48 protein-coding genes and 5 pseudogenes (2 of these 53 only partly in view) are annotated in these 57671 nt (G+C 58.2%); 25 read left to right on the top strand and 28 right to left on the bottom strand.

Going from position 1 to position 57671, the window contains the following annotated elements; all coding sequences use genetic code 11:
* From QMK54_RS11705 to QMK54_RS11690, 4 genes are all read left to right on the top strand, one after another.
* A protein-coding gene (locus QMK54_RS11705; protein ID WP_110658857.1) for an Asp/Glu racemase crosses the window boundary here: on the top strand, positions 1–320 show its final stretch. Its footprint begins 436 nt before the window's first position; 320 of the gene's 756 nt are visible here — the last part of the coding sequence; the start codon falls outside the window, past its left edge; the stop codon is at positions 318–320.
* Positions 321–329: 9 nt separating this feature from the next.
* The gene (locus QMK54_RS11700; protein ID WP_110658860.1) at positions 330–962 is read left to right on the top strand and encodes an N-carbamoylsarcosine amidohydrolase; all 633 of its coding nucleotides are present in this window, start codon (positions 330–332) and stop codon (positions 960–962) included.
* A gap of 269 nt (positions 963–1231) precedes the next feature.
* Positions 1232–2548, top strand: coding sequence for an MFS transporter (locus QMK54_RS11695; RefSeq protein WP_223590568.1), 1317 nt, complete (start codon positions 1232–1234; stop codon positions 2546–2548).
* Positions 2549–2753: 205 nt separating this feature from the next.
* Positions 2754–4046, top strand: coding sequence for an OprD family porin (locus QMK54_RS11690; protein WP_241511429.1), 1293 nt, complete (start codon positions 2754–2756; stop codon positions 4044–4046).
* 185 nt (positions 4047–4231) lie between these two features.
* Here the strand turns inward: QMK54_RS11690 and QMK54_RS11685 are convergent, their stop codons facing one another.
* The gene (locus tag QMK54_RS11685; RefSeq protein WP_110660612.1) at positions 4232–5125 is read right to left on the bottom strand and encodes a LysR substrate-binding domain-containing protein; all 894 of its coding nucleotides are present in this window, start codon (positions 5123–5125) and stop codon (positions 4232–4234) included.
* Between the two features lie 113 nt (positions 5126–5238).
* Here QMK54_RS11685 and phnA point away from each other — a divergent pair, with 113 nt between their 5' ends.
* The 9 genes and pseudogenes from phnA to QMK54_RS11640 all read left to right on the top strand — a co-directional run.
* A complete protein-coding gene (gene phnA / locus QMK54_RS11680) occupies positions 5239–6486 on the top strand; it encodes a phosphonoacetate hydrolase (RefSeq protein ID WP_320402532.1) in 1248 nt (415 codons plus the stop codon).
* Positions 6487–6639: 153 nt separating this feature from the next.
* A complete protein-coding gene (locus QMK54_RS11675) occupies positions 6640–7974 on the top strand; it encodes an alkaline phosphatase family protein (protein ID WP_320402531.1) in 1335 nt (444 codons plus the stop codon).
* The gene (locus QMK54_RS11670) at positions 7956–9485 is read left to right on the top strand and encodes an ABC transporter substrate-binding protein (protein WP_320402530.1); all 1530 of its coding nucleotides are present in this window, start codon (positions 7956–7958) and stop codon (positions 9483–9485) included. The genes QMK54_RS11675 and QMK54_RS11670 overlap by 19 nt, the downstream gene beginning before the upstream one ends.
* Positions 9482–10303, top strand: coding sequence for an ABC transporter permease (locus QMK54_RS11665; protein WP_320402529.1), 822 nt, complete (start codon positions 9482–9484; stop codon positions 10301–10303). The genes QMK54_RS11670 and QMK54_RS11665 overlap by 4 nt, the downstream gene beginning before the upstream one ends.
* Before the next feature lies 1 nt (position 10304).
* On the top strand, positions 10305–11225 hold the full coding sequence (locus QMK54_RS11660) for an ABC transporter permease (RefSeq protein ID WP_320402528.1): 921 nt from the start codon (positions 10305–10307) through the stop codon (positions 11223–11225).
* 10 nt (positions 11226–11235) lie between these two features.
* Positions 11236–12897 carry an ABC transporter ATP-binding protein gene (locus tag QMK54_RS11655; RefSeq protein ID WP_320402527.1) on the top strand — a complete coding sequence of 554 codons (1662 nt, stop codon included), beginning with the start codon at positions 11236–11238 and terminating at the stop codon, positions 12895–12897.
* 391 nt (positions 12898–13288) lie between these two features.
* Positions 13289–13441, top strand: coding sequence for a hypothetical protein (locus QMK54_RS11650; RefSeq protein ID WP_320402526.1), 153 nt, complete (start codon positions 13289–13291; stop codon positions 13439–13441).
* Between the two features lie 152 nt (positions 13442–13593).
* Positions 13594–14094, top strand: coding sequence for an amidohydrolase family protein (locus QMK54_RS11645; RefSeq protein WP_206606804.1), 501 nt, complete (start codon positions 13594–13596; stop codon positions 14092–14094).
* A gap of 350 nt (positions 14095–14444) precedes the next feature.
* Positions 14445–14742 (top strand): annotated as a pseudogene (locus QMK54_RS11640) (Arm DNA-binding domain-containing protein); the annotation flags it as partial.
* Here the strand turns inward: QMK54_RS11640 and QMK54_RS11635 are convergent.
* Both QMK54_RS11635 and QMK54_RS11630 read right to left on the bottom strand, forming a co-directional pair.
* Positions 14733–14915, bottom strand: a pseudogene (locus QMK54_RS11635) (helix-turn-helix domain-containing protein); the annotation flags it as partial. The pseudogenes QMK54_RS11640 and QMK54_RS11635 overlap by 10 nt on opposite strands.
* A 365-nt stretch (positions 14916–15280) precedes the next feature.
* Entirely contained in the window at positions 15281–16123 is an 843-nt protein-coding gene (locus QMK54_RS11630) for a helix-turn-helix domain-containing protein (RefSeq protein ID WP_206606786.1), read from the bottom strand.
* Between the two features lie 101 nt (positions 16124–16224).
* Between QMK54_RS11630 and QMK54_RS11625 the strand changes: the two genes are divergently transcribed.
* From QMK54_RS11625 to QMK54_RS11615, 3 genes are all read left to right on the top strand, one after another.
* Positions 16225–18030, top strand: a complete 1806-nt coding sequence (locus tag QMK54_RS11625; protein ID WP_110660977.1) for an acyl-CoA dehydrogenase — start codon at positions 16225–16227, stop codon at positions 18028–18030.
* 58 nt (positions 18031–18088) lie between these two features.
* The gene (locus QMK54_RS11620; RefSeq protein WP_223596786.1) at positions 18089–19012 is read left to right on the top strand and encodes an SDR family NAD(P)-dependent oxidoreductase; all 924 of its coding nucleotides are present in this window, start codon (positions 18089–18091) and stop codon (positions 19010–19012) included.
* A gap of 82 nt (positions 19013–19094) precedes the next feature.
* Positions 19095–19868 (top strand): SDR family oxidoreductase, encoded by a 774-nt coding sequence (locus QMK54_RS11615; RefSeq protein ID WP_223596784.1) that lies wholly within the window; start codon positions 19095–19097, stop codon positions 19866–19868.
* A gap of 112 nt (positions 19869–19980) precedes the next feature.
* On the opposite strand, the gene QMK54_RS11610 is transcribed toward QMK54_RS11615, so the two are convergent.
* The 7 genes from QMK54_RS11610 to QMK54_RS11580 all read right to left on the bottom strand — a co-directional run bounded on the left by QMK54_RS11610 (position 19981) and on the right by QMK54_RS11580 (position 24659).
* Positions 19981–20604, bottom strand: a complete 624-nt coding sequence (locus QMK54_RS11610) for a c-type cytochrome (RefSeq protein ID WP_110660980.1) — start codon at positions 20602–20604, stop codon at positions 19981–19983.
* The gene (locus QMK54_RS11605) at positions 20597–20896 is read right to left on the bottom strand and encodes a hypothetical protein (RefSeq protein WP_320402525.1); all 300 of its coding nucleotides are present in this window, start codon (positions 20894–20896) and stop codon (positions 20597–20599) included. Before QMK54_RS11605 ends, QMK54_RS11610 begins: the two co-directional genes overlap by 8 nt.
* 140 nt (positions 20897–21036) lie before the next feature.
* The gene (locus QMK54_RS11600; RefSeq protein ID WP_411740880.1) at positions 21037–21564 is read right to left on the bottom strand and encodes a methylamine dehydrogenase light chain; all 528 of its coding nucleotides are present in this window, start codon (positions 21562–21564) and stop codon (positions 21037–21039) included.
* A gap of 26 nt (positions 21565–21590) precedes the next feature.
* Positions 21591–22187 carry a methylamine dehydrogenase accessory protein MauD gene (gene mauD, locus QMK54_RS11595; protein WP_159996661.1) on the bottom strand — a complete coding sequence of 199 codons (597 nt, stop codon included), beginning with the start codon at positions 22185–22187 and terminating at the stop codon, positions 21591–21593.
* Positions 22184–22729, bottom strand: a complete 546-nt coding sequence (locus QMK54_RS11590) for a MauE/DoxX family redox-associated membrane protein (RefSeq protein WP_320402524.1) — start codon at positions 22727–22729, stop codon at positions 22184–22186. The genes mauD and QMK54_RS11590 overlap by 4 nt, the downstream gene beginning before the upstream one ends.
* Complete coding sequence (locus QMK54_RS11585; RefSeq protein ID WP_223457176.1) at positions 22723–23937, bottom strand: amine dehydrogenase large subunit; 1215 nt, start codon at positions 23935–23937, stop codon at positions 22723–22725. Before QMK54_RS11585 ends, QMK54_RS11590 begins: the two co-directional genes overlap by 7 nt.
* Before the next feature lie 77 nt (positions 23938–24014).
* A complete protein-coding gene (locus QMK54_RS11580) occupies positions 24015–24659 on the bottom strand; it encodes a hypothetical protein (RefSeq protein WP_110660168.1) in 645 nt (214 codons plus the stop codon).
* 365 nt (positions 24660–25024) lie between these two features.
* Between QMK54_RS11580 and QMK54_RS11575 the strand changes: the two genes are divergently transcribed.
* The 6 genes from QMK54_RS11575 (at position 25025) to QMK54_RS11550 (ending at position 34053) form a co-directional block, all read left to right on the top strand.
* The gene (locus QMK54_RS11575) at positions 25025–26026 is read left to right on the top strand and encodes a helix-turn-helix domain-containing protein (RefSeq protein ID WP_223596778.1); all 1002 of its coding nucleotides are present in this window, start codon (positions 25025–25027) and stop codon (positions 26024–26026) included.
* A gap of 373 nt (positions 26027–26399) precedes the next feature.
* Entirely contained in the window at positions 26400–27311 is a 912-nt protein-coding gene (locus tag QMK54_RS11570; RefSeq protein WP_320402523.1) for an NmrA family NAD(P)-binding protein, read from the top strand.
* A gap of 88 nt (positions 27312–27399) precedes the next feature.
* The gene (locus QMK54_RS11565) at positions 27400–28755 is read left to right on the top strand and encodes a DUF1329 domain-containing protein (protein ID WP_320402522.1); all 1356 of its coding nucleotides are present in this window, start codon (positions 27400–27402) and stop codon (positions 28753–28755) included.
* A 21-nt stretch (positions 28756–28776) separates the two neighbouring features.
* Entirely contained in the window at positions 28777–30639 is a 1863-nt protein-coding gene (locus tag QMK54_RS11560; RefSeq protein WP_110660165.1) for a DUF1302 domain-containing protein, read from the top strand.
* 67 nt (positions 30640–30706) lie between these two features.
* Positions 30707–33067: an efflux RND transporter permease subunit gene (locus tag QMK54_RS11555; RefSeq protein WP_320402521.1), complete on the top strand. Its 2361-nt coding sequence runs from the start codon at positions 30707–30709 to the stop codon at positions 33065–33067.
* Positions 33068–33081: 14 nt separating this feature from the next.
* Positions 33082–34053 (top strand): WD40/YVTN/BNR-like repeat-containing protein, encoded by a 972-nt coding sequence (locus QMK54_RS11550; protein ID WP_223596770.1) that lies wholly within the window; start codon positions 33082–33084, stop codon positions 34051–34053.
* Between the two features lie 375 nt (positions 34054–34428).
* Here the strand turns inward: QMK54_RS11550 and QMK54_RS11545 are convergent, their stop codons facing one another.
* Complete coding sequence (locus QMK54_RS11545) at positions 34429–35067, bottom strand: aminotransferase class III-fold pyridoxal phosphate-dependent enzyme (RefSeq protein ID WP_320402520.1); 639 nt, start codon at positions 35065–35067, stop codon at positions 34429–34431.
* A gap of 201 nt (positions 35068–35268) precedes the next feature.
* On the opposite strand from QMK54_RS11545, the pseudogene QMK54_RS11540 reads away from it, so the two are divergent.
* Positions 35269–36075: pseudogene (locus tag QMK54_RS11540) on the top strand (substrate-binding domain-containing protein); the annotation flags it as partial.
* A 284-nt stretch (positions 36076–36359) separates the two neighbouring features.
* Here QMK54_RS11540 and QMK54_RS11535 read toward each other — a convergent pair.
* From QMK54_RS11535 to QMK54_RS11525, 3 genes and pseudogenes are all read right to left on the bottom strand, one after another.
* Positions 36360–37772 carry an aldehyde dehydrogenase family protein gene (locus QMK54_RS11535; RefSeq protein WP_223596758.1) on the bottom strand — a complete coding sequence of 471 codons (1413 nt, stop codon included), beginning with the start codon at positions 37770–37772 and terminating at the stop codon, positions 36360–36362.
* A 4-nt stretch (positions 37773–37776) separates the two neighbouring features.
* Complete coding sequence (locus tag QMK54_RS11530) at positions 37777–38826, bottom strand: homoserine dehydrogenase (RefSeq protein ID WP_223596756.1); 1050 nt, start codon at positions 38824–38826, stop codon at positions 37777–37779.
* A 132-nt stretch (positions 38827–38958) separates the two neighbouring features.
* Positions 38959–39036: pseudogene (locus tag QMK54_RS11525) on the bottom strand (YqgE/AlgH family protein); the annotation flags it as partial.
* A 387-nt stretch (positions 39037–39423) separates the two neighbouring features.
* On the opposite strand from QMK54_RS11525, the gene QMK54_RS11520 reads away from it, so the two are divergent.
* Entirely contained in the window at positions 39424–39786 is a 363-nt protein-coding gene (locus QMK54_RS11520; RefSeq protein ID WP_320402519.1) for a DUF6124 family protein, read from the top strand.
* Positions 39787–40125: 339 nt separating this feature from the next.
* Here the strand turns inward: QMK54_RS11520 and QMK54_RS11515 are convergent, their stop codons facing one another.
* The 6 genes from QMK54_RS11515 to QMK54_RS31195 form a co-directional block, all read right to left on the bottom strand.
* Complete coding sequence (locus QMK54_RS11515) at positions 40126–40563, bottom strand: Lrp/AsnC family transcriptional regulator (RefSeq protein WP_071483361.1); 438 nt, start codon at positions 40561–40563, stop codon at positions 40126–40128.
* Between the two features lie 22 nt (positions 40564–40585).
* Positions 40586–41965, bottom strand: a complete 1380-nt coding sequence (thrC, locus tag QMK54_RS11510; protein ID WP_320402518.1) for a threonine synthase — start codon at positions 41963–41965, stop codon at positions 40586–40588.
* A gap of 16 nt (positions 41966–41981) precedes the next feature.
* A complete protein-coding gene (locus QMK54_RS11505) occupies positions 41982–42872 on the bottom strand; it encodes a LysR substrate-binding domain-containing protein (RefSeq protein WP_320402517.1) in 891 nt (296 codons plus the stop codon).
* A gap of 60 nt (positions 42873–42932) precedes the next feature.
* The gene (locus QMK54_RS11500) at positions 42933–44363 is read right to left on the bottom strand and encodes an amino acid permease (RefSeq protein ID WP_223596748.1); all 1431 of its coding nucleotides are present in this window, start codon (positions 44361–44363) and stop codon (positions 42933–42935) included.
* Between the two features lie 150 nt (positions 44364–44513).
* Positions 44514–45791 carry a cystathionine gamma-synthase family protein gene (locus tag QMK54_RS11495; RefSeq protein WP_223596746.1) on the bottom strand — a complete coding sequence of 426 codons (1278 nt, stop codon included), beginning with the start codon at positions 45789–45791 and terminating at the stop codon, positions 44514–44516.
* A 118-nt stretch (positions 45792–45909) separates the two neighbouring features.
* On the bottom strand, positions 45910–46158 hold the full coding sequence (locus QMK54_RS31195; RefSeq protein ID WP_413787361.1) for a hypothetical protein: 249 nt from the start codon (positions 46156–46158) through the stop codon (positions 45910–45912).
* A 1524-nt stretch (positions 46159–47682) separates the two neighbouring features.
* On the opposite strand from QMK54_RS31195, the pseudogene QMK54_RS11485 reads away from it, so the two are divergent.
* Positions 47683–48184: pseudogene (locus QMK54_RS11485) on the top strand (integrase arm-type DNA-binding domain-containing protein); the annotation flags it as partial.
* Positions 48185–48314: 130 nt separating this feature from the next.
* Here QMK54_RS11485 and QMK54_RS11480 read toward each other — a convergent pair.
* The 8 genes from QMK54_RS11480 to QMK54_RS11445 form a co-directional block, all read right to left on the bottom strand.
* A complete protein-coding gene (locus QMK54_RS11480) occupies positions 48315–49451 on the bottom strand; it encodes an ABC transporter substrate-binding protein (protein WP_320402516.1) in 1137 nt (378 codons plus the stop codon).
* Positions 49452–49519: 68 nt separating this feature from the next.
* Positions 49520–50284, bottom strand: coding sequence for an ABC transporter ATP-binding protein (locus QMK54_RS11475; protein WP_320402515.1), 765 nt, complete (start codon positions 50282–50284; stop codon positions 49520–49522).
* Positions 50281–52047, bottom strand: coding sequence for a branched-chain amino acid ABC transporter ATP-binding protein/permease (locus QMK54_RS11470; RefSeq protein ID WP_320402514.1), 1767 nt, complete (start codon positions 52045–52047; stop codon positions 50281–50283). Before QMK54_RS11470 ends, QMK54_RS11475 begins: the two co-directional genes overlap by 4 nt.
* Complete coding sequence (locus tag QMK54_RS11465; RefSeq protein WP_320402513.1) at positions 52047–53084, bottom strand: branched-chain amino acid ABC transporter permease; 1038 nt, start codon at positions 53082–53084, stop codon at positions 52047–52049. The genes QMK54_RS11470 and QMK54_RS11465 overlap by 1 nt, the downstream gene beginning before the upstream one ends.
* A 226-nt stretch (positions 53085–53310) precedes the next feature.
* Positions 53311–54594: an OprD family porin gene (locus QMK54_RS11460; RefSeq protein ID WP_320402512.1), complete on the bottom strand. Its 1284-nt coding sequence runs from the start codon at positions 54592–54594 to the stop codon at positions 53311–53313.
* Between the two features lie 142 nt (positions 54595–54736).
* Entirely contained in the window at positions 54737–55741 is a 1005-nt protein-coding gene (locus tag QMK54_RS11455) for a CDP-6-deoxy-delta-3,4-glucoseen reductase (RefSeq protein WP_320402511.1), read from the bottom strand.
* 36 nt (positions 55742–55777) lie between these two features.
* Positions 55778–56806, bottom strand: coding sequence for a 4-hydroxy-2-oxovalerate aldolase (gene dmpG, locus QMK54_RS11450; protein WP_320402510.1), 1029 nt, complete (start codon positions 56804–56806; stop codon positions 55778–55780).
* Between the two features lie 10 nt (positions 56807–56816).
* Positions 56817–57671 carry the 3' portion of an acetaldehyde dehydrogenase (acetylating) gene (locus QMK54_RS11445; RefSeq protein WP_320402509.1) on the bottom strand. It continues 87 nt past the right edge of the window, so the window shows 855 of its 942 coding nt (coding positions 88–942); its start codon lies beyond the right edge, outside the window — the gene reads right to left on this strand; its stop codon occupies positions 56817–56819.

Raw genomic sequence — 57671 nt, 5'->3', positions numbered from 1 at the left:
TGGATTACATTCGCGAAGAAGGTTTCGAGGTGGTGGACTGGCGCGCCCTGGAAATTCCCGACAACCTGGCCGTCGCCCGCCACGACCCGGCCAACCTGCCCGCCATTGTGCGCGACATGAACCTTGAAGGCGTGGATGTGATCGTCCTGTCGGCCTGCGTGCAGATGCAATCGCTGGGAGTGGTCTCGCAAGTCGAGGCCGAAACCGGCAAACCGGTACTCACCGCAGCCATCGCCACCACCTACGCCATGCTCAAGGCACTGGACCTGGAGCCCATCGTTCCGGGTGCGGGCGCGCTGCTGTCTGGCGCATATAAATAGGAGCGTGTCATGAGCCAAGAACAAAGTGCCGACGCCAATTATCAGGGCGTGTGGGGCCAGCGCATCGGCTTTGGCAATAAGCCTGCGCTGTTGATGATCGATTTCATGCAGGGCTATACCCAAGAAGGCGCACCGCTGTACGCGCCAGGCGTGGTCAGCGCTGTAGCCGAGAGCGTCGAACTATTGGCCTGCGCCCGCCAACATGAAGTCCTGGTAGTGCATACAAACATTCGCTACCACCCAGGGCATTTTGCCGACGGCGGTATATGGGTCAAAAAAGCCCCCGTGATGAAAGACATGATCGAGGGCAACCCACTGGCAGCCTTCTGCGAGCCGGTGCTGCCCAACCCGGACGAAGTGGTCATCAGCAAGCAATACGCCAGCTCGTTTTTTGGCACCAGCCTGGCGTCGATGCTGCGCGCCAAAGGTATCGACACCGTGGTACTGGCGGGCTGCTCAACCAGTGGCTGTATTCGCGCGACGGCGGTAGATGCCGTGCAGCATGGATTCCGGACCATCGTTGTTCGCGAATGCGTCGGCGATCGGCACCCCGCACCACACGAAGCCAACCTGTTCGACATTGATAGCAAGTATGGCGATGTGGTGAGTAAACAGGAGGCCATGACGCAGTTCAGAAAATGAGAGGGCCATTGGTTTTCCCGGGCTGACACAGTGCACTCCCGGGCAAGCCTGCAACCTCCACAGATTCACGACTTTACCGAATAACCGGCAGAAAAGGATATCTGCCGTCGAACCAGGCCGTAGAGCACTGGTCGCCAAATACTGAGCAAGGGTCGACATCAAACCCTGCCCAGTCTTCTGACACTGCCTTTGGAAGCCGCCAACCGGTGCTACCAAAGCATTGATCCGCGGCTAAACAACAATCACAAAGTCACCGCCAGGAGACACCCATGCCCTCTGCAAATGTAGGTACACCCACTGCGACCACCGTCGCAGACCCAGTCCAGGCGCTTTACCGCAAGATCACCTGGAAGCTTATTCCCTTTCTCTGCTTCTGCTATCTGGCCTCCTATCTGGACCGGATCAACGTCGGCTTCGCCAAACTGCAAATGCTCGAGCATCTGCAGTTCAGCGAAACGGCTTTCGGCCTGGGCGCCGGTCTGTTTTTCGTCGGCTATATCATTTTCGAGGTTCCGAGCAATCTGGTCCTGGAAAAAGTCGGGGCGAAGATCTGGATCGCCCGCATCATGATCACCTGGGGGCTGCTCTCGGCCTGCACCATGCTCGTCACTTCCACCACGCAGTTCTACATTCTGCGCTTCCTGCTCGGCGCCGCCGAAGCGGGCTTTCTGCCGGGGGTGCTGTACTACCTGACCACCTGGTTCCCGACCTATCGCCGCGGCCGCATCATCGCTTTGTTCATGATCGGCCTGCCGTTGTCCAGCGTGCTCGGCGGCCCACTGTCCGGCTGGATCATGGGGCATTTCGATAACGCTGGCGGCCTGCGCGGCTGGCAGTGGTTGTTCCTCCTCGAAGCGATACCCAGTGTGTTGCTTGGTGTGCTGACCTTCTGGGCCTTGCCGAACAACTACCGCCAGGCCAAATGGCTCAATGATGACGAGAGAAACCTGCTGGAACAGGAACTGCGCGCCGACGACGCCGACTCCACCGGCAGCAAGCACAGCTTTCGCGACGGTTTCTTCAACCTGAAGGTGTGGATGCTCGGCGGCATCGACTTCTCGATCCTGCTCAGCGCCTATGCCATGGGGTTCTGGATGCCGACCTTCATCCGCAACGCAGGCGTCGTCGACACCTTTCACATCGGCGTGCTCACCGCGCTGCCGAGCATCGCCGCGTTGCTGGGCATGCTGTTGATCGGCGCCAGCTCCGACAAGCACCGCGAACGCCGCTGGCACATCATCGTGCCCTTTCTGGTGGGCGCGGCAGCCATGGCCAGTGCGCCCTTCTTTGTCAACAACGTGGTGGCGACCGTGGCGCTGTTCGCTATTGCGTCGGCGGCGATCATCGGCGCGGTGCCGGTGTTCTTCAGCCTGCCGGCAACCTTTCTCAAAGGCACCGCGGCGGCCACCGGCTTCGCCCTCGCCTGCTCGGTGGCGAACATCGCCGGGCTAGTCAGCAACTCGCTGATGGGCGTGGCCATCGACGTCACCGGCAGCAGCGCCGGCGCACTGTGGTTCTTCGCCGGCTGCCTGATTCTCAGCAGCTTCCTGGTGATCGCCCTGCCGGCCAAGCTGGTCAATCGTTGAGACACGTCAGCCAGGCGACTGCGTGTCCTGGTGTGAGTCGCAAGGGGATCTCATACCGGCCCCCTTGCGGCTGATCCCAGCGACGCGGAGCAGCTCAAGCCAGGCCCGCGAGCCATCAGCCACCTCATGATCAAACCCCTCCTGCGGACAGGCCTCAACCTCGTCTGACGGGAGGCGCTTTGTCCTCATTCCAGAGATCAACAGCATGCACACTCCTGCACTGCGCAAAGCCCATGCAATCAGCGGCACCCTCGGCGGTTGCCTGACGCTGGGCCTGGCCCCGCCACTGCTGGCCGAAGAAGCCGGCTTCATCGAAGGTGCGACGGCCAACCTGCAACTGCGCAACTACTACTTTAGCCGCGACTTCTCCGACATCGTCGGCCCCAACAAGCAATCCAGGGCCGAGGAGTGGGCCCAGGGCTTTATTCTTGATGCCCGCTCAGGCTACACACAGGGCAGTATCGGTGTCGGCGTGGACGTGCTCGGTCTCTACGGTGTCAAGCTCGACAGCAGCCCGAGCCGGGCCAGGACCGGACTGCTGCCGACACACGACGACGGCAGATCCGCCGATGAGTACGGCCGCCTGGGTGCGGCGATGAAACTCAAGGTCTCCAGCACTGAGCTGAAGGCTGGTGAGCTGCGGCCCAACCTGCCGGTACTGGTCTACAGTGATCTGCGCCTGCTGCCGCCGACCTACCAGGGCGTTTCGCTGGTTTCCAACGAATTGTCCGGACTAACCTTAAACGCTGGCCAACTGCACTCCACTAGCCTGCGCGACTCGAGTAACACCCAGGAGATGTATGCACTGATCAATGACCCGATCAATCCGGCGCGTATCGCCAATTTCACCAGTGACCGCTTCAACTATCTGGGTGCCGACTACAGTTTCAACTCCAATCGCACCAGCGTCGGTCTCTGGCAGGCGCAACTGGAAGACATCTACCAGCAGCGTTACTACAGCTTCAAACACGCCGAGCCAGTAGGTGACTGGACGCTAGGCATAAGTGTCGGCTACTTCGATGCCCGCGACGACGGCCGGAGCATCGCCGGCAAGCTCGATAACCATGCACTGTTCAACCTGTTGTCGGCGAAGCGCGGCGGCCATACCTTCTACCTGGGCTACCAGCAGATCGGTGGTGACGATGGTTTCATCCAGGTTGGCGCCAACACCAACCCGCTTGGCAATACCCTGCCTACCTACGAGTTCGCTGCGCCGGATGAACGCTCCTGGCAAGTCCGGCACGACTACGACTTCGTCGCCCTTGGAATTCCCGGTCTGACCACCACTCTGCGCTACGTGACTGGAGACAACGTCACCACTGGGCGGGGGTTTGAAGGTCAGGACTGGGAGCGCGATCTGGATATTGGCTACGCTGTCCAGAGTGGAGCGCTGCGTGGAGTGGGTATCCGCATCCGCAACGTTACTGCGCGCTCCAACTACCGTAGCGATATTGATGAGAACCGGCTGATCCTCAGCTATAACATCAGCCTTTTCTGATAGCCGTACCCGCCGGAACTTTCGGCAGAGTAAGCCAAGAACCTGGGCACCATCAGCGATGGTGCCCAGAAGCCGACGTGGCGAAGCAGAACCTCAGCGAGCATCATCACCCTCGGGAAGATCACCCCGTTTGGCCGAACACAGCCCTTCATGAAATCTGCATTCGCCTGACGGGGCCGTGATAGTTACTGAGTGACTTCAATGCTCCCCTGCTCAAGCAACCAGCTCTCGAACTTGCGATGGACGAGCGTCTTGGGTACGCCCGCCGGCGTCAGGCTGTAATAGCGGCGGCTTGGTGTCCGCAGGCCGGCAAAAGGCAGGACAAGCCGGCCAACATTGACGTCATGCTCAAGCGTAGGCATTGGGCCAATGCCCAACCCAAGGCCATCGATCAATGCCGTGTAGGTCACATAGAAGTGGTCGAAACGCTGGCGCGCGGAGGTGCCGTGTTCGGTTGATCCCGCCGCGTTCAGCCACTGCTGCCAGTCCCCTGGGCGCGTCTCGGTTTCAAGCAGCACATGCCGGGACAAATCCTTCAATGAATCCAAAGGCAACCGGGCCAACAGACTCGGGGCCGCGACCACGGTCAGCCATTCATCGAGAAACGCCTGGGCACTGAAGTGATCGGTCTGCGGCGAACCGCGACGGATCGCCAGGTCGAAACTGCCGGCCAATGAAATTTGTTGAGTGGTCGCCGTTTGCACCTGAATCAACATGCCCGGGTGCTTTTCATGGAAGTCATTCAAACGGGGAATCAGCCAGCGCATCGCAAAGGTCGCGGGCGCGCTGACTCGCAGCAGCATGCTGGCACTGCCTTTGCCGTAGCGTTGCGCGGCATCGTTGATGCGCTCAAACGCTTCGCTGACCTCCAACGCAAACGCCAGGGCATGGGAAGTCGGTGCCATGCGCTGCCCGGCGCGCTCGAACAGTTTTTGCCCGAGCCAGTCTTCGAGGGTCTGGATCTGCCGGCTGACGGCGCCATGGGTAACATTCAATTCCTCGGCAGCGGCGCTGTAGCTCCCGGCGCGACAGGCGGCAAGAAAGGCCTTCAGAGCAGGCAACGGCGGAATACGGGACATGCAGGCCTCGGATCATACTGTGAATAAAACTCACAAACAGGGGAAAAACTAACACAACTTGAACATTATTCGCACGTTAATGTACCTGCATTGCCCCTCCAGTGAAGTCATTCATGAATAATTCAATAACGCTGCACCAACGCCAATATGCTCTTCCGACCCAGCCGGTGGTCGTGGTTTGCATTGATGGATGCGACCCGCAATACATCACCCAGGGCATTGCCGATGGCGTTTGCCCGACCATAGCCCGCTTTCACACCCAGGGTTTTGCCAGCACTGCCGATTGCGTGATGCCGTCGTTTACCAACCCCAACAACGTCTCCATCGTCACCGGGGCACCACCTGAAGTACACGGCATCGCCGGCAACTATTCCCTGGACCGGGAAACCGGGAAAGAAATCATGATGACCGACGCCAGTCTGCTGCGCGGCGAAACGCTGCTGGCGTTGTTGTCCGAGGCCGGCATTGCGGTGGCAGCAGTCACCGCCAAGGACAAGTTGCGCAAAGTGCTCGGCCATCACCTAAAGGGCATCTGTTTCTCCTCGGAAAAAGCCGGCACCTGCACCCTTGAAGAGCATGGCATCGATGATGTCGTGGAGCTGGTCGGGCGCCCCTTGCCCGACATGTATTCGGGCGACTTGTCGCTGTTCGTGCTGGATGCCGGCCTTGCCTTGTTGAAGGAAAAACGCGCGCAAGTCTTGTATTTGTCGTTGTCCGATTACATTCAGCATAAGTTTGCCCCTGGAACGGCCGAGTCCAACGAATTCCTCAAGGCCATTGATGATCGCCTGCAAGCCTTTATTGAACTAGGCGCTATTGTTGGGTGCGTGGCAGACCATGGCATGTCCGACAAGAACAACAGCAACGGCACACCCAATGTCATCTTTCTCCAGGACAAACTTGAAGAGCGTTTCGGCGCAAAAAGTGCGCGGGTAATCTGCCCTATTACAGATCCGTTCGTCCGGCATCACGGCGCACTTGGATCTTTTGTTCGCGTGTACGCCAAGGACTCCGCCAATATAGAAGCAATGATTGATTACATCAGTGGCTTGCCCGGAATCGAAGACACTTTAAGTCGCCAGCAAGCTGCCATAAAACTTGGCCTGCCCGAAGATCGCGAGGCCGACATCGTGGTCATTTCGAGCGAATCCTGCGTATTGGGCTCCTGCGCCAGCGAGCATGACTTGTCCACCGTGGGTGACCGCCCCCTGCGCTCCCACGGCGGATACTCGGAACAATCGGTGCCGTTCATGCTGTCGCACCCGATGAGCGAAAAGTACCTGCAGTATGCGGCCTCCACCCGTTTGCGAAACTTCGACATCTTCGACTTTGCCCTTAACGGCGTACAACCAAACAATTAACAACGCAGTTCCAGCAATATAACCAGACAACAATAAAATATTAGCGAAGCTCTAACTAAAAGAGCTTCGCTTTTTCTGCTGCCTGCAATTCCATAATAAAAAATATTACAAATTGTCACGCATCTGAAATATTGAATTGCGATTATTTAAAACATGAAAAACATCAAACGCTGCATCCTCATCATGTGTGACAGTCTGCGTCGAGATTTGATACTTCCCGACAGCAGCCCTACGTTAACTGCGCTGGCCAATAATGCGTCCTGGTTTGCCAATGCCCGTGCAGTTTTTCCTTCCACTACTCGCGTCAGTTCGGCCTCCATTGCAACGGGATGCCACCCGGGCCGGCATGGCTTGCTTGGCAACAAGATGATCACCGAAGAGCGTCAGGGACTGCGTTGCCACAACGTTGGGGAACCGGTCTTTCGTGACCATCTGCAACGCGTCACCGGCCGCACATTGCGTGTTCCTACCCTCGCCCAGCGGGTGGCCGCCCATGGCGGCGCATGCATCATGTCCAATGTTTCCGCGGGGGCCGCTTACTTCAACGATCCGGACGGTTTTGGCGAAGTGTTCCATAGCGCCGGTTCCTATGGTCCCGGCCGCGAGCCTTATCTCGACGAGCGCGCATTGCCGATCAAGTCCGGCTGCATCGGCGACACGGAAATGACCGCGCGTTTCTGCAAAAAACTGCTCGAGCCCGATGCACCGGTCATCGCCACATTATGGCTCTCGGAACCCGATCACAGTGGGCACGGACACCCTTTGGGCTCACCGGCGCACTTTGCTGCCATCGCCAATGCCAATGCGTGCGTGGCCCGGGTGCTGGACGTCGTCGACCAATTGCGCGGCCGTGGAGAGGACGTGCTGCTGATGGTCGCGTCCGACCACGGCATGGAAACCGTGATCAACGAGATCGATGTCGGCCAGGCGTTGGTGGATGCCGGGCTCAAGGCTGCGGCGGACAGCGATGACGTGGTGATCGCCCCCAATGGCAGCTCCTGCATGGTCGCCATCGACCCACGCGTCGGATTTCTGCACAGCGCGATCGTGGATTTTTTCAACCGCCAGCCCTGGTGTGCTGCGGTCTACGAGAAACAGACGTTGACTCAACTCGGCCTGTCGCCCGAAGACGCCGGCAATACGCTCGCCGTAGTGATGCAGAGTTACGAGCAGGCCAATGAATTTGGCATACCGGGCAGCACCTGCATCGTCGCCGACGCTCAAGACCCGAAAAACTACAACGGATTTGGCCAGCACGGCGGTCTGGGCAATTACGAGCAGGCGCCATTCCTGATCGTGCAAGGGTCCGGATTCCCAACACAAAGCACCCATTACGGCCCTGCCAGCCTGGTGGACTTCGCCCCGACTTTCCTTCATCACCTGGGTTTGCCTTGCACCGACATGGATGGCAGCCCCCTTCAACTTCGCATTGGCGCTGACGACCACAGCGCTTCGAGGAGCCGTCTCTCATGCATCGCCGCACATTGATCCAACTGTTCGCCGCCGCGTCTTGCGCAGGGCTCTTTCCACCCTTGTTGCGCGCCGAGACAGGCGCTGCGCCCAAGGTGGGCGGCACGCTGAAAATTGCCCTGATGGGGCTGGACACCTCGGACCCGCACCGGCACTCAGGTTCCATTTCGGTCCAGCAGGTGTATGTCGAAACCCTGACCAGTGTGGCCAACGACGGCACGGTCAAACCCTTCCTCGCCGAACGCTTCGACGTCTCGGATGACGGCAAGGTCTACACCTTTTACCTGCGCGACAATGTGCAATTCCACAACGGCCGCACGATGACCGCGCAGGACATCAAGGCCAATCTGGAACGGGTGCGGGACAAAGTCAGCGCAGGCTGGTTGAGCACCGCGATGAAGCTGGTGGACACCATCAGCGTCACTTCTCCTCTTACCATCCGGATCGAGTTGAAAGAGAGCTTCGCGCCGCTGCTCAACCTGCTGTCCGAGCTGTGGATCGTGGCCCCGGAGTCGGAAGGTTGGGACGAGACCATTCGCCACCCGATAGGCACCGGACCTTTCACGTTCGGCACCTGGCAGGCCAACCAGCGCTTCTACGCCCCGGCGTTCAAGCAGTACTGGCAAGCGGGCCTGCCTTACCTGGACGCGGTCGACTTCGACCTGCGTGGCGATCGCGACAACAGCCTGTCGCTGCGCTCCGGCGACCTGCATGTGGCCTACGTCAACAACGAGCGCCTGCCGTCCTTGCGCAGCGACAACGTCGAAGTGCAGTTCCTGGGCGACACCTCGTGGTACTTCATGTCGTTCAACAACCGCAAGCCCCGTTCGCTTCTGCAGGACGTGCGCGTGCGTCAGGCGATTGCCCTGAGCATCGATAAATCGGCCTACATGAGCTTCATCGGCGGCCAGGAAGCGCTGATCAGCAATCAACTGACCCGGCCCCAGACGTTCTACTGGGACCAGGCTCTGGAACAGCGCGACACCTTCGCCCGACCGAACCTTGCACAGGCACGCGCGCTGCTGCAAAGCGCGGGGGTGGACCCTGCGCAACACACGCTGAAAGTCGTGTCCTGGCAGGCGGACTATGCCCAGGTCGCCGTGCAGATGGTGCGGGAACTGGGGTTCAAGATCGAGCATCAGGCGCTGGACGACATTGGCGCGCAACGCGCACTCGCGCAGTATGACTGGGACCTGGCACCCTTCCATTCCGGGCCCCGTGCCGACGTGTACCTGCGCTATGCACGCCTGCAGTCCCAAGGCCCGAGTCCGATGCTCTGGGGCGGCATTCAGGACCCGGAACTGGATCGGCTGATTGCGCAGGCAGTGGACGCCCCTTCGGCCAGCGTGGCTCGCGAGCGTTATCTGGGCGCCTGGCAGCACGTGATGGACAAGCTCTACACCCTGGGGATTGGCCACAGTGCCGATGCCATCGGGGTCGCGGCCAACGTGCACGGCTACCAGACGGGTTTTACCTGGAGCCAGAACCGCGTCGATGGTGGCCTGGCCCGTACGTGGTTAAGCGCATGAGCCGGGTTATCAAGCAATGGCCGTGGCTGATACTGGGACTTGCCGTCGTGATTGCCCTCCTGGCCCCCCTGCTGCCGACCCAGGACCCGTACTACCAAAACCTGCTGGCGCGCAATCTTGCCCCGTCGGCCCAGCATTGGCTGGGCACGGACAGCTTTGGGCGCGACGTTCTCGCGCGCCTGGTGGCCGGCACACGCCTGACGTTGCTCGTCGCCGTCGCCGCCACCGGCATCGCTTTCTTCGGCGGCGTGGGGTTGGGCCTGCTGGGTTGCCTTGCCGGAGGCGTGACCCGAACGGTGATTTATGCCGGCTTCGACATGATCCTCACGATGCCGGCCATTCTGTTGTCACTGGCCCTGATGGTGGCGCTTGGGGTTGGCACAGGTTCGGTCATCCTGGCGGTCGGCATCGCGTTCATGCCGCTGTTTGCCTATGTCACCCGGGCCATTCATGAGCGCGAGTCGGCCGCCGGTTATGTCACCGCCGCGCGAGTGATCGGGGTGTCGCCATTGACCATTGCCTGGCGTCACGTCCTGCCAAATGCCATCGGCACCCTGCTGACGCAAATCGCCATTGTCATGCCCCGCGCCATCACCACCGAATCCGTCCTGAGTTTCTTCGGCATGGGGGTCGCCCCCGACGTGCCGACCTGGGGCCGGATCATCGCCACGGCGGCTGGCTTTGCCGAGCAGGCGCCCCTTTCGCTGTTGTTCCCAGTGCTCGCCCTGGCTTTGACCACGCTCTCGCTGTCGCTGGTCGGCACTCGCCTGCACGACACCCTCGATCCCCTGAGCAAACAACTTGCTGCTGGAGCCTGACATGCAAGTCTTCTTGAAAACGGCGCCTTTTCTGCTGCGCAAGTTTCTAAACATAGCGGCCATCAGCTTCATCATCTTCATGCTGGTGCGAGCGGTGCCGGGTGATATCACGGATTACTACTCCGCCCGTGGCGATTATGACGCCAATGCCCTGCTCGCCTTGCGCCAGCAACTGGGGCTGGATGACAGCCTGCCGATGCAGTTCATGACCTGGCTCAAGGCGGCGCTGCACGGCGATCTCGGCGAATCGATGCGCTTTGGCACACCGGTCGCCAGCATGCTGCGCGACGCCTTGCCCAACTCATTGTTACTGTCCGGGGCGGCCTTGTTGTTCGGCCTGGTCACGGGCATGAGCGTCGCCGTGCTCGCGCTGGCCTTTCCCGCATGGCGCCTGGGCAAACTGCTGGAAAGCCTGAACGTCTGGTCGATTGCGGTACCGACCTTCTGCACCGGCGTCATCGTTATCCTGGTGTTTTCGGTCTGGTTGCGCTGGCTGCCCATCCGCGGGCAGCTGCTGTTGCCGGTGATCATTCTCGGCATCGATATCGCCGGCCAGGTGGTCAAGCCACTCTACGAAGAATTGTGCGCGACCACCCGGGCGCCGTTCATCCGCACCGCGAGAGCCAAGGGCCTGTCCAACTGGCGCATCGCCTGGCGCCACATCCTGCCCAATTCGCTGTCGGTGGTGGTGGCCATGTCCGGCGTCATCCTGGGTGGCCTGATTGGCGGCACTCTGACCATGGAAGCCCTGTTTTCCCTGCCAGGCCTTGGCAGTCTCACCCTCGAAGCCATTCACGGCCGCGACTACACCGTCATTCAGGCCGCCGTGATGCTGTTGGCAGCGTTTGTCGTCCTGATCAACATTGCCACCGCAGCGCTGCAGGCGTCGATCGATCCACGCCTGGCACGCCACCATGAATAAGGAACTCGCCATGTCCGGTCCCCTGCTCTCCATCCGTGACCTGAGTATTCGCTACGGCGACAAGACGGTGGTCAACGGCATTTCTTTCGATATCCAGCCTGGCGAAGTGCTGGGCGTGATTGGCGAATCGGGCAGTGGCAAGTCGCTCACCGCCCTGGCGGCACTGGGCCTGTTGCCGGACGCTCCACAGTTGTCCGGCGAGCTGCGTTACCGCGGTGAGGACTTGCTGCAGATGGCACCCGGGGGCTGGCGCAGGATTCGCGGTCGTCAGATCGCGATCGTCTTCCAGGACCCGATGACCTCACTCAATCCCTTGATGACCCTCGGCGCGCAAATCCTCGAAGCCATGCCGCCGGACCGGACACGCAATCGCGAGGAACGCACGTTGCACGCCACGCAACTGCTGCGCGAGGTCGGTTTGCCGGAGCCTTCGCGCCAGCTGTCGCGCTACCCGTTCGAGCTGTCCGGCGGCCAGCAGCAACGGGCAATGATCGCCATGGCGCTGGCCTGCGACCCGCAGTTGCTGATTGCCGATGAGCCCACCACCGCGCTGGACGTCACCACCCAGGCCCAGGTGCTGGCCGTGCTGCGCGATGTGCAGAAACGCCGGGGCATGGCGATGCTGTTCATCTCCCACGACCTCGACGCCGTGCTGGCGATGGCGGACCGGGTGGCCGTGATGCGCCACGGCGATCTGCTTGAACAAGGCACGGCCCAGGCCATTTTCAATGACCCGCAGCACGCCTATACCCGCGCCCTGACAACCGCGCATAAACGCCGGTTGTCCGGTGCAAGGCAAAAAAACACAGACAACGTGCAGGGTCTGCCACTTCCGCTGGTACGTGTGAACGGGGTCAGTGTCGAGTACGGCAGCGGGCGCAACCGCAAACGGGTGCTCCATGACATCAACCTGCAGGTCGCGGCCGGCAGCACACTGGGTATCGCTGGCGAATCCGGCTCCGGAAAAAGCACCCTGGCCAAGGCCATCATGGGGCTGGTCAAACCCGTTACAGGCCGCATTGAAGTGTGTCGCACCGACCCGGCCCGACCGACCGACCGCAAGGCGTTCGCGCGGACCTGCCAGTACATTTTCCAGGACACCGCAGGCAGCCTGAACCCCCGTCACCGCATCCTCCAGGCCTTGCTCGAAGCCGTGCAGATACAACAAGGCGGTGCCACCCTGAAAATTGCCGACCTGACGGCCCATTGCGCAAGCTTGCTCAGCGACGTCGGTCTGGACGCAGAACTGTTGCAGCGTTACCCCCACCAATTGTCAGGCGGTCAACGCCAACGCATCGTCATCGCCAGGGCGCTGGCCATGGAACCCAAGGTCCTGGTGTGCGATGAACCCGTGTCGGCACTGGACGCCACGGTTCGGCATCAGATTCTGGATCTGATCATGGACATCAAGAACAAGCGCAACCTGACGCTGATCTTTATCGGCCATGATCTGGCCGTGATGGAAGACATCGCCGATCAACTGATCGTCATGCAGCGAGGCTGTATCGTTGAGCAAGGCGAAGCACACTCGCTGTTCAGTGCACCGCGCGCTGATTACACACGGGAATTACTCCAGGCCAGCCACCTGTCACGGAATACGCCACTGACCCCATGTGCCGAGCCATGCGCAAATGGAGCAAGGCTCGTACAACTGGCGCACATCAATAGGTAATGGTGACTGGACTGTCTTCGAGTTCCTCCACACCGAACGCCTACTTCAAAAGCGAATTGGCAGAGTTGTGGGGAAATCGACGGCAATAGGCCTTGAGCGGGAGCTAACGGCCGATTCTATTGAAAAAGTCGCTCTGCCCAAACTGCCTGATCATTGACAGGTGAAAACGCCTTTTTTGCACGCTGCTACGTCCGCAAGCCTCTGCCAAAAGTAAAGATTTCAATCTCGAACGCGTACTTTTCTGATGTGCAAACGATGGCCGACTTTTTCAACAGAATCAGCCAAAAGCTGCCTTTCACCGAAGGTCTTCCATCAGCTAGAGACAGTTATCAGGTAAGCAGAAATCTGCTGCAGAATGAACCTTCAAATGGAGGAATAGGTTGGAGGTTGCATGGCGATGCCGACACCCTTTGGCGTGCCGGTGATAAGGATGTCGCCAGGCTCCAGCGTCAGCAAACATATCAATAATGATATGACCATCAATGAAACATGCAGCCCATTAGAAACGCATCTGATCAAGGAGACAGCCTATGACTTTGCTTGATGGTTATCACGCGACGCAGGCGCCAACGTAGCGATGCGGCGCATTGATGGACACGCTCACTATCATCCTGACCGTTATCGCAAGGAGGCAATCGAGGCTGGCCACTCGAAGCCTGACGGCATGCCCGAACTCCCTGAGTGGAGTCACTGCCATTGCCGGATATCGACGGCTCGCTACGTGAGCTCGAATACACGATGGACGCTCTGAAAACAGACGGCATTGTCATCGAGCGCAACCAGCATGGGATTTATCCCGGTGACGAGCGCCTCGATCCGATCTTCGCGGAGCTCGATCGACGCAAAGCGGAGTTGTTCATTCATCCGACTTCGCCAAACTGTCCCTGTTGCCAAAGACTGACCATGGGTTATCCCGCGCCGATGATCGAGTTCATGTTCGAGACTAGCCGCGCGGTTACCAACATGATCCTCAAAGGCACGCTGGATAAATTCCCCAACATCCGACTGATCACCGGCGCCACAATGCCGCTGTTGATCGACCGAATCATCGAGGCGTCGACGGTGATCGGTTTACCGGAACCGCTGGATTCCGACCATGTGTTCGGGCTCCTGCGCAAACTGCATTTCGATCTGGCAGGCTTTCCTATTCCGTGTCAGTTGGAGCTGCTGTTGCAGATCGCCGATCCGGATAAGTAGCTCTATGGCAGCGACTGGCCTTTCACGCCGGAAGCGGCCGTGCTGAAACTCGCCGGGAACATCGACAGCACACCGTTGCTCAGCCTGCCCTGCGGCAAAGAATTTTGCGCGATAACGCATTGGCACTGTTTCCACGACTGTCCTGACAGCACCATGCGACTGCTCGGCGCGTAGATCTTGCTTCCATCTCCTCCGGAAGAGGTGAGGATTCCACCGAAAGCCAGTCGTTTTGTAGGGGTAAAAACGACCAAAAATAAAAAAGGGGTCGCGAGATAAAATCTCGCAACCCCTTGAATTATATGGTCGGGACGGAGTGATTCGAACACTCGACCCCTAGCACCCCATCTCCTCTGACCGCCAACGATGCCGGCCGAATCCTCAGGGAGGATGGCAATCTGGCCGGTCGACTCTCAGTCCGCAAGGACGGCGTGACAGTCAGCTTTTTCTATCGGTATCGGTGGGGTGACCAGAACAAAGAGTACGCCTGCGGCGTCCTGGCCACGCAAATCCCTGACGGACATCCGCAAGGCCCGCAATCAGGCTCGAGCGCTCATTGATGAGCAGATCAATCCCAACGAGCAAACGAAAACAGCCAAGGCACAGGCATACGCCACTGCTAAGGTAGAGGCCGGACAAGTAAAGACGTCAATGGATACGTCCTGGTGTTCATTGTGCATCAACCGTCTTGCTTCTTTCAGTCGCAGCCATTTTTGGTACTGCAGAGGGCTCATTGCGGCGAGTTGACGGAAGTGGTGGTGAAAGGTCGGAGTGCTCATCTGCACACCGGCCGCAAGTTCATCGACGCGAAGCGCCGAAGCATGTCTTGCGGTTTCGGTGGAAGTTACGCTCTGAAATTGGACGTAGCCATGCATTGAGCGGTGAAAACACCTTTTTTTGCGCGCTGCCACATCAAATCTGAGCCCTGAACCTTCTGCGCAAAACACGAATTTCAATCTCAGACGCGCACTTTTTTGCAGTGGAAACCGAAGCCAACTTTTTCCACAGAATCGACCAAGAGCAGTCATCCAGCGATGGCAATGTTGATGAGTGGGGGCTATGGAGTTTGTGGCACCAACCTCGACATAGCCCATCGGCTACATGGTTCAAAACCGTAGCCGTTCTCTAGTATCAGGACGCTGAATTGATTGTGCCAATGGCGTTAACCATGCGGTTGAGCGGCTGCCACTCAGTAGAACAGCAGGGGATGTTCTAGGGGGGTAAGCAGCAGCTTTTCAAGGCTCAGTGCGGCATCTTCGGGATAGAGGGTGTTGATGCTGAGCCTAGGTTCGGTCATGTAGGCCGCCGGGCCAAGTGCGCCAACCATCTGGCTGACACTATAGAAGCCCCTGACCATTCCCTGATGCTGAATTTTGACTTTGAAGCTGGCTCTGGGCTCGAGTCTGGAGGCGCGTATTTTCCAGTCAGTTGGAACGTTGGGGTAGTCAAGAATGCGCTTCAGGGTCTGATTTTCCTGATCGCTGCCGTTGAGCATGACATGCTGCTTGAACGCCATGATCACCAACGACAATGCGTCTTGCCATTCCTCGCTCAGCGCGCCATCGCTGCCGTCGTTGAACAGAAAGTCATACAAGTTGACAGTTTGCCTGAGCCGCTCGGTATCGACTTTGTCCTGATAGAAGCCTACCCAGGCCTTGTTGACCATCAGGATATTGCCCGCGCCATCAGTCAGGGTGGATGGATACGGATCCAGTGTCTGCAATGTTCTGAGCATTGCAGACCTTAACCACTTGAGATCCGGGCTGTGAAAGTCCTGCGCTATTTCATTGGTCGCGTAGCCCGCAGCAATGCGCAGATGGCTGCGATCCCTGCGGCCAAGCTTTAGCGCGTCCGCGATGTGGTCGGTCAGCACCTCACTTGGCTTGCTTATCCCGTTTTCCAGGCGACTGACATGTCGAGTCGAGGTGCCGACCATTTCGGCCAGTTGCTCCTGGCTCAGCCCGAAGACTCCGCGCCAGAACCTGAGAAAGTCAGCAAAGCGCTGTAAGTGTTGTGTCTCGGCCATGTCCATTGTTGCGAGAAATCCCTTCTATCAGACATCCCATGTCGTGGTGACTGGGGCCGGCCTCGGCAAAATGGGCGGGTCTCGTCCATTCTTCGCGGAGTAATACCATGGCGGCCTCCATACTAAACGTCAGAGATCTGCATTTCTATCTGTTCGAGTTGTTCGATGCGCAAGCCCTGACCGCCCGCCCGCGCTATGCCGAGCACAGCAAGGAAACTTATCTGGCGGCCATCGAAACCGGGCGCAAGATCGCGCAACGCTACTTCCTGCCAATCCGGCAGAAGGTGGATGTGCAACAGCCTACGTTCGACGGCAAGCAGGTGCACATGCTTCCCGAGATCAAGCCTGCAATCGATGCTGTTATCCAATCCGGGCTCGCTTGCCCGCAAGCCGATTATGAATTGGGTGGCATGCAATTGCCGGCCATTGTTGCAAGTGTGGCCACTTCTTTCCTGTCAGCTGCTGGCAGCACCACACTGGGTTACACCAGTCTGACCAATGCCAACTGCAATCTTATCGAGGCCCACGGCACGCCCGAACAGGTCGAGAAGTGGGTCGTGCCGATGCGTCAGGGCCGGTTCGCCGGAACCATGGCCATGACCGAGCCGTCGGCGGGCTCGGGGTTGGCAGACCTGACGACCAGCGCGACCAGGACTGAAGAGGGTCGTTACCTGATCTCTGGCAACAAGATCTTCATTTCTGGCGGTGATCACAACCTTAGCGAAAATATTGTTCACCTCGTCCTGGCAAGGATCAAAGGCGCGCCCAAGGGCATCAAGGGCGTATCCCTGTTCATTGTTCCCAAGTATCTGGTCGATGAAACAGGTGCGGTCGGCAGCCGCAATGATGTGAGCCTGGCTGGCTTGTTCCACAAGATGGGTGGGCGCGGGCAAACCTCCTGTGCGATCAACTTCGGTGAACAGGGCGGCTCGATCGGCTACCTGGTAGGTGAGGAGAATCAGGGTATTCGCTACATGTTCCACATGATGAATGAGGCACGCATCATGGTCGGAACCAGCGCCGCACTCACAGCTTTGAGCGGTTATCAGTACTCCCTCGACTACGCGAAGGAGCGGCGACAGGGGCGTTTACCTTCGTCCAGGGATCCGCTCTCTGCGCCCGTGCGAATCATTGAGCATGCGGATGTGCGGCGCATGCTGTTGGCACAAAAGGCCTATGCCGAAGGTGCCTATAGCCTGTGTCTGTTTGGTGCACAACTGGCTGACGACGTGCGCACTGCTCCTGACGAGGCCGAGCGCAGAAGCGCAAAGGTACTGCTGGATTTCCTGACGCCGATCATCAAGTCCTGGCCATCCGAATATGGTCCGCGGGCCAATAGCCTGGCGATTCAGGTGTTGGGTGGACATGGCTATACCAATGAGCATCCGGTCGAGATGTTCTACCGCGACAACCGCCTCAACTCGATCCATGAGGGCACCTATGGCGTGCAGTCGCTTGACCTGCTCGCACGCAAGGTGCCCGCCGACAATATGGCCGGATACACGAACTGTATCAGCAGGATGCGTGACGACATTGAGACGGCCACCCAGCACCCGGCATTGCAGGAGCCTGCGGCTGCGCTTCTGGTCGCCATTCAAGTGCTTGAGGAAACCACCGGTGCTGTTCTTGGCGGCATGCAGAAACTGCACATCGACTTGGCGCTGGCCAATTCGGTCAAGTACCTGGAGCTGTTTGGCAACGTGGTTGTGGCCTGGATGTGGCTCAAGCAAGGCATAGCCGCGAGCGCTGGCCTGGCCAGGGATCCGCATGAGGATGACCGAAACTTCTACCTGGGCAAGTTGCAAGCCCTCAAATACTTCTACGCCTACGAACTGCCAGAGATACAGGTCTGGAAACAGATTCTGTGCGACTTCGAAGATGCCTTCTACATGGCCCGAGAAGAGTGGTTTTGATGGCTGCGGCGTACCTGGTTTGTCCGTTGAATAACCGTATCAATCGCAGAGGTTTCATATGAGTCAGCAAAGTATCGATTTCACTGGGCGTGTCGCCATCGTCACCGGAGCCGGAAACGGACTCGGACGCTCCCATGCGCTGGCATTGGCCAGGCGCGGTGCCAAGGTGGTGGTGAATGATCTGGGAGGCGCCCGTGACGGCGCGGGTAACTCGTTGCAGGCTGCAGACGAGGTGGTTGCGCAAATCCAGGCCATGGGCGGCGAAGCCATTGCCAACGGCGCCAATGTTGCCAACTTTTCTGAAGTCGAGGCGATGGTCGCGCAGGTCATGGAGCGTTGGGGGCGGGTCGATATTCTGCTCAACAACGCCGGAATACTTCGCGATAAAAGCTTCTCCAGGATGGACCTGGCCGACTTCAGGCTGGTGATGGACGTGCACCTGATGGGCTCGGTCAACTGCACCAAGGCCGTCTGGGAAATCATGCGGGCGCAGAACTATGGGCGAATTGTCATGACCACCTCCTCTTCCGGTCTCTACGGCAATTTCGGTCAGTCGAATTACGGTGCGGCCAAGATGGCGGTTGTAGGGCTCATGAATACTTTGGCGCTGGAGGGACAGAAACACGATATCCGGGTCAATGCGCTGGCCCCCACTGCCGCCACTCGCATGACCGAAGATCTATTGGACAAGACGGTACTTGAACTCTTGACCCCTGAGTCGGTTACCGCAGGCGCGCTAATGCTGTGCCACGAGGGAGCACCGCAGCGCACGATCCTCTGTGCCGGTGCAGGTGGCTATGCCACTACGCGGATTTTCGAGACCAATGGCGTGTTCCTCCCACCTGCCTTGCAGACCCCTGAGAGTGTGCTGGCGACCTGGGACGTTATCTGTGACACCACAGATCAATGCGCCCTGGAGGCGGGCTTCAAGCAGACAGAGAAGTTCCTGTCCAAGGCTGCCGCCAGCTTCGGCAATCAATGAGATCGCACGCCTGAGCGGCGCATCCAATTCAATTCCTGCGCTTGTCCGGTTGACGGACGGGCGCGTTTTTCTCGGAGGCAGTATGCAGGATCTATTCAGTTTGCAAGGTCGGGTGGCGCTGGTCACCGGTGGGGCGCGAGGGATTGGCGCGATGATCGCGCGGGCGTACCTGCAATGCGGGGTCAAGGTGTACATTTCATCGCGAAATCAGGATGAGCTGGCGAATTTTACCAACGCTGTTGCAAGCCTTGGCGAGTGCGTTGCGATCCGTGCTGACCTCTCCAGCCTGGAGGGCATCGAGTTTTTGGTCGATGAGATTGGCAAGCGTGAGTCCGGCCTGGACATCCTGGTTAACAATGCCGGCGCTACCTGGGGCGCGGAGTTTTCCGTGTATCCAGAGGCGGGTTGGGACAAGGTTGTGGATCTGAATCTGAAGTCACCGTTCTTTTTGACGCAGCGTCTGCTCGGGCTGCTCAAAACTGCGGCTAAAGCAGAGACTCCGTCCCGGGTGATCAATATTGCCTCGGTCAACGGCCTGGTAAATCCCGGAGTCGATAATTATGCGTACTCTGCCAGCAAGGCAGGCCTGATTCACCTGACCCGGCATCTCGCGGTTGATCTGGCTCCCGCTCATATCAATGTCAACGCCATCGCGCCCGGCTTTTTTCACACGAAAATGACGGCTTACGCGGTTGAGCAAGATATAGGCTCAATCATGGCCACGGTCCCGAGGGGGCGTCTTGGCAATCAGGACGATATGGCTGGCGCTGCCATCTTCCTGGCATCCAGGGCCTCTTCCTGGATCACCGGACATACGCTGGCGCTGGACGGTGGTCTGGTCGCAGCCGCCGGTTGATCAAATAGATTTCAGCGATACTCATGAGACTCTGTGACAAGCCGCAATAGAAAGCCCCCTCCGCTGGCAGCGGAGGGCTCACGGATAACAGCGTCAGCTTTGGCCGGTTGCCTTACTTTGGATCAACACCCAGTGTTCCTATGAAGTCGACCACGGCTTGCCGTTCTTTGTTATTGATCTGGGTAGCAATGGCTTGCATCCACTTGCCCTGGATATCGGAATACTCATCTGCCCCCCGCCAACCCTGAGCGTAATTGTTCAGCTGCTGATCGATATACCAGCCGTCAAGGATTCGCAAATCAGGTGCCTGCAGGTGTGCATAACCTTGGGCAAATTGGCCGTGGCAAGCCGCACAGGTATCCTGATAGCGTGCTGCGCCAACTTTGGCAGTGGCACTGTCAGACTGTGGCGCCTTGGCCAGTTGCAGACCGGCGTAGTGCGCGGCCAGACTGGCAAGCTGCTCTTCACTGAGGCTCAGGGTAATCGCACGCATGCTCTGCCCCGCCTGATCCTGTTGAGCGTAACCGCGCCGGCCGGCTTTGAAATTCAGCAGCTGACGAGCCAGATATTGTACGTTCTGCCCCGCCAGGCGCGGTGCGCCCAACGCCTGATTACCCTGGCCTTCTGCGCCGTGGCACACCGCACAGGTTGCACTCAGTGCTGCAGTGGGCGCCTCCGTCGCCTGGGTGGCGAGCGGAGCCAGAAACAGTAAGGCCAGGCTGGTCATCTTATTCATCTGCGAATGCTCCACTGTGCTGCTGTTGCTCACGCTGAACGATCTGTTCAAGCAGATGCGCTTGAATGACTGATGGGCTGGCCAGGGGATGCTGACGCAAGGTGCCTACTTCAGCAGCGGTATAGGGTTGAAAATCCGCCGGTATCTGTGCCGCACTGAAGCTGCCGAGCATCCAGTTCAGCAAGCGTGCCAGATCAGAATCGGGCAGCGCCGTCTGGGCGGTCCCCGGCACCTGCACCAGATACTCGCGACCGCCCGGCACACTGAGAAAGCTGCCCATCCGATTACGCAAATCTGGCACCTGTCGTGCGGGAAAGCCGCTGCCATCTGGTAAATGGCAACCCTGACAATTGAGCATGTAATCGACCTGAGCCGGCTCGGTCGCCCAACTGCAGCTGCTGGACAGGAGAAGCCCCAGAGCAACTGCGCGAATCATTGTTCCTTCACTCCTATCACGACCGACAGCGAGCAGTGATAAGGCACATTCGCCTGGCTGCCGGTACACCAATTGAGATCGTTCGAGCTCTGCGGCCGATAGATCGGCGTGTCGCCCTGATCTCGCTGGCAGATGCAGCGCCCACAATTACTTTTGCCACAACAGTCGTTGTAGGAAATGACGTAGTCCTTGCCGTCCGTAGGGTTTCGGCAGGTGCCGATCCAGGTGATGTCCGACTTCACGGTGCCAGGCGGACAACTGCTAGCCGTGCCACCGCAACATCCACAGAGAAAACCGTCGATCGCACAATGTCTCCAGTAGTCGCAGCTATTGGGATTGCCTTCTTCAGCAATGCCCGTGGAGGCAAAGGCACTGTTGCGATAAACCGGCAGCAGCGTAAAGGCGCCCGCACCGATCAACAGGGTGCCCAGGCCGCCGAGAAAACCTCGACGCGACGTGCTGCGAGCGGTCTGTCGGGTGAGTTTTTCGGTCACTTGATCAAGCCAATTGTTTTCCATCGTCATTGTCCTCGATGCGTGTGCCTGGCAACTCAGCCATGTGCCGCATGAAATTGTTGAACCGTGGCGTAGCCGAGGCTTTTCGCCTCGAACAGGCTGTCCAGATGTTCGCGGGTATTGATCAGGCCGTGTGCGGTCACCTTGCCCGAGGCATCAATCAACACCCCATAGGGCAGCTTGGCGATCTGGTAAGCCATGCCAACCTCGGGAGAGAGCAAATACGCAAACTCATTCAGCCCTTCACGCCGAATGAAGGACAACTGTTCGGCTTCGTCACCATCACTGGCCAGGATCACGCGCAGCCAGGCACGTTCCTTTGCCTGGGCCGACTTGAGCACCGGCAGCAAGGTCTTGCACACCGGGCACGTCGGCGAAAGGAAGAACAGCAGTGTCGAGAGTCCGCCAGCATCGACGCCAGCCAGACTCAATGCACCGCCGGTCAGGCTCGGCAGATTGAAGACTGGCGCCTCATCCCCGACCTTGATCACCTTGCCCAGCGACAGCGCCCCTACCGGGCGGATGCGTTCGTGCAGCAGACCAATTTGCCGGGTCAGGGCCAGCACCGTCACCAACAAACCGATGATGGCCAACCAGGAAAGGCTAATGGCAACAACCAGTGCTTCAATCATAGAGAGAGTTCTCGGGCAGAGTTTTGGTTGGCAATCAGGGTATTGGCCAGAAGGTAGAAGGCGCTGCCGGTAAGCACCACGCAGCCAATCACCAGCCAATCGTAGAAAACCAGGATGCGGCCGCTCGGCGGCAGCAGCAGATTCAGGGTGAGGAGCATGAGAATCAGGTTGCGCCATACCAATGGCCAACTGACTGCCTGGCGGCGGGCGCCTGCCTGGCAACCGCAGTCGGCAATGCGCCGGCCCTGCAACAGGCTCTGCGCCATTGCAAGCGCATAGGTCAGCAACAACGCCGCCGCGAGCCACACAACGAAGGGCTGCCGGAAAGCCAGCAACCCGCCGGCGGTGCCTATCTCAAGCCATGGCAACAGCAAGGCAACTGGACGAACCAACCCTTGCGCAAGCACGTCATAGCTCTGCAACACCGCCTTGAACCCAAGCGTGTCGCGTAATTTGTGCCAGCCTGCAGCCCCCAGCAGCAGGGCCATGCCGACACTTATGGCGGTCAACCAGACCGGTTCGCCGAGCAGGCCGATCACCATGGCAGCACCATGTTCAGATATCCATAAGGCAGCCCGGTGATGGTGCGCAGGTGCGCACCGCTCTCGACATCGTAAAGATTGATGTCCTGCTGCAGACGACGCAGCACACCATCCTGGCCCTCGGTTAAATAAATCCAGGCACTGGCCAGCCAGGGCATCTGCAGCACCCAGTCCACGCTGTAAAGTCGTGGCTGGACGCCGGGACTGACGCCGATAGAGATGCTCTGCTCCGCCAGTTTGATGGTCTGGATTTTTTTGCCCTGGTTCGCATCGAAGACCCAGACTTCGGTGCCCGGTTCCTGGAAGGTGTCTGGCCCGCCTTGGTGCATCAACACGAACAATCGGCCGCTCGCTGCATGTACGGCGGTGTGCTGAATGCCGCTCATGCGCCAGTCGTCCTTGCGCTCATCCCCGCTAAGCAACGACCACTGCCGGGACACGCGCAACTGATCCGGGCCCATCTGAATGGCATACACCTGACTTTCGCGAGAAACGAAATACCAGGTGTCACCTATCCGCGAAGCCGAAGTCGACAGCAGATCCTTGAGCGGATCGAATAACGGTTTGCTGCGCTGCTGGATCAGTACCTGACCTTGTTCTCCCAGGCGCAGGTGAAGAAATCCGCCGTCGCCGCAGATGGCATAGAAGTCACGCTTGCCGGCCGGATAGATCGAGGCGCAGCCGGGTGTCTCCACCTCGCTGACAAAACGATCGGCATCCAGATCGACGATACTGATGGACTGCGCCGGGGTAAAATTGAGCACCAGGAGAAAACGCTCGTCGTCCGACAACACACTCAAACCCGTATTGCCCAAGGCGTTGATGCGCTTGGACGGAATCGGGATCTCCCGTTTGGGCGCGAGGGTCAACGGGTCATAGACCGTCACCATATCGCTGCGGGTTCCACGGGTGCCGCGACTGAAATAGGTTTCGACGGAAAACAACTCATTACGCGACTGCGCAGGCAACAGGCTGTTGAACCAGAAGCCGGTATCAAGCTGGCCCAGCATCTTGCCGCTGTCATCGAACAAAAAGGCTCGACCATCGAGCTGCGTCGGCGCTCGATTGCCCCATACCCAGAACCAATGCTGACCGTCATGGGCTGCCAGGGTTTCGACCCTGGCCTGCTCCACCGCAATATCAGCCAGTGCCAAGGGCAGTTGCAGTGAAGTGCCCAGCATGAAATAGCACGCTAAACGTTTGAACATATCGACATTACCTACCTACCCAGAAGCTATTGAAGTTGGCTGCGATCGGGGTTTTCTCGCTGTGTATGACGGTGGGCCTATGCCATTCCCTTCTTGCGCGCCAGGGCGCGATACACATAGAAAATCTCTGTAAAAATCAACGACCAGGCCAGGGTTTCAATCACCCACTTATTGAAAAACACCGCAGTGTCTTCATTGGGCAGAACCATGAAGTCCTGGATAGCGGCGACAAACAGATTCAGGACGATAAGCACGATCATCAACCAGCCGTGCAAGATCAGCTTGTATTTGAATGCTTGCTGCACGATACAACCGCAGAAGATTAAAAAGAGTACGGCTGCCAACATTGAAGCGACCGGCAATGCCGCCCGCATGAAGTCCAGCGTTTCAAAGCCGTAACTGAGAACAAGCGCGACGACAAAAACCAGAATCTCCTTACCTTTGGACAATTCAAAGTTATGCGTCACTTTCATTAATCCGATGGCACCAATAACGGTGACACCAAATAATTTTGAGAACGTATCCAGGTAATGCCAGACATAGGCGGAAAATTCAAAGACACCGGCCTTATCTAAAATCACGTTGGTTGCAGACACGGCCAGAAAGAACCACTCGTAGCCCAACATATCGTTTTTCAACTTGAGAAAGCGGTATCCGTAATAAAACCCGACCCACACCAGGGACGAAACAGCCGCGTAAATCATCATATCTCTGCTAGACATTGCCGCTGTCCTTTTTGTTTTGACCGGGAGGATTTGATTACCCACCGGCACTGCAGCCTATGGGCTGGCTTAAACAGCGCCAGCGCAGGTCATCGGCCTCCTCGGCAAACGGGAATAACCTGATGGCCGTAGTGTCAGATCAACGCCCAGCCAGGTGTTACCCAATATCCGCATAGAGTAAATTGCGTTTATTGGCTAACGCTGGCGCTGCCAATCGCTTAGGCTGCGCGAGACCGATCGTCAGTGCACTTTCAGCACGATGGGCGATTACAGGAGTAGTGGTGATACGCGCCGCATGGGATAAAGGCGCTTAGTGCTCGGCGGAGTAACCGCCAGGAATCGTATGTTGTCCAAGGAGATTGCCAGTGAACACCAGCGGCGGCCTTTGCTCCCCTACTCCATTGATCGCGACTGATCCCGTCGTCGTCAGCGTTGCAGAACTGCATGACGTTGATGACTATGGCGCGACCCTGCCTGGCTGGTCCAGCGAGGTCCAGCAGTTGAGCAACGGATTCTTTGCCGGACGCTGCAGCCTGGTGAGCTTTGCCGGCATGCAACTGTTTCGCGAAATCACCTCCCAGCGCATGTGCGTTAAGTTCGCCACCAAAGCCAATTCGCGCTCCATTGCCCTGCCGCTGTCGTTGTCCCAACCTGCCCTGTTCAGTGGCACCGAAGTCAATCACCGGGAAATCGTCTGCTTTGCCGAGGATGAAACCTTTACCTACTACACAGCACATTCAAGCGACTTGCTGACCCTGAGCTTCGATACTGACGTCTTCACTGCCTATGCAGATCAAATCAAAGATGCCGATGTCGCTCGCAGCCTTGATAAAACGGCCTTTCTAAAAGTCATGCCAGATCAGGCTGCGCAGCTGCAAACATTTCTGCAAACCGTACTGACCGTTCTGCTCAACAACCCAGGCGCCTTGCAGCACCAGCATGCACAGGACTCACTGACTGAATCCATTTACACACAAGTGCTCAAGTTGCTTGGCAACGGCGACAAACTGTGCGCATTCGCCATGCCCAAACATCGCTATGCCCTGGTTGCACGGGCGCGTGAATACCTGTTTCACGACCCCCAGGGTGAGAGCTTCACCATTGCCAGGCTTTGTCACTACCTGGGAGTTGGCTCACGCACCCTGGAATATGCATTCCAGGACGTCCTGGGCATGACCGCAGTGGCTTACTTACGCGCATTGCGACTCAACTATGTGCGGCAGGACATCAAGTCTGGCGGGCCACAGACTTCCGTGCTGGATATTGCTGCGCGCTGGGGATTTTGGCATCCGTCGCATTTCAGCGCAGATTACAAGCGCCTGTTCGGCGATCTGCCATCCGAGACGCGCCGACGTTATGCCAGTTAACGTGATGTTGCTCCTGACTAACCAGCCCGCTATTCCTGTGCACTAACATTTCGCCCAGTGCGATACTTTTGAATATAAAGCTATTTACCAATTGGATAATAGCGCTGGAGCACTCAGTGACCGGCGCTAATTCTGCACGCGCGCAACACATGTCGCCGAAGCATCGGTTAAGTGCGCCCGGCAATAATTCAAACATCGTAAACACTGCGATTTTTGGCTAACGCCTGCGCCACAACCACACAAATAATCGAACCAACACGTTGCAATGCGCATTGAGACTTGATGCACCACTACAACTTGCGCGGGCGTCAGTGGTCATTCCATCGTTACCGGCAAGGCTGAATATTTAATCAATCATCAGGACTTATTGACTGTGAACAAAACAAGCAGAGTGCTCATTCTGGGTGCCACGGGAAATATTGGTGGACTGACCGCTCAAGCACTGGCGGTAAAATACCCAGCTATAAACTTACGTCTGACCAGCAGCCGCGACGCCGGGTGCGATTTACTGCGTGCCCTGCATCCACAGGCTGAAGTACTTAAGGCCGACTGGTACGACCCCGGTAGTCTGCCCGCCGCTTTTACCGACGTAGACAAGGTGTTTATTGTCTCGCCGGATTTTTACACCGACGAAAATATTGTCACCCCCAACCTGATTAACGCCATTCAGGAAGCCGGCTGTGTTGCCCAGGTACTGCGTTTGATCTCCCTCCCGCCAGGGCTGACGGCTGATCAATTGGAGCCGGACATTCTGGCCACCCGCTGTGGGGCCAACCTCTCGGTTGTCGCGAAGCCACTATTTGATGCCAGTGGCTTACCCATGACCTACCTCAATGTTGCCAGTTGGCTGATGTTCAATGTGCCCTGGTTCCTGGCTGCCGAGATTAAACAACACCGGCGCCTGGCCATGCCGCAGGCCACCCATGCATCACGCCTGTGGTTGTCTGAGTGCGACGTTGCCGCAGCCGCCGCCAGGATCCTGGCAAGCGATGCCGCTCTCCATGTGGGTCACGAGTATCTGCTTACCGGCACTGAGCGCATCGACTTTACCCAGCTCGCCGAGCTACTGGGCGAAGTGATCGGTGAGCCGGTCACGATGGTGGACGATGACCAGCCCCTGCGCACCGCCACCGGAGAGGCCTTTGATTTGCTCATGACCTACTTCCGGCATGAAACCCGCGATTACCTCGACATTCCTGTCACCGACAGCTTTGCGCAGTTGACCGGTCGACCTCCCATGGCCTTGCGCGACTATCTGATAGCCAATCGAACCCTGTTTATCTGATTCACTGGCGCCGCTGGAAAGCTGTGCGAACGCCGCCCAGCCCTGCGCTCCGACCTCTAACAATAATAGGAGACACCTCGTGAATAGCATGTTCAAACGGACTTTGCTGTTTAGCGCCCTGCTTGCATGCTGGGGCCTGAGCACGGCACAGGCGGCCACTTCAGCTGAACTGGAGCAACTCGGCAAACAACTCACCCCCTTCGGTGCGGAGCGGGCTGGCACCGTGGATGGCAGCATCCCGGCCTGGGAGGGAGGCCTGACCCGAGCCCCAGCTGGCTGGGAGCCCGGCCATGGTGACCCCTATGGGGCTGACAAGGTGCTTTTCAGCGTCAATGCACAGAATCTCGCTCAACATCAGGCAAAGTTGCCCGCCGGACAGATTGAACTGATCAAGGCCTATCCCGGCTACCGCGTGGACGTTTATCCGACCCATCGCAGTTGCACCTTCCCGGACGCCGTGGCGCAGCGCACCAAACAATTCGCCGCACAGAGCAAGGTTGGCGCTGACGGTTGGCAGTTGGAAGCCGCGGCCGGCGAGGCGATTCCGTTTCCGCTACCAGTCAGCGGTGTGGAGGCGATGTGGAACTACAAATTGCGCTACATCGCCAAGGGTCGGCAATTCGATGCCGCGTTTCTGATGCGGGACAAAGGGGGGACGCTGACGCAAGTCGAGCAGAAATCCTACGAGTTCTACCCCTATAACGACCCGGCCGTAAAAGCCCCGGCAGATACCGGCAATATCGAAGCCATGCTGATGTATGACCTGCTTTCACCCTCGTCCCGGGCAGGCGAGATGTACCTGGTGCATGCGCAGTTGGATAAGCCGCAGGATGCCTGGATCTACTTCCCTGGCCAACGCCGCGTGCGGCGCGCACCCTCCTTTGCCTACGACAACCCGATTGCTGGCTCCGACAGCCTCTACTACGTTGACCAGATCAATATGTACACCGGTGCGCTCGATCGTTACGACTACAAGCTGGTCGGCAAAAAGGAAATGATTGTTGCGTACAACTCTTACAAGTTGGTCGATAAGTCGAACAACTATGAGCAGTTGATCGGTCAGGACTACCTCAATCGTGACGTGCAGCGTTACGAGCAGCACCGGGTCTGGGTGGTGGAGGCAACGGTGAAAGCTGACAAGCGCCACTCCCTGGCCAAGCGGGTGTTCTACTTCGACGAGGACAGCTGGGCATTGCTACACGTCGATATGTTCGACGCCAAGGGCAATCTTTGGCGTGCCCAGGAAGGCAGCGTCTGGGCCAATCCACAGATCCAGGCATGCACCTCCATCGAGTACGTCAGCTATGACCTGATCGCCCGTCGCTACATCGCCGACGGCTTTACCCAGGAAGGCAAGGTGCTCGACCTGACCGCAGGCCTCGAAGGCCGGGTCAACGACAAGATGTTCAACTCCGACGAACTGCGTCGCCGCGGCGAACGTTAAGTCCGACCTGAGGAAAAGCTCATGCATAACAAAAATAAAGGCGCGGCCCTTGCCGCGCCGGGCTTCCCGCGTGTCAAAAACAACCTGCCCCTGGTGATGATGGCGGCCTGCGGCCTGGTCTGGAGCGCGCCGGGCCACGCGTTTCGCTTCGGCTCGGACGCGGGGATATCCGGCAGCCTGGATTCGAGTCTGTCCTATGGCTTCGCTCAGCGCCTGGAGCCGCAGGACTGCCATATCCTCGGCGGCGACAGCGGTGGCTGTAACAACGGCACCCAGACTCAGACCGGGCGCTTCTACAATCTGAGCAAAGGTAATGGCTACGCCAACGCCGATATCAGCTACAGCAATGCTGACGATGGCAACCTCAACTACAACAAGCACGATGTCTTCTCCCAGGTGATCAAGGGCAACCATGAGTTGAGCTTGAAACTCGGTGAGGGTTGGAGCGCACTCGGCCGGGTCGCCTGGGCGAAAGACTTCAAGATGGATGACACCCGAAACACCGACCTGGACAACGACGCCAGGCGCGAAGCCACCGAGCGCTTGGAGTTGCTCGACCTCTGGGTGGCGAAGAGTTTCGACCTGGGTGAGATGCCAGCCAAGGTCAAGGTCGGCAACCAGGTGATCAGCTGGGGCGAGGAAATCTTCGTGACCGGTGGCATCAACCAGATCAACGCCATCAACCTTGCGAACTACCACACCCCCGGCACCCAATTGAAGGAGGTGTTCATCCCGGCACCTATGGCTTCGTTCAACCTCGGGCTGAGCGAGACCCTCAGCGTTGAGGCCTACTACCAGTTCAAGTGGAACGCCTATGGCATCGACCCGGTGGGCACCTACTACTCGGGGAGCGATGTGGTGGGTGAAGGCAATCTGCCGATCTACCTCTCGACCAGCTTCGTCAACAATGTCTTCAGCCCCTTGCTCGGCCTGACTTGCGCCGACCTGACGCCCACGGGACGCTGCGGCGCGCCAGGCATCAGCGGCCTGAGCGACGAACAGATGTTCGCCACGGGGCTGGCGATTCCCTACGCCGGCAGGCGTGAAGCGAAAAACAGTGGGCAGTACGGCATCGCCCTACGCTGGACGGCGGAGGAGATCGAGACCGAGTTCGGCGTGTTCTACCAGCGCTACCATGACAAGTTGCCCTTCGTCGGCTACACGGCCACCCGCTCCCCCGATACCCTGCTGGTCGACAACTACTTCATCAACTACGGCGAAGACAAGAATCTGTTCGGCCTGTCGATGAACACCATGGTGGGACCGGTGGCTGTCGGCGCGGAGCTGTCCTACCGGCCCAACGACAGCGTGAGCATTGATCCCCTGGTGCCCTTTGGCGCCGCCTTCACCGGCCAGTTCAATGAATTCAGCGTGTACGACAACGGCGTCAGCAAGGGCTATGTCGAAGAGAAGAAATGGCAGGCACATGTGAATGCCGTCTACAGCTTCTCCGCCAGCGACCCGCTGGGCTTCATTCCCAGGAGCCTGGGCGCCTCCGATGGCTTCCTGCTAGCCGAGGCGGTCGTCACACACTATCCGGATCTGGACACCTCGGGCGAGACGCCATACCTGCTCCCGGACTATTCACTGCCGGACAAAACCTCCTGGGGCTACGTCGCCGAGATGGGCATCAACTACCCGAATGCGTTCGGTAGCGGTATCACCCTCACGCCGCAGCTGGACTTCTACCACGACGTCAACGGCACCACGCCGAACGCATCGCCGTTCGTCGAGGGCCGCAAGTCGCTGACCAGCGCCTTGCTGTTCAACTACCGCGACCGTTGGAAGGGTGGCCTGCAGTGGGTGCAGTACTGGGGCGGCGGCGACAACAACCTGATGACTGACCGCGATTTCATCAGCGGCAACATCTCCTACTCGTTCTGACCGCCGGCGTAAGGCGGGCCAGTCCCGCCCTGCTCCGTTCGCTTGGTAATTTCAGGAAGGCATAACCATGCTGACTTCCCTGGTGCTCGGCCTCGAGCGCTTCTTCTTCCGTCATCGTCTTGCCACCCTCGGCGTGCTGGCCTTGATTACCCTGGTGATGGGCGGCTTCGCCGCGCAGCTACGCATGTCTGCCGGCTTCGACAAGCAGCTGCCGCAGCAGCACGAGTTCATCAAGACCTTCAACCAGTACCGCGACGTGCTGTTCGGCGCCAATCGCATCATCGTGGTGCTGCACGCCAAGGACGGCGATATCTGGAACAAGGAGGCGCTGACCAAGCTCAACGACCTGACCCAGACCCTGTTCTTCATGCCCGGCATCGACCGCCGCACGGTGACCTCGCTGTGGACCCCGAACACCCGCGCGGTACAGATTACCGAAGAGGGCATGAAGGCCGAGGATGTGGTGGGAGGCGACGTCACCGTGGCCACTCTGAACGACCAGGCCATAGTCGGCATTCGTGAGCGCACCCTGGTTGGCGGCTTCGTCGGCAGCCTGGTGGCCAACGACTACTCCGGGGCCATGGTGCTGGCCGAGCTGGCCGATCCTGACCCGCAGACCGGCCAACGCCTGAACTACCTGGAGTTCAGCCAGCGCCTGGAGGACGAAGTGCGGGCCAAGTACGGCGACGACCAATACGAGGTGCAAATCATCGGTTTCGCCAAGCAGATGGGCGACATCGGCGCTGGCGCCACGTCGGTGATGGGTTTCTTCGCCCTGGCGTTCCTGCTCACCGTGCTGGCGGTCTATTGGTACACCCGCTCCTGGGCGTTGACCTTCCTGCCGCTGTGCTGTTCGCTGGTGTCGGTGGTCTGGCAGTTCGGCACCATCACGCTGCTCGGCTTCGGCCTCGACCCGCTGGCGATCCTGGTGCCTTTCCTGGTGTTCGCCATCGGCGTGTCCCATGGCGTGCAGCAGGTCAACTTCATCTCCAAGGAGGTCTGCGCCGGCGCCGATGGCATGACCGCCGCGCGCCGCAGCTTCTCCGGCTTACTGATTCCCGGCACGTTGGCGCTGATCACCGCGTTCGTCGGCTTCGCTACGCTGGTGCTGGTGCCAATCCCTATGATTCGCGAACTGGCGATCACCGCCTCGGTTGGGGTGGCCTACAAGATAGTCACCAACCTGATCATGCTGCCGGTGCTGGCCAGCTATTTCCGCTTCGATCAGGCCTATGTGACACGCGTCGATCGACTTCGCCGCGGGCGTGACAGCGCCATGCTCAAGCTCGGGCGCATCGCCGAGACGCGTAATGCGGCAATCGGGGCGGTGCTGTGTCTGGTGCTGCTGGTCGCCGCCGTGTGGCAGAGCCAGGGTCGGCATGTCGGCCATGTCCTGCCGGGCGCGCCGGAGTTGCATATCGACTCGCGCTATAACAAAGACGTGGAAAGCGTGGTCAGCCATTTCGGTCTCGGCCTGGATCTCTTCACAGTCGCGGTGGAAACGCCGAAGAACAGCTGCTATCAGCACGAGGTGATGGCCTACATCGACCGGCTGACCTGGTACCTGGCCAATGTGCCGGGTGTTCTATCGGCGCAGTCGTTGCCTGTACTGACCAAGCTCTCGGCCTCCGGAGTCAACGAGGGCAATCCGAAATGGGTGGCGCTACCGGCGGATGAGCTGTCACTCGGTGAAGCGGTGCGCCAGGTACCCGAGGGGCTGCGGCTGTACAACGCAGATTGCAGCTTGCTGCCGGTCAACCTGTATCTGGCCGACCACAAGGCCAGCACCCTGAAAACCGTGGTGGAGGCCGTTCAGCAATACCGCGCCGAGCACCCAATGGTGGGGGTAAACGTGCGCCTCGCCAGTGGCAATGCCGGGGTGCAGGCGGCCACCAACGAGATCGTCGAAAGCTCCGAGCTACCGATGATGCTCTACGTCTACCTGACCATCGTGCTGCTGGTCTTTGTGGTGTACCGCGACTGGCGAGCGATGGTCGCCTGCTGCCTGCCGCTGACCTTGGCCACCTTTCTCGGTTACTGCTTCATGAAGGCGCTGGATATTGGCCTGACTGTCGCCACTTTGCCGGTGATGGTGCTCGCGGTCGGCATCGGCGTGGATTACGCCTTCTACATCTATAACCGTCTGCAGTTGCACCTGGCCGAGGGGCTGGACATCGCCAGCGCCTTCAAGCTGGCGCTGCGCGAGGTCGGCGTGGCGACCATCTTCACGGCCATCACCCTGTCCATCGGTGTGGCCACCTGGTCGTTCTCGGCGCTGAAGTTCCAGGCTGACATGGGGCTGCTGCTGACCTTCATGTTCATGGTCAACATGCTGATGGCGATCACCCTGTTACCGGCCATCGCAGTGATGCTGGATGTGCTGATTCCGCGTCGGGGGCCGGTTTGCGCGCCTCTGGTTGCGCACTGATTGGAGGACACGAAATGCCCAAGAGAGACTTCACTCCCGTGCGTTTGCTGCTGGTTTGCGCCTTGCTGGCAGGCGCCAACATGGTCCTCTACAGCCGTGCCGCTGAACGGACTCCCGCCATGCGCCAAACCCAAGCACAACACGCCCCGCTGGTGGCGGTGAGCCAGGCCGGTGAGCGCCTGGTCGCGGTGGGCGATTATGGCGTCGTGGCGCTCTCCGACGGGGGGCAGGACTGGCGGCAAGCCAGGGTGGTTCCTGTCGATACGCTGCTGACCGCGGTTAGTTTCGCCGACGCGCAAAATGGATGGGCGGTCGGTCATGGCGGCGTGCTGTTGCACACCAGCGATGCGGGCGAGAACTGGACTCTGCAGCAGCGCCTGGAAGACAAACCCGTACTGCTTTCCGTCTGGTTCGAGAACACCCGCCATGGCATAGTCACCGGCGCCTATGGCTACGCCAGCGAGACCCAGGATGGTGGTCAGAGCTGGCAACGCCTGAGCCTGGGTGCGAACGATGATGACTATCACCTCAATCACATCTTCTGCGCACCGGATGGCAGCCTGTTCATCGCCGCGGAGGGCGGCAACGCGTACCGCTCGCGCGACAACGGTGTGACATGGGAGACGTTGCATACCGGCGTCAGTGGCTCGTTATGGAGCGGCATCACATTGCGCGACGGCCGCGTGCTACTGGCTGGCATGAGCGGGCGGGTGCTGGTCAGCGAAGACCGCGGCGATTCTTGGCGCGAGTTGGACATCGGCAGCCAGGAGGCGATCACCGCCGTGATCCAGTTGGCCGATGGCCGCGTGGTGGTAGTTGGTAATGGTGGGCTGGTGAGCGTCGCGGATGCTGACCTAAAGCATTTCAGTACCGCGATACGTGAAGACCGCTTGAACCTTTCTGCGCTGCTGGCTGTGGATGACGATCAATTGACATTGTTCAGTCCACAGGGTGTGTTGCATCAGCGGCTGTCATCGCGGCAATGAGTGGCTCAGGCCGACCCAGTGCCTGTACAGAACGCGGCCATTTGCCTTGCGGTGATCCTCCTTTTTCATACATCTTGAAAGCCTCCAAAATTTTACTCTGGATTTTTCCAAGCTAGTACTTACTTGAGTTCCAGCGATGTTCTGCTCTACGAGAGTCCAGTAACGTCCACCAAGAGCTGACGTTTTTGTGGGGAGAAAAGTAGGGTGAATCAATTTCATGGCCAAAATCACCATGATCACTCGACGCTCCCTTCTCGCCACCGTGCCAGTCTATTGCACCTTGACACTAATCGCTCCACGCCTGATAGCAGCGGGTATGAAGCTGCTGGACAGAGGACTCCGCATTCCGGCTCTGCCTGTAGTGAGTGGCGTTAACTACTGTGCAGTGTGTTCGAGGTACCAGTGCTGTGTCGCATCCAAAGAAGCCGCAAAAACTCCAAGGATTTCATTGATATCCTTCTCCGTTGAGATCAACGGAGGACAGAATGCCAATGCATCTCCCATGACTCGGTTGATCATTCCACGTTCCTGGGTCTGAGAGGACAGATACCGCCCGAGTCTGCCAACAGCCTGAAAAGGCTCTTTTGTGTGCCGGTCGGCTACCAACTCAACGGCAGCAATCAACCCCACACCACGAACCTCACCAACCATTGGATGATCAGCAAACTGCTGAAGCCCCTTGCGAAGGATAATCCCCATTTCAGCAGCATGCTGAACCAGGCCCTCCTCTTCGATAATTGTAAGATTCTCCAGGGCGACTGCAGTAGCTAGCGGGTGCCCGCTACCAGTGAAGCCATGCCCTAAGGTGCCAATCGAATGGCTCTGGTCGGCAATGTCTTGGTAAACAGCGTCGTTGATTAATATGGCTGCAATGGGCTGATAGGAGGACGACAGCTGTTTGGATAGCCATTCTTTCTGAAGGGCAGCAATCGGCCAATAGCGCCGGTAACGCGTGACAGAAATGAACCCAAAAACCGTCCTCAACTCACTTATCAAGCCGGGACTAAAGCCCACGGGGAAAACTCCAACCTTGGTATCAGCTGAAGATTCCACCCAGAGCCAGTCGTTTTGTAGGGGGAAAAACGACCAAAAATAAAAAAGGGGTCGCTAGATAAAATCTCGCAACCCCTTGAATTATATGGTCGGGACGGAGTGATTCGAACACTCGACCCCTAGCACCCCATCTCCTTTTTCATACTTCTTGAAAGCTTTGAAACCATCGGTGTGTTCGCGCTGGACACCGCGACCACACCGTTCGCCGTCGAGTTGCTGCTGTCCATCGAACAGACTGCGCAGCAAGCCAGCTGGAATGTGTTCATCCTTAACCTGTTGAGCAACCCGCCCACCGACCAGAACATCGACCTGATGTTGTCGCACCGCCCCGACGGGTTGATCTTCAGCGCCATGGGGTTTCGCCAGGTATGCATTCCCGAGCGCTTGAAAAGCAAACCCCTGGTACTCGCCAATTGCCTGGCCGATGACAGTCACCTGGTCAGTTATGTGCCAGACGACGAAGCGGGGCAGTATCGAGCCGTACATCACGCGTTGAGCCAGGGCTATCGGCGCCCTCTGTGTATCAATCTGCCAAAACAGAGTCTGGCCTGGAACCTGCGACAAAAAGGTCTGCAACGTGCCTGTCAGGCATTCGGACTGTTGCCTGACGCACACCTGCAATACGACCTTTCCGATCATGACGCCTATGGTGAAACCGCAGCCATCCTCGACCGGCACATCATTGAGGGTCGTCCCCAATTCGACATTCTGATCTGTGGCAACGACCGCATTGCCTTTTGTACCTATCAGCTATTGTTGGGCCGTGGCCTGAAAATGCCCGACGATGTCGCCGTGCTCGGCTACGACAAAATGATCGGCATTGCTGAGCTGTTCATCCCGCCGCTGACCACGGTGCAACTGCCGTACTACGAGATCGGTCGCAAGGCTGCCCGGCACCTGATCGAGACCCTCGACGTATCGGGAGCCCAGCCAGTTGATTGTCCATTGGTGGTCAGGGCATCGCTATAAAATTCAGTTAATTCGGTGATAGCGCGCCCGCTTGCTTTCGATTTGCCACTGGCCTGTCACCGACCGCTTAAGCCCAAAGGGTCAGTCACGACATGCACAAAACGGCCAGAAGTCGTCATTCTTCAAATCTCACCGCCCCTCAGATCGCAACAGACGCTTTCTTGGCGATTATCAGCGCAGTGGAAATATCCAACTTCTCCTTTCTCCCCATTCAGCAAAACGCATTGGGCCGGTGACCAAACCGACCCAATGCCATACGAGCTGATCCATTTACCGCGAATCGACTAACCCAACGTGTTAAGGCACACCACCTTGGGTTGGGTCATTTCCTCGTAGGCAAAACGCACCCCTTCCCGGCCCAGGCTACCGTACTTGGAACCGCCAAACGGCATCGCATCGAAGCGGTAGTCGGAAGAGTCGTTGATCATCACTCCCCCGGCTTCGATCCTCCGTGCGGCGCTCATCGCGGTTGCCAGATCATTGGTGAAGATCCCGGCATGCAGGCTGTATTCGGGCTCATTGGCCAACGCGATGGCTTCATCGAAGGTTTCGAAAAGCTGCAATACCACCACCGGAGCGAAGACTTCATTGCGCCAGAGTCGACTGGCGTGATCGACGTTTTCCAGCACGGTGGCGGCGTAGCACGATCCTGCACGCCGATGGCCGCAGAGCAACGTGGCGCCTTCTTGCAAGGCCTCGTTGACCACTTGCTCGGCATTCTGCGCGGCTTGCGCAGTAATCATGGGGCCGATATCGGTATCGGCCAGCAATGGATCGCCGACCACAAGCGCACGCGCCTGGCTGACGAATTGCTCTCGGAACGCTTCATAAACAGACGCCTGAATCAGCAAGCGCTGAGTGCCTACGCAGTTCTGCCCCGCTGCCCAAAAGGCTCCGGACACGCAACTCTCGACAGCGGCCTCAAGGTCGCAGTCGCCCATGACGATTACCGGCGCATTGCCGCCCAGGTCCATGGCCAGTTTCTTCAACCCGGCCGTGCGGGCGATCTGCTCTGCGGTGACGAAACCGCCGGTGAAGGAAATCATCCGCACCTCACGGGCGGCGACCAACGCCTTGCCCAGTTCCGCGCCGCCGGTGGCAACTGTAACCACTGATTCAGGCAAGCCTGCCGCGACCAGATAAGACACCAGTTTAATGGCCGACAATGGCGCGAGCTCAGAGGGTTTGAGAATCACCGCGTTACCGCCCGCAATGGCCGGACCGAGTTTGTGCGCCACCAGGTTCAACGGATCGTTGTACGGCGTGATCGCAACGATCAGCCCCAGAGGTTCACGGGAAAACCAGCCCTGACGCGATTCGGAGCCTTCATAAGCGTCGAAAGGCACCACTTCCCCGGCATTGCGCCTGGCCTCCTCGGCCGACAGCTTGAGGGTGTTGACGCAACGCTTGACCTCCTTTTCCGCCTGTTTGAGGGTCTTCCCGGCCTCGTCGACGATCAGCCTGGCAAACACACCGGCATCATGTTCGATGTTGATTGCGGCTTGCTCAAGAATGCGAGCCCGACGATGACGCGCCAACGCGGCGCACGCCAGTGCGCCACTGCGTCCCGTCTCCAACAACTGCGGAACTTGCGACGCACAGACATTCGTTACGCTGCCAATGACGGAACCGTCATAGGCGTTAAAGACTTCAATGGGCGGCTCCACGATATCCAGAACCAGACGCGATAGTTTCACAGGCTTACTCCTGGTTGCGTGCAATGGATTGATGGATGCTGATGATGTCCGAGAGCAGCGCAAACGCTGTTTCCGTGCGCCCGGCTCCCGGCCCCGAAACCGTCACCGCACCGAGCAGTTCGGAGGTAAACGACACCGCGTTCGTTGCGCCGCCAACACTGGCCAGCGGATGGTTGTTGTTCAACAGCCGCGGTTCGACACTGGCACTTATCGAGCCATCGGCATGACGCATCGCCGACCCGATCAGCTTCCAGCGAGCGCCGTCCTGCCGGGCTTTTTCGATGTCGCCAAGGCTGAGGGAGGAAATGCCACTGCACGTGACGTCGCTGACCGTCAGCTTCGCGTCCAGCAGTTCATTCGCCAGGATCACCACCTTGAGGCGTACATCATGACCCTCGACATCCGCCGTCGGGTCGGCTTCGGCGTAACCCAGCTCCTGAGCCTTGCTGACGGCCTCGGCAAACCCCAGGCCACCTTCCATGCTGGTCAGCACGAAGTTGGACGTGCCGTTGAGAATTCCTTCAAAACCGACAATGGAGCTGCCGGCCAGCGCCTGCCTGGCCAGGCGAATCACCGGCGTGCCGCTCATGACCGAGCCTTCGTATTCAAAGGCGACATGCTTGCGTCGAGCCAGTGCCTTGAGCTCGGCGCCGTGCAAAGCGATCGGGCCCTTGTTGGTGGTGACGACATGTTGGCCGCCCTCCAGCGCCCAACGGCAGAACGAAGTCGCCGGTTCACCGTCCACTGGGTTGGTAAACGTGGCTTCAACAATAATGTCCGCGCCGCAATCCTTGATCACCGCTTCATTGAGGGCTGTGACGTCGCCACCCGACAGTTGCGCCAATGCACCTTTGACTGCCGGCAATTGGGCGAGCACATTGGCGTCCAGCCCTTCGCGGCCAATCACCGAACCGAGAAACAAGTCAGTCACACCGACGATTTTCAGGGTGAAACCCAGTTCTGTTTTCCACTGTTCGTTACGTTCGGCAATCAGCTGAGCCAATGCCCGGTTAACACCGCCAAAGCCAACCAACGCCAATTTGTATTCAGTCATTTTGTTATGCCCTTGATCCGGGAGATGGGTTGTTGGGCACTAGGTTAGGGCTGGGCCCAGGGCAGTGAAATAGGTCAATTTGCTCTATTTTATGGGCGTTTTGACCAGTGCCCGGTCAAAGCTTCAGGATCGGGTAGGAGCGAGCTTGCTCGCGAAAAACCGAAGAGCGCCGCGGGGTGTCAGACTTGCAGCGTTATCGTTGGCGACCATCGCGAGCGAGCTCGCTCCTACAGGTTTTGGGCCTATAGATAGGGCCTGTTTAACGCCTGTCAGTGTTACTCGATGAAAGCTACAACGCCTTGCGTCGTTGCCTACAGGTACGCCAGAATCCGCCGGCTTGTGCGCCTTGGGGCCGCTCGGTAACTTGATTCGCGTCACTGATTCCCAGTGATCGGGTTTAGCAGCCCGTGGTGATTTGAAACGCATTTGCACTCCAGACAGTCAGGTCATTTCATGCCTGCACTTCATGGTAGCTGTGCGCAGGGCGCCTTCGGGCGCGCCGGTTTCAGGTCTCCCCGGTCTGCTAACCTGCGCACAGCTGCCACCCTTCGTTTAGCAGCGACTCGGTGACGGCTCCAAATTGTTGGAGACTGAAATATGTTCAAGGTCACACCAAACCCGCCAGACGCCGATCCCGCCTCGCCCTACGAAAGCCCCGATTCAAAAAAACTCAACGAGGCCGCCGAGCGTGCCCTCGCTTACCACTTCCCCTCAACCGCCGACATCAAAGCCACCCCTAGAACAATCAGCACGCTGTTTACCGTCGCCCCTGAAGTCACGACTGAAACCCTGATGGTCTATCTGGTCGAGACCCTGGCTTCGGTCGATGTGATGGTGCATCAACTGGTGGATCATCTGGAGGGTGGTGACCGCAATGCCTTGCTGGGCATTTCCAACAGCGTGATGCTCGCCGAAATCACCGCGAACCGCGTGCTCGATCAAATCGAACCGATCGCATAAACCCGCAATACCACATACCCCTGTGGGAGCGAGCTTGGTCCGGGCGGCGTTCCGACGATGAGGCCCTGTCATCCAACATCTCTATTGACTGTCACGCCGCCATCGCGAGCAAGCTCGCTCCCACAGGGATTGTGGCCGGCCGTGGGATTGGCGGTCACTGAAGATCAAAACTGTAGGAGCGAGCCTGCTCGCGATAGCGGTGGGGATATGGTTGCTTTTGCCCTGGCAACATTGGGATGAAACGGGCCTTTCTGGCCCGTTTTCCATTACGTGCGCCATGCCTGGCGCACAAATAAAAAAAGCCAACACAGGTTGGCTTTCAGCGGTACGAAAAATGGGCTATACGACAGACGACAGCACGAAGGAGGTCACGGTGTTTTCTACTCCAGGCAACGCGGCAATTTCAGTCCAGACCTTGTGCACCCGCTGCGGGCTCGCAGCGCCCACCCGCAGCATCAGGTCGAACTCGCCGCTCATGACATCGCACTGGATGACCTCCGGAATGGCCCGCAGCGCTTGCAACACTTCCGTCCCCCGCATCCGGTCGTAGCGGTAAACGAAAATCACCGCGTTGATGTTCGACGTCGCTTGTCGCCCCTCCCCCGTGCGTACCGTATATCCCTGTATTACACCGTCGCGTTCAAGTCTTTCTATGCGCTGGCGCACCGCATTGCGTGACAGATTGACCTTGGCCGCCAGTTCGGCGTGTGCAGCCCTGGCATTGAGCTGTAGTTGCGCGATGATCAGTTCATCTAGAGGGTCCAGAATTCGCTTCACTTGGCCTCCTGTTGTCGCGCTTTCAAAGCGCGCCGAGCAGCTCATGGATGGTGTCGAGATCGTCCGGTTGAATCCGGTAAACCTGCGCCTGTCCTTGCGTCGGGACCTCAGGTTGCAACTCCGCCACACTGATGCCCAACTCGCCAAGCAGTGCCGCCGACTTGACCGGTGAGATTTCCCCCAGGGTCACCATTGGCGCCACCAGGCTTCGCCGATACAACCGGGCGGCCAGCACACCAGTGGCCGTGTGCGGGTCGATGACGTATCCCGTGTCGCGATACAGCGAGGTGATTTCCGTCAGCGTCTGCTCATCACTGACCGCGTAGGAGTCGATGATCATCCGCGCCTGCAACCAGAACTCGTTGGCGATGACCATCTCACCGCTGGACTCGAACCCCTCCATCAGGGCACACACCGCCTGGCCGTCACGTCCGTAGAGTTCCCAAAGGAACCGTTCCAGATTGGAAAAGATCGACAGGTCCATGGCAGGCGAAAGCGTCTTGTTGGCTCGTGACCGGCTGTAGTGGTTCTTCTGAAACAACTGATGCAACGCGTCATTCTGGTTGGTCGCAACAATCATCTGGGTGATCGGCAGGCCCATTTTTTGCGCGATGTAGCCTGCATATACCTCGGCAAAGCTCGCCGCCGGTACGCTGAAACCGATCGGACGCTGGCCACCTCCCAGTTGCAACACAGCGTGGAAGTAAAACACCAGTTGCGCTAACACACTGACCCAGTTACTCGAGTTGAAACTGATCACCTCGTACTGCGCATACGGCCATTGTCGGAACAACTGGGTGACGATGGTCTGGCACTCGTCGAAGCTGCCGTTGACTGCAAACTGATGAACCCTTGGGTGCGCCGCTGCGTGCAGATGCTGGAGTTGGTCCAGGGGGACACCCTTCGCTGGGTAAAACACCACCACGCAGGTGTCCTCGCAGTGCTTGAACGCCTCGATGGCCGCCAGCCCGGTATCGCCGTTGGTGGCACCGATCACCACCCCGCGACGCCCGCGCTTACGCAGAAAATACGACACCAGCCGTGCCTGCAACTGCGCGGCAAAATCCTTCGAGGAGCGAGTCGGCCCGTGGAACAACTCCAGCACCCACTCGTTACGATCGACCTGATGCAAAGGTGCCAGGGAGCGATGGCTGAATTGACTGCCAGCCTCTTTGAGCATGCGCTTGAGGTCTGTCTCGGGGATCGCCTCCCCCACAAACGGACTGATCACCCTGAAGGCCAGTTCGTCATAGGGCAAGGTCGACCAGTTGGCGATGTCCTGCGATTCAAACAGCGGCAGCTCGAGCGGTACGAACAGCCCACCGTCCTCGGCAATGCCAGACAATACGACCTGTTCGAAGTCGACCTGCACGGCCGAATTTCGGGTACTCACATAACGCATGGTTGGCTCCGGCCATTCATTTGAAACGATGTGCCTGCTCGACCAGCCAGGTGGAAAACATCACCGCGTCGGGGTGCTGATCGGCCCCGGAACCGCGCACAAGGTAAAAAGACTCGCTGGCTTCGATACGCTGGGTAAAGGGTTCGACTAACCGTCCATCCTGAAGCATCTCCTCCACCATCGAGGACCGCGCCAGGGCGATCCCCTGCCCTAACTCGGCCATGCGCAAAGTGGAAATCAATGTGTCGAACTGCATGCCGGTCGAGGAGTCGACGGTGTCCGCACCGACCATGTTCAACCAGTAACCCCAACCCTCTTCGTAACCCAGAACATGCAACAGCGGATGGTGCGACACGTCCACAGGGACCGTCAGCGGCGACCTCGCCATCAGGTCCGGCGAGCAGACCGGGAACAACGTGTCCCAGGTCAGGCGCTGCGACACCAGGCCGGGCCATTGACCATGGCCCCAGCGAATCTCCATGTCATCCTCACCGTCCAGTTCCTTGACCCAGATATTGCTGATGTAGCGGATATCGACATGCGGATGCGCCTGGCTAAATCCCGCCAGCTTGGGCGCCAGCCAATGCACGAAGAACGCCAGGCTGCCACGCACCTTGATCGGTCGACGCTTGTGCTGACCAAAAATTTCGTTGGTCCCCACTGCCAGCCGCGTGATCGCATCCTGCACCACCGGCAGATACGCCTGGCCTTCCTCGGTCAGTCCCAGACCTCGGGGCAAGCGTTTGAACAGTGCTACCCCAAGATGGCTTTCCAGTTGGCGGATCTGCTGACTGACTGCCCCCTGGGTCAAAAACAGCTCTTCGGCAGCATGGGTGAAGTTCAAACAGCGGGCAGACACCTCGAATGCCCGCAGCCAGTTCAATGGGGGTAGCGTCTTTTGCTTCATGGCTTGAACCTCTAGGACGCCCCCTCCACCGAGCACGCTTGCCCATCCCGTCGACGCGGACTAGAACGCATCGGACGGTTGTGCCAAGGGGGCAACCGACAAGCGTCGCTCGCGGCTTTTGCGGGTAATGTAATACACGAAATAGCACCAGGCGATGAAGGGCAAACCGAAGTACAACGCCACTCGCTGCTCCGGATCGAAGGCAATCCCGACACACGCCAGACTGCAGCAGACCAGCGCTCCCAACGGCACCCATGGATAACCCCGGACACGGAATTTCAAGTCGCGGATGTCACCGCCGTTGGCCACATAGTGACGGCGGAAAGCAATCTGGCTCGCAGCGATGCTCATCCAGACCACCACCACCGCCAATCCGGAGATCGACACCAGCGCCAGATAGATGGTGTCGGCGGCAAACACACTGCTGAGCAACGAGGCAGCCCCACCCGCCATGCTGATAATAATCGCGTTGAGCGGCGTGCCCATACGCGTCAGTGCCGAGAATCGCTTGGGCAGGTGACCCTGGTCACTCAGTGTCCAGATCATCCGTGACGCGGCATACAAACCGGAGTTGGCGGCCGACAGCAAGGCACTGATGATCACGAAGTTCATGATGTCTGCCGAATAGGGAATCCCGATGTAAGTGAACACCGTGACGAATGGACTCTCTACCAGGCCGGCCTGCTCTCGGGGCAATAGCGTCGCCAGGACAAAAATGGTCCCTACGAAAAAGATCGCCAGGCGCAGCACCGTCGTGCGAATGGCACGCGGCACGTTGCGTTGCGGATCCTTGGTTTCCCCAGCGGCAATACCGATCAACTCAGTGCCGGAGAATGCAAAAGACACCGCCAACAACGTCATGGCTATCGGCATGACTCCGGTAGGGAAAAGTCCTTCGCGAGTGAAGTTGCTCAACCCGATACTGTGGCCCTGATCGATGTGCAGCAGACCGAGAATCGCGCCACCGCCGATCATCAGAAACACGATGACGGTCACCACTTTAACCAGAGACAACCAGAACTCGGTTTCAGCGAACAAACGCACCGAAATCACATTGGTCAGAAACACTAGACCTGCAAACAACGCACTCCAGATCCATACCGGTGTATCCGGGAACCAACGCGCCATCAAGATACCGGCGGCGGTGAATTCAGAACCGATGGCCACCGTCCAGGTCAGCCAATACAGCCAAGCGACGGTATACCCGGTACCAGGCCCCAGAAAGCGGGTGGCATAAGTACTGAACGAACCGGTTTCCGGCATCTGTACCGCCAGTTCGCCCAGGCACATCATCACCATGTAAACCATGAGAGCGCCGATGATGTAAGCGATCACCGCGCCCAAGGGACCGGCCTGGTTAACCGTATACCCGGACGTGAGAAACAGTCCGGTACCGATAACGCCGCCTAATGCCAACATGACAATATGCCGTGTTTGCATTTCCTGTTTAAAACCGGAACGCGAGTGAAGTTGTTCTTCTTTTATGGACATGGTTGTTCTCATGAAAGTTATTAGGGCACGAATTAACGTCTGCGATGACTGACTGGGCAGAGAAAAAACAGATCGCCACTAAGTTTTATTATTATTCCACTTCATGAACGCCCCACTCACATCCTTGCAGTGAGGTTTAACGCTAACGCTTCAGCTTGCGACTTCGGCGCAACTTTCATTGATTGAAAGCTGCGTGTTTGATTGTGCGGGCTCGTTGCCCGCCCCCCTGACAAATGCGAACGCCTGTTTCAGGTCGTCGAGCAGATCGTCGGTGTCTTCGATGCCGACAGAGATCCGCACCAGCCCTTCGGAAATACCCAGGGCCAGGCGTTCCTCCAGCGTGTTCTCGACATGGCTGGTGGTGCGGGCCGGACCGTAGATGGTTTCCACCGCACCGAGATTACCCGCGCAGTGGGCGAATCGCAGTCGTGGCAAGAGCACCTTGACCGTGTCCATGCCGCCCGCCACAACAAAGCTGACAATTGCACCGAAGCCGGACATTTGCGCGCACGCCACCGCATGATTCGGATGGCCGGGCAAACCGGGATAATTGACCGATTCCACCAAGGGCTCGACGCAGAGGTACTCGGCCAGTGCGCGGGCACTGCGTTGCTGCTGACGCATGCGCAGCACCAGGGTTTTCATGCCGCGAATGATCATGTAGGCGGAGAACGGATCGAGCGTCGCTCCGTTGATTTCCCGGTAATGACGCACCTTGGCCATCAGTGATTCACTACCGCACACCAGGCCGCCAAGCACGTCGCCGTGGCCGCTGAGAAACTTGGTGGCACTGTGAATGACCACGTCCACACCCAGCGCCAGCGGGTTCTGATTCAATGGCGTGGCGAAGGTGTTATCCGCCACTACAATGGCACCGACGCGCTTGGCCGCAGCCACCAGACGCTCGATATCGAGTATTTTCAGCGTCGGGTTGGTTGGCGTTTCCAGATACACCAATTCGCAACCTTTGGCGATTTCGCGTTCGATTTCTTCGTGATCGAACGTCTCGCACAACGTCACGTTCACACCGGTACGCGGCAGGAACTCTTCGAAAATCTTGTTGGTGCCGCCATAGCTGTCCTTGGTCGAGACCACCCGATCGCCATAGGCCAGGAAGGTGTAAAGCACACTGCTGATCGCCGCCATCCCGCTGCTGAAAGCCACGGCCGATTCGGCCAGTTCCAACTCGCGAATCTTTGCCTCGAGGGTCTCGACTGTCGGATTGCTCATGCGGCTGTAAATAAAGCCGGGCGCCTTGCCCAACGCAACGTCATACCAGACGTCGATGTCGTCATAACCATAGGCGGCACTGACCACGATGGGCGTTTGAGTGGCGTTGTAGGGATGCCTGACCTGCTCTCCACCCCAAACTGCACGGGTTCCCGCACCCGCATTAACAAACCCTGCGTTGTCTGGTTTTTTATTCATAAAGACTACTCGCACTGAGGGTGGCGAATGTTGAGTCACTCACCGGATCTGGTGGCCAATATAGTGAAATGCAGCGCCGCCGAGAAACGATGTTATCGGTGCCAAAGGGCTGCTTTTTTTAATGGCTGTGATTGCGTGGAGCCAGGTCAATTGCAGCCTTTCGCCACAAGGCGGAGTACAGCGGCTGGAGCGAAACGATCTCTTTCACCGCCTGCGCCTGCTTAAGTTGAGCGCCATCGAAATTCGATAAACCGATAAACCGATAAACCGATAAACCGATAAACCGATAAACCGATAAACCGATAACGTGAGTTTTTCCTTGATCGCGCGCGACTGCCAAAAACCCCAGCATCAACTGCGAGTGCAAAGTTTTCCCATGTCGATATCAGGCACGGAGGCGGCGCGATCAGTTAACTGAATTGTCGGATACGCCGGGTATGTCCGCGACCTCGACGGCAATAAATTGGCCGTTTATTGCTTTAAACCAGCCTAACCGCTGACTTTGCTTCTTGAGAAGTCTCCAGATTGAATCGCCTCTGGTTTTCAGAGTCATCTGAGATGACTTCTCTTCGCTGGTTATGGTGCTGGCGTGTGTGGTAGCCACCAGAAAGCTAAATAGTCAACTGTGGCTTTACTATTAATTCCTATTTTTGGCGCCTGAGTCCATGAGGGTAAATACTATCTGGATGGATGATCCAAATGATGGCTGGGGAACCGGACAGCCTGTGAGAAGCCTTGCCGAATGCCCCTCAGAGACGCGTATCACCTGACCTGGGCGCCTTTAAACTCTCCAGTGCCGCTGCATAAAAGTTGGAGAAGACTGCCTGACGAGCCGTCAACTAGGTCCATCCCTGCCCTCCATCGCCAAACTTCCTGCGGGGGACATTGTGTGAGTTAGCAGCAATTTGGCACCGACCAGGACCTTGCAAGAGATTCCGAGCTGACCGCTAGAAGCCGCGGCCGACGGATCTTTCGAGGGTTCAGCGGCACTCAATCGGTGCCATCTACCTGCAAAATGGTTTGTCACCAAAACAGCAAGAAGTCGGGTGAATTTGCGGTCTGTTTGGCACTGCGGTTTGTGCCCAAAAACGTCGAAGTTGGAGGTATCAGTCAGGCTCTCGGACGCGATGGTTTGATTCCAAATCGGCCCTTGGGCCTTGTGATCAAAGGGTCTTCAGGAGGCCCACAGCCCGTCAGCAATCAATTCGAATTGATGCGCCTTCCCCGCGCTCTGTTCCGTTTCCCTAGCGCACAATCGGAAGTCCGACTTTCGCTGCTTCCGTTTGTCTTCAAAGGCACGGCCCGCATGACGTACAGCCGGTTTCGCTGATTTGGGATGGTGACCTTTAAGAACGAAGAATCGGAACTGAGCTTCCAGGGTTTCGCGCCGCGGAGCAGGTGAGGAAAAACGCCCTAATCGCCCGGAAACAGGGCGTTTGGCAAGGCTATCTGACATGCGAAAAAACTGAGAAAGGAAGAGAAATATCAGACAGGATTGGTGCCAAAGGCAGCGCAAAAAAGGGCCAAAAACGGCGCGAACTCACACATTGGCACACAGAAATCTTGCGTCCATCTCCTCCGAAAGAGGTGAGGATTCCACCGAGAGCCAGTCGTTTTGTAGGGGGAAAAACGACCAAAAATAAAAAAGGGGTCGCTAGATAAAATCTCGCAACCCCTTGAATTATATGGTCGGGACGGAGTGATTCGAACACTCGACCCCTAGCACCCCATCTCCTTTTTCATACTTCTTGAAAGATTCCAAAATTTTACTCTGGATTTTTCTAAGCTAGTATTTACTTGAGCTCCAGCGGTGTTCTGCTCTACAAGAGTCCAGTAACGTCCATCAAGAGCCGACGTTTTTGTGGGGGGAAAAGTAGGGGGAGTCTGTTTTATGGCCAAAACTACCATCAAAGAAACTCGAGTCGCTGACCGCCAACGATGCCGGCCGCATCCTCCGGGAAGATGGCAATCTCGCAGGTCGAATTTCCCTGCGTAAGGACGGCGTGTCGGTCAGCTTTTTCTATCGCTATCGGTGGGGCGACCAGAATAAAGAATACGCCTGCGGGTCCTGGCCACGCAAATCCCTGACGGACATCCGCAAGGCCCGCAACCAGGCACGGGCACTCATTGATGAGCAGATCAATCCCAACGAGCACAAGAAAACCGCCAAGGCACAGGCATACGCCGCGGCTAACGTAGAGGCCGAACAAGTAAAAACGACGAAGGTGCAAACACTGACGGTCCAAGATTTGGCGAAGGCCTGGCTGTTGGATGGCGTGGCGCGTAAAGATGGCAATGCTGAATTGCAACGACGCTTTAACAAGGACCTATTCCCGGCACTGGGCAGGACAGCAGTGAACAGTGTGTCCGAACACGATGTTCGAGCGCTGATCGGAGGCAACTGCGTGAGACGCTTGCCAAACATGGCGCTACAAACTGGCGCCCAGACACAATGCCCGATGGAGTGCATCAGGCATTGTGGTGGAACAGGTGCATACCTGTTTCAGGACTAGATAAATGTCTTTATTGAGGACCGTCCAGTAGAACCCATTGCTGGTTTTGCACGCTGACAAGCGCACGGGCGCGTTCATCGTGCCCGAAGTGGTCAGTTGGGCTTAAGTTGTAAACTCCATGGGTGCCGGCAACGTTGTCGGTTTTTTCAAGCTGATCACGCAAGCTTTGACGGAACTCGGGGCTTCCGGGCTGGGCGGCTTGCAGTGCACCCGGAACTGCGGCTTCCAGCAGGCGCATGGCGTCATACAAATAGGCGCCAAAAGGAGAAAGGCTATTGGGACCAAACTGTGCTTCATAGCTTTGGGCGTATTGGCTCGCGATAGCCTTGGAGGGATGATTGGCCGGTAACTTGTCCCACACCACTACCGGACCGACGGGCAGGATGGCCCCATCGAGGGTTTTGCCCCCGATCCGCAGGAAGGCGCTATTGGCAGCGCCATGAGTGTGGTAAATCGCGCCCTTGTAGCCGAGCCTGCGCAGTTCGGTATGGGGCAGCGCAGCAGGAGCGCCGGCAGCACCGATCAGCACTGCGTCAGGTCGTATGCCGATCACTTTCAACGCCTGGCCACTGACAGAGGAGTCAGTACGGTTGAAACGCTCATCGCGCACCAGTGTGATACCGGCTGCGGGAGCCAGTTCGCCGAGGGCCTTGAACCAGTCCTCACCCCAGACGTCGTTGAAGCCGATGTAGCCCAGTGTTTTTACGCCGTTGTGCTGCATGTGCTCGATGAGCGCCTTGGCCATGAGGGTATTGGTTTGAGCGATCGTGAAGATCCAGCGATTTTCGTTGTTTGGCGGGACGTAAGGAGCAAGGGCGATCTGCGCTGTGCTGCTTTCCTTGGCGACTTGGGCGACCGCCGAGGAGGTTGGCACCGTGGTGGAACCGATCAGCAGGTCAACCGCATTTTCGCTCACCAGTTTGCGAGCGTTTTTGGTGGCCGCGGTACTGTCGCTACCGTCGTCAAGGACGATGTAATTAACGGTTTGACCGGCGATCTGTTTGGGCAGTAGTTGCACGGTGTTACGTTCTGGAATGCCCAGAGAGGCACCGGGCCCGGTTGTCGAAAGGATGATGCCGATCGAGAGGTCGGCATGAGCGGCTGTTGTCATCGATGCAGCTAAAAACAAGGCGATGTGGCGTTTCATGGAAGCTCCAGGTGGTTTTGTTGTTGTTCTATGTGCGGGGGACTTTGATCAGCAGGTTTTTGCTTTTATCAAGAATCGACCACCTCGGTTTTTGGGGGGCCGAATGTAGTGGGTTTACGGCCGAGGTAGGTCTCAACGACTTTTGGATTCTGCGCCAGGTCTTCAGCTCGACCTTCCAGAACCAATTCGCCTAGTTCCATGACATACCCGTAGTCCGAAATCTTGAGCGCAGCTCTTGCGTTTTGCTCCACCAAGAGAATCGAAACGCCGCTGCGCCGCAGGTTCTCGATAATCGAGAACGTCTCGTTGATCACCCTCGGAGCAAGACCCAGGCTGGGTTCGTCGAGCATCAGCAATCGGGGTTTGCCCATCAATGCGCGCCCAATGGCAAGCATCTGACGCTCACCGCCGGAGAGCGTGCAGGCGGCCTGGTGCCGACGTTCATGCAGTCGCGCAAACAAACCGAACACTTCATCGAGGCTTTGGTCGTGATCCCGCAGACCGCGACGATGCCGACTGAATGCGCCCAGTCGCAGGTTGTCTTCCACGCTCATCGGGCCGAACAATTCACGGCTTTCCGGCACCAGCGCCATGCCCATGCCAACGCGTTGCGCAACGCCCTTATGGGCCAACAGGGGTTGGCCCAAGTAGCGCACTTCGCCGCTAGCGGGCAGCAAGCCCATGAGGGCTGCCATCAAGGTGGTTTTACCCGCTCCATTCGGGCCGATCAGGCTGACGATCTGGCCTTCCTCGACATGCAGGTCGAGCTTGCGCACGGCTTCGACCTTGCCATGACTGACCGACAGATTACGAACTTGCAGTAGATGGCTCATTCCACCCCTCCGAGATAAGCGGCCAGCACTGCCGGGTTGTCCTGTATTTCATCGGGGGTCCCGGCAGCAAGGCGCTGGCCGAACTCCATCACTACGACGTGGTCAGCCAGACGCATGACGAAGTCCATGTCGTGCTCCACCAACAGCACGCCCAGCCCTTCGCGGCGCAGTTGTTCGAGCAGACCGGCCAACGCTTGTTTTTCGCCATAGCGGAGACCCGCCGCGGGTTCGTCGAGGAGCAACAGCAAGGGATCGCTGCACAGGGCACGAGCGATCTCGACAATGCGCTGCTGTCCCAGAGCGAGGCTGCCAGCAGGGGCATGAATGAATTGCTCCAATCCGACGCGTTCGATTTGTCGCGCAGCTTCAGCCAGGATCCGTTTTTCCTCCTCGCGTTCTGTGTGCAGCAGTGAACGCAGCAGCCCTGCGTTTGCCCGGCTATGGGCGCCCAGCGCGACATTTTCCAGAACACTCATTTCCGGTAGCAGGCGCACGTGTTGGAAGGTACGGCTCACACCTAGCCTGGCGATTTTGCGTGGTGGGAGGCCGTCAATGCGTTGACCCAGAAACAGGATCTCTCCGGCAGTGGGAGGCAGTACCCCGGACAACAGATTGAACAATGTGGACTTGCCTGCGCCGTTCGGGCCGATCAGCGCTGTGATTTCGCCTGATTTGACCGATAGGCTCATATCCTTATTTGCGACAAGCCCGCCGAAACGCTTCACCAGGCCTTCAGCTATCAGCAGCGGGGAGCCAGCCGTGGGCGGCTGGCGCCGGGGCAATGCGGGTGCATCGGCGACGGGCAGGATGGACGGGCGAAGTGTCGGCAGGCTATTGCGCAAAAGTGGCATCAGACCGCCTCGGGCATACTGCAGTACAACAATCACCAACAGGCCGAAAAAAATCATTTCGAAGTTGTCGGCGTGCCCGAACAACAGCGGCAAAACGTCCTGCAGCGCCTGCTTGATCAAAGTCAGAAGCGCTGCGCCAACCAGCGCGCCCCATAGGCTTGCAGTGCCGCCCAGGACAATCATGAACAGGTATTCGATACCCATGTTCACCGAAAACGGTGTCGGGTTGACCACTCGTTGCATGTGCGCGTAGAGCCAGCCGGATAGCGACGCGAGCAGCGCTGCCAGCACGAATGCGATCAATTTGCTGCGTGCCGTGTCCACACCCATGGCCTCGGCCATGCCGCCCGCTTCCTTGAGGCTCCGGATGGCGCGCCCCTGACGACTGTGAAGGAGGTTGTCGAGCAGCCAGATGCTGGCGATCAGCAAGACTCCGATCAGAAGGCTGAAATCCGCTGCGCTGTCGATCCGCCAGCCAAATAAAGCGATGGTTGGCAGATCTTGAATGCCACCAAAACCTCCCAGCCCGGGCAAATTGCCAAACAGGTAATAGATTGCCAATCCCCAAGCCAGGGTGCCGATGGGCAAGTAGTGACCCGCCAGGCGCAGGGTCAACAGGCCGAGTACCAAGGCGACGACAAAGGTCGTACTCAAACCGACCAGAAGCCCTAGCCAGGGTGATAACCCCAGCGTAGTACTGAGCACAGCGGTGGCATAAGCCCCGATGCCGACGAATGCTGCCTGGCCGAACGACGTCAGGCCGCAGACCCCCGTCAACAACACCAGGCCCAATGCAACCAGACTGTACAAGCCGATGTAGTTAAACAGGCTGACATAAAAAGCCGGCAATACCTGAGGCGCGATACAGGCAACCAACAGCAGAAGAAACAGCGGTATGAGACGACGGGCCATTAGTGTTGCTCCTCAATGTTGGGGTGTTTCAGCGAGAGCCAGAGCAACACGGGTATGACCAGCGTAAAAACGATGACCTCCTTGTAAGCCGATGCCCCGAAGGTCGCGAAACTCTCCAGCAGGCCTACCAGGAAGGCACCTGCGGCGGCCAATGGATAGCTGATCAGACCGCCAATGATTGCGGCAACGAAGCCCTTGAGGCTGATGAGAAAACCGGAGTCGTAATACAACGTTGTCAGTGGGCCGATGAGGATTCCGGAAATTGCCCCAATGAAGGCTGCCAGCGCAAAAGCGCTTTGGCCGGCGAGTTGAGTGGGAATGCCCACCAGTTGCGCGCCAGTGCGATTGAATGCAGTGGCTCGCAGGGCTTTGCCATACAAACTGTGGCCAAAGAAAACGTAAAGCAGGCCGATCAACAGCAACGCACAACCAACCACCAGCAAACTTTGCAGGCTGATCGAGAGTTCACCGAGCATCAGACCGGCATCACTGTAGGCCTCAGTTCGTACCCCTTCAGCACCGAACATCCACAGGGCGGCCCCGATCAGCACGATGTGCACAGCGACCGAAATGATCAGCAGCACTAATACCGAACTTTGGGCAACGCGCTGATAGACCAGCCGGTATAGCAATGGTCCCAACGGTGTAACGATCGCCAGTGCGACAATGATTTTTATCAGTCCTGGAAGGCTTTGCAGGTCAAAAGTGCTGAGTATTACAAGCAATGCAAGTGGCAGTGCCAGGTAGCTGAGCGCGATTCGTGGCAATTGCCATGGTTGCCGCTGTTTCAATGCGATTGCACTGTCGAGCAGGCATGCCGCGATTGAGCAACCGATCAACAACCACAACGTGCCGGGCAAAAGTCCGGACTGGAGCGTGGCTAGTGTCAGGGCGCTGAAGGTCACGAACTCGCCCTGGAAAACCAGGATCGTGCGAGTAACCGAAAACACCAGAACCAGTGCCAGAGCCACCAATGCATAAATAGCGCCTGTGGTCAGCCCGTCCTGGGTAAGAAATGCCAGAATTGAAAAGTCCATGAGTGACCCTCAGTGGAATGCGAGCAGGACGGATGTGGCTTCGGAGTGCGGAGCGCTGTAGGTGCAATAACCGGAAGGACGGTTAGGGAGAGGCGCCGCGGCCATTCGTTTTCGATGTGTCGGAACGTCGCATCCACGCTGCTGCATGATCAGTAATCCAATGTTGTTGTTCTTGTTGGGGTGGGCGGGCGCGGCCAGGCGCCCGTTCGGCCAGGCGCTGCCTGGACTACCAGAGCGCCAAGGTGTAATCGATGTTCACCCGCGTCTCGTTGTCATCGCGGAAGGAAGCCGCCGGGGCGAAATCATTGCGATACCAGGCATGACGCAGACGTAAGCTGACCCCTTTGAATGTGCCCGACTGCACGACGTAGGACAGTTCGACATCTTTTTCGCTTTCACTCAGGCCATCGCCACCCAAAGCCGTCGGCAGTTGGATATTGCTGCCTTCCAGGTAGCGCACCATGCCTTTGAGGCCCGGCACTGCGACGCCCGCAAAATCGTAGTCGTAGCGCACTTGCCAACTGCGCTCCTTGGGGTTGAGGAACTCGGAACTGAGCGACCCTTCGGACACTACCAGGGGTTCGGTCCCGGTCAGATAAGGCATGGCGGTAGCGCCGTTGAGCTGCATATAACCGGCCCCCAGGCTGTGGGCGCCCACCGAATAAGTGAACATCATCCCCAGGTTGCGATTGTCGACGTGCCCAGCCTTGGCCGCTCCGTCTTCCCCTGTGATGAAATAGCGCACATCCGTCTTCAGCTTCCCGGGACCGATAGGCTGTATCTGCTCGAAGCCGAAGTAGTCCTTGCGATACATTTCGTCCAGCACCGCGTGGTAGTACTTCAACGTCAGGCTATCGGACCATTTGTAATCACCGCCCAAAAAGACGAACCGGTCCGATTCGGCGGCAGGGTTGAAACGACCGTTGGGCGATGCGACGGTCATTTTTTGGTAACTGGTGGAATCGCGCAGATTAATGCGGTCCAACCAGCCTGCATTCAAGGTCAGGTTGTCCAGATCCTGCGAGCGCAAATAGGCACCACGAAAGGTTTGCGGCAACAAACGCGTGGGGCTGGCGAAGGCGATTGGCAGGAACGTACTGATGGTCCCGGCTTGCAGTTCCGTCTTCGAGATTTTCATTTTGCCAGTCAGGCCAAGCTCCGAGTAATCGTCGCGAGGTTCTCGGCTGGGCACGTCGTATGGCAGCAAACCTGTGCCCGTACGATCCGGCGATGAATCGAGCTTGACGCCCAATAGCCCCACGGCATCTATTCCGAAACCCACAGGTCCCTGGGTGAACCCCGAACTGTATTTGAGAATGAAGCCTTGGGCCCACTCGCGGGCTGCCGATTGCGCGGACGTGCCTTTGTAGTCGCGGTCGAAGTAGTAATTGCGCATCGTCAGACTGGCTTTACTGTCTTCAACGAAACCGGCTGCCCTTACATGCCCAGCAAGAACGGAGAGAACAAAACAAACAGCGATACTCGAGGGAACGCGAACTTGAGCTTTCATGGTTTTCTCTATTTTTATTAGTATTGAACGGGTCCTTACTGCTGGCGTGTACCTGCCCCCGAACCTGTTGAGCGACCACGCAGGCGTGCCCAATAAAGTTCGGGTGTAGCTCGTTCTAATCCGTTAGTTAACGTTGTTGCGGTTATACGAATGCATCAGCGTAGAAATTGGTTTCCAGCAACTCTCGCTGCGCTATAAAGTCTCGACGGGCGCAATCCACGACGATCGGTGCTCCACAGGCATACACTTCAAAACGCTTCAACGAAGCAAAGTCGGACAGGACCTGCTGGTGTACAAATCCGCAAGCGCCTTGCCACTGACAGGCATCATTCGGTTCCGAGAGCACCGGGATGTAGTTCAACCAGGGTAATTCGGCCTCCCACTCGAGCAACTGCTCATGATGGTAGAGATCCTTGCGCTGCCGGCCACCCCAATAGAGATAAACCGGACGTGTGTTATTACCCTGTTCACGCAGTTGCTCCAGCAACGCCTTGATCGGCGCAAAACCGGTGCCACTGGCGAGAAAGATCATCGGTTGATCATTCTCACGCAGATAGAAAGAACCATAAGGGCCTTCCAGACGAAGCAGTTCGCGCGGTTTCAATGTATTGAATACATGGCCACTGAAACTGCCACCTGGCATATGACGGATATGCCACTCTAGTTGATTGTCCACTGTCGAACGAGTAGCCATCGAATAACTTCGACGACTACCGTCCTTGAGCAAAACTTGCGCATATTGGCCAGGGTAATAGTTGAAAGTTACCGTGGGCGGCAACATCAGTCGCACGACCATTACATCGTCGGCGACCTTTTCGATGCTGGCCACGCGGGCGGCCGTCTGCTGAATGGAAATACCGCGCAGCTCAGTCACTTCCGGGGCATCGATGGTCAGGTCCGAGGTCGCTTTGGCGCAGCAGAACAATGCCAATCCGGCGGCGCGCTCCTCTTCGCTCAGAACCTCCAGCGGACTGTTGGCATGATCGACACTGCCGCTCACCACCCTGCCCTTGCAGCTGCCACACGTTCCTTCACGGCAACTGTGCTTGAGCATCAGCCCGTCAGCCAAAGCACCGTCCAGGATGGTCTTGCTCGCATCCAGATCGAATTGTTGCCCCGATGGTTGAATATCTACGTGATAGGTCATGGCATTTCTCTTGCTCATTCACTCAGAGATGAAAGATCAACGGCTCTGTGCCGCCAGCAGATCCAGCGCAACATCAACAATCATGTCTTCTTGACCGCCCACCATCCGCCGCTTGCCCAGCTCGACGAGGATGTCGAGGGTTTTGAGGCCGTACTTGGCCGCCGCGATTTCGGCGTGACGCAGGAAGCTGGAGTAGACGCCGGCATAACCCAGCGCCAGGGTTTCGCGGTCGACCCGCACCGGACGGTCCTGGAGTGGACGCACGATGTCGTCGGCCGCGTCCATCAGCGTGTAGAGGTCGGTGCCATGGTTCCAGCCCAGGCGTTCGGCGGCGGCGATGAAGACTTCCAGCGGCGCATTACCGGCACCGGCGCCCATGCCCGCAAGGCTGGCGTCGATGCGGTCGCAGCCTTCTTCGACGGCGGTGATCGAGTTGGCCACGCCGAGGCTCAGGTTGTGGTGCGCATGCATGCCGGTTTCGGTTTCAGGCTTGAGCTGCGCCTTAAAGGCGCGGAAGCGGTCACGGATGTCCTGCATGTTCATCGCGCCACCGGAGTCGGCCATGTACACGCAAGTCGCGCCGTAGCTCTCCATCAATTTGGCCTGGGCGGCCAACTGCTCGGCCGGGATCATGTGGCTCATCATCAGGAAACCAACGGTGTCCATGCCCAGCTCACGGGCGTATTCGATGTGCTGTTTCGACACATCCGCTTCGGTGCAGTGAGTGGCGATGCGCACCACTCGTGCTCCGGCGTTGTACGCCGCTTTCAGGTCATGCACCGTGCCGATACCCGGCAACAACAGGGTGGTGATTTTCGCGTGGCTGATGACGTCGGCGGCCGCTTCGATCCACTCCAGGTCGGTGTGCGCGGCGAAGCCATAGTTGAAGCTCGAACCTTGCAGGCCGTCACCGTGGGCGACCTCGATCGAGTCGACCTTGGCCTTGTCCAGCGCGCGGGCAATGTCCTGCACGTTCTGCAGAGAATACTGATGGCGAACGGCATGGCTGCCGTCGCGTAGGGTCACGTCGGAGATGTAGAGTTTTTTGCCGGGATTAAAAGTCATGTCGGTCTCCTCAGGCGTTCAGCATCGACTGCGCCATGCGCTCGGCGGTGGCCAAGGCAGCGGAGGTCATGATGTCGAGATTACCGGCGTAGGCCGGCAGGTAATGGGCGGCACCTTCGACTTCGAGGAACACCGAAGTCTTCAGTCCGGAGAATATGCCGAGGCCCGGAATATTCAGCGGCGCATCTTCTGGAATCACGTCGAACTGGACTTTTTGCTTCAGGCGATAGCCCGGCACATAAGCCTGCACGGCGGCCGCCATCTCGACGATGGAGGCCTCGACCAGCGCCTGGTCAGCCGCTTCGGACAATACAAACACCGTGTCGCGCATCATCAGTGGTGGCTCGGCCGGGTTCATCACGATGATCGCCTTGCCCTTCGCGGCGCCGCCGATCACTTCGATGGCCTTGGAGGTGGTTTCGGTGAATTCGTCGATGTTGGCACGGGTGCCGGGACCGGCGGATTTACTGGCAATCGAAGCGACGATTTCGGCGTAATGCACCTTGGCCACGCGGGACACCGCCGCGACCATCGGAATCGTCGCCTGGCCGCCGCAGGTGACCATGTTGACGTTGAGCTGATTCAGGTTCTGTTCCAGATTCACCACCGGCACGCAGTACGGGCCGATGGCAGCCGGGGTCAGGTCGATCAGGCGAATGTCGGGTTTGATCGAGCGCAGGAACGCATCGTTCTTGACGTGGGCACCGGCCGAGGTGGCATCGAAAACGAAGTCGATGTCCTTGAACACGTCCATACGGGTCAAGCCTTCAACGCCTTCGTGGGTGGTGGCCACCCCCATGCGCTGAGCGCGGGCCAAGCCGTCGGAGGCCGGGTCGATGCCAACCATGGCGGCGATTTCCAGGTG

Source organism: Pseudomonas sp. P5_109, from assembly GCF_034009455.1.
GTDB lineage: Bacteria > Pseudomonadota > Gammaproteobacteria > Pseudomonadales > Pseudomonadaceae > Aquipseudomonas.
The sequence above is the reverse complement of the archived record's forward strand: the minus strand, read 5'-3'. Positions and strand labels throughout refer to the sequence as shown.

Bases quoted from the DNA above. Each gene is read 5' to 3' on its own strand.
- QMK54_RS11700 (WP_110658860.1), top strand. From the start codon at position 330: ATGAGCCAAGAACAAAGTGCCGACGCCAATTATCAGGGCGTGTGGGGC.
- QMK54_RS11695 (WP_223590568.1), top strand. From the start codon at position 1,232: ATGCCCTCTGCAAATGTAGGTACACCCACTGCGACCACCGTCGCAGAC.
- QMK54_RS11690 (WP_241511429.1), top strand. From the start codon at position 2,754: ATGCACACTCCTGCACTGCGCAAAGCCCATGCAATCAGCGGCACCCTC.
- QMK54_RS11685 (WP_110660612.1), bottom strand. From the start codon at position 5,125: ATGTCCCGTATTCCGCCGTTGCCTGCTCTGAAGGCCTTTCTTGCCGCC.
- phnA (WP_320402532.1), top strand. From the start codon at position 5,239: ATGAATAATTCAATAACGCTGCACCAACGCCAATATGCTCTTCCGACC.
- QMK54_RS11675 (WP_320402531.1), top strand. From the start codon at position 6,640: ATGAAAAACATCAAACGCTGCATCCTCATCATGTGTGACAGTCTGCGT.
- QMK54_RS11670 (WP_320402530.1), top strand. From the start codon at position 7,956: ATGCATCGCCGCACATTGATCCAACTGTTCGCCGCCGCGTCTTGCGCA.
- QMK54_RS11665 (WP_320402529.1), top strand. From the start codon at position 9,482: ATGAGCCGGGTTATCAAGCAATGGCCGTGGCTGATACTGGGACTTGCC.
- QMK54_RS11660 (WP_320402528.1), top strand. From the start codon at position 10,305: ATGCAAGTCTTCTTGAAAACGGCGCCTTTTCTGCTGCGCAAGTTTCTA.
- QMK54_RS11655 (WP_320402527.1), top strand. From the start codon at position 11,236: ATGTCCGGTCCCCTGCTCTCCATCCGTGACCTGAGTATTCGCTACGGC.
- QMK54_RS11650 (WP_320402526.1), top strand. From the start codon at position 13,289: ATGGCGATGCCGACACCCTTTGGCGTGCCGGTGATAAGGATGTCGCCA.
- QMK54_RS11630 (WP_206606786.1), bottom strand. From the start codon at position 16,123: ATGGACATGGCCGAGACACAACACTTACAGCGCTTTGCTGACTTTCTC.
- QMK54_RS11625 (WP_110660977.1), top strand. From the start codon at position 16,225: ATGGCGGCCTCCATACTAAACGTCAGAGATCTGCATTTCTATCTGTTC.
- QMK54_RS11620 (WP_223596786.1), top strand. From the start codon at position 18,089: ATGAGTCAGCAAAGTATCGATTTCACTGGGCGTGTCGCCATCGTCACC.
- QMK54_RS11615 (WP_223596784.1), top strand. From the start codon at position 19,095: ATGCAGGATCTATTCAGTTTGCAAGGTCGGGTGGCGCTGGTCACCGGT.
- QMK54_RS11610 (WP_110660980.1), bottom strand. From the start codon at position 20,604: ATGAATAAGATGACCAGCCTGGCCTTACTGTTTCTGGCTCCGCTCGCC.
- QMK54_RS11600 (WP_411740880.1), bottom strand. From the start codon at position 21,564: ATGACGATGGAAAACAATTGGCTTGATCAAGTGACCGAAAAACTCACC.
- mauD (WP_159996661.1), bottom strand. From the start codon at position 22,187: ATGATTGAAGCACTGGTTGTTGCCATTAGCCTTTCCTGGTTGGCCATC.
- QMK54_RS11590 (WP_320402524.1), bottom strand. From the start codon at position 22,729: ATGGTGATCGGCCTGCTCGGCGAACCGGTCTGGTTGACCGCCATAAGT.
- QMK54_RS11585 (WP_223457176.1), bottom strand. From the start codon at position 23,937: ATGTTCAAACGTTTAGCGTGCTATTTCATGCTGGGCACTTCACTGCAA.
- QMK54_RS11580 (WP_110660168.1), bottom strand. From the start codon at position 24,659: ATGTCTAGCAGAGATATGATGATTTACGCGGCTGTTTCGTCCCTGGTG.
- QMK54_RS11565 (WP_320402522.1), top strand. From the start codon at position 27,400: ATGTTCAAACGGACTTTGCTGTTTAGCGCCCTGCTTGCATGCTGGGGC.
- QMK54_RS11560 (WP_110660165.1), top strand. From the start codon at position 28,777: ATGCATAACAAAAATAAAGGCGCGGCCCTTGCCGCGCCGGGCTTCCCG.
- QMK54_RS11555 (WP_320402521.1), top strand. From the start codon at position 30,707: ATGCTGACTTCCCTGGTGCTCGGCCTCGAGCGCTTCTTCTTCCGTCAT.
- QMK54_RS11550 (WP_223596770.1), top strand. From the start codon at position 33,082: ATGCCCAAGAGAGACTTCACTCCCGTGCGTTTGCTGCTGGTTTGCGCC.
- QMK54_RS11530 (WP_223596756.1), bottom strand. From the start codon at position 38,826: ATGACTGAATACAAATTGGCGTTGGTTGGCTTTGGCGGTGTTAACCGG.
- QMK54_RS11520 (WP_320402519.1), top strand. From the start codon at position 39,424: ATGTTCAAGGTCACACCAAACCCGCCAGACGCCGATCCCGCCTCGCCC.
- thrC (WP_320402518.1), bottom strand. From the start codon at position 41,965: ATGCGTTATGTGAGTACCCGAAATTCGGCCGTGCAGGTCGACTTCGAA.
- QMK54_RS11505 (WP_320402517.1), bottom strand. From the start codon at position 42,872: ATGAAGCAAAAGACGCTACCCCCATTGAACTGGCTGCGGGCATTCGAG.
- QMK54_RS11500 (WP_223596748.1), bottom strand. From the start codon at position 44,363: ATGTCCATAAAAGAAGAACAACTTCACTCGCGTTCCGGTTTTAAACAG.
- QMK54_RS11495 (WP_223596746.1), bottom strand. From the start codon at position 45,791: ATGAATAAAAAACCAGACAACGCAGGGTTTGTTAATGCGGGTGCGGGA.
- QMK54_RS11480 (WP_320402516.1), bottom strand. From the start codon at position 49,451: ATGAAACGCCACATCGCCTTGTTTTTAGCTGCATCGATGACAACAGCC.
- QMK54_RS11475 (WP_320402515.1), bottom strand. From the start codon at position 50,284: ATGAGCCATCTACTGCAAGTTCGTAATCTGTCGGTCAGTCATGGCAAG.
- QMK54_RS11470 (WP_320402514.1), bottom strand. From the start codon at position 52,047: ATGGCCCGTCGTCTCATACCGCTGTTTCTTCTGCTGTTGGTTGCCTGT.
- QMK54_RS11465 (WP_320402513.1), bottom strand. From the start codon at position 53,084: ATGGACTTTTCAATTCTGGCATTTCTTACCCAGGACGGGCTGACCACA.
- QMK54_RS11460 (WP_320402512.1), bottom strand. From the start codon at position 54,594: ATGAAAGCTCAAGTTCGCGTTCCCTCGAGTATCGCTGTTTGTTTTGTT.
- QMK54_RS11455 (WP_320402511.1), bottom strand. From the start codon at position 55,741: ATGACCTATCACGTAGATATTCAACCATCGGGGCAACAATTCGATCTG.
- dmpG (WP_320402510.1), bottom strand. From the start codon at position 56,806: ATGACTTTTAATCCCGGCAAAAAACTCTACATCTCCGACGTGACCCTA.